General features: G+C 70.7%; 53 protein-coding genes and 2 pseudogenes (1 of these 55 cut by a window edge). 19 read left to right on the top strand and 36 right to left on the bottom strand.

Going from position 1 to position 56,643, the window contains the following annotated elements; translation table 11 throughout:
* The 3 genes from ACE1OC_RS13170 to ACE1OC_RS13180 all read right to left on the bottom strand — a co-directional run.
* A protein-coding gene (locus tag ACE1OC_RS13170; protein WP_407837179.1) for a galactose oxidase-like domain-containing protein crosses the window boundary here: on the bottom strand, positions 1-241 show its 5' portion. It extends 1,775 nt beyond the left edge of the window; only the first 241 of its 2,016 coding nucleotides appear in the window; the start codon lies at positions 239-241; the stop codon falls past the left edge of the window.
* A gap of 3 nt (positions 242-244) precedes the next feature.
* Positions 245-2,008 (bottom strand): glycosyltransferase family 2 protein, encoded by a 1,764-nt coding sequence (locus tag ACE1OC_RS13175; protein WP_407837180.1) that lies wholly within the window; start codon positions 2,006-2,008, stop codon positions 245-247.
* A gap of 170 nt (positions 2,009-2,178) precedes the next feature.
* Positions 2,179-2,805 carry a C39 family peptidase gene (locus tag ACE1OC_RS13180; RefSeq protein WP_407837181.1) on the bottom strand — a complete coding sequence of 209 codons (627 nt, stop codon included), beginning with the start codon at positions 2,803-2,805 and terminating at the stop codon, positions 2,179-2,181.
* Here ACE1OC_RS13180 and ACE1OC_RS13185 point away from each other — a divergent pair.
* Positions 2,804-3,043, top strand: a complete 240-nt coding sequence (locus tag ACE1OC_RS13185) for a hypothetical protein (RefSeq protein ID WP_407837182.1) — start codon at positions 2,804-2,806, stop codon at positions 3,041-3,043. The two genes, ACE1OC_RS13180 and ACE1OC_RS13185, sit on opposite strands and share 2 nt — an antisense overlap.
* 21 nt (positions 3,044-3,064) lie before the next feature.
* Here the strand turns inward: ACE1OC_RS13185 and ACE1OC_RS13190 are convergent, their stop codons facing one another.
* Together ACE1OC_RS13190 and ACE1OC_RS13195 are read right to left on the bottom strand one after the other, a co-directional pair.
* Positions 3,065-3,361: an MTH1187 family thiamine-binding protein gene (locus ACE1OC_RS13190; RefSeq protein WP_250744763.1), complete on the bottom strand. Its 297-nt coding sequence runs from the start codon at positions 3,359-3,361 to the stop codon at positions 3,065-3,067.
* Complete coding sequence (locus ACE1OC_RS13195; RefSeq protein WP_407837183.1) at positions 3,358-3,702, bottom strand: DUF3817 domain-containing protein; 345 nt, start codon at positions 3,700-3,702, stop codon at positions 3,358-3,360. The genes ACE1OC_RS13190 and ACE1OC_RS13195 overlap by 4 nt, the downstream gene beginning before the upstream one ends.
* 172 nt (positions 3,703-3,874) lie before the next feature.
* Here ACE1OC_RS13195 and ACE1OC_RS13200 point away from each other — a divergent pair, with 172 nt between their 5' ends.
* Both ACE1OC_RS13200 and ACE1OC_RS13205 read left to right on the top strand, forming a co-directional pair.
* Positions 3,875-4,513: an AIM24 family protein gene (locus ACE1OC_RS13200; RefSeq protein WP_250744761.1), complete on the top strand. Its 639-nt coding sequence runs from the start codon at positions 3,875-3,877 to the stop codon at positions 4,511-4,513.
* Positions 4,513-5,163 (top strand): AIM24 family protein, encoded by a 651-nt coding sequence (locus ACE1OC_RS13205; protein ID WP_274549605.1) that lies wholly within the window; start codon positions 4,513-4,515, stop codon positions 5,161-5,163. The genes ACE1OC_RS13200 and ACE1OC_RS13205 overlap by 1 nt, the downstream gene beginning before the upstream one ends.
* Before the next feature lie 12 nt (positions 5,164-5,175).
* Here the strand turns inward: ACE1OC_RS13205 and ACE1OC_RS13210 are convergent, their stop codons facing one another.
* A complete protein-coding gene (locus tag ACE1OC_RS13210; RefSeq protein ID WP_407837184.1) occupies positions 5,176-6,399 on the bottom strand; it encodes an RNA-guided endonuclease InsQ/TnpB family protein in 1,224 nt (407 codons plus the stop codon).
* Positions 6,400-6,557: 158 nt separating this feature from the next.
* Here ACE1OC_RS13210 and ACE1OC_RS13215 point away from each other — a divergent pair, with 158 nt between their 5' ends.
* From ACE1OC_RS13215 to ACE1OC_RS13225, 3 genes are all read left to right on the top strand, one after another.
* On the top strand, positions 6,558-7,361 hold the full coding sequence (locus ACE1OC_RS13215; protein WP_407837185.1) for an AIM24 family protein: 804 nt from the start codon (positions 6,558-6,560) through the stop codon (positions 7,359-7,361).
* A gap of 69 nt (positions 7,362-7,430) precedes the next feature.
* Positions 7,431-7,907, top strand: coding sequence for a MarR family winged helix-turn-helix transcriptional regulator (locus ACE1OC_RS13220; protein WP_407841550.1), 477 nt, complete (start codon positions 7,431-7,433; stop codon positions 7,905-7,907).
* A gap of 119 nt (positions 7,908-8,026) precedes the next feature.
* Positions 8,027-8,593 carry a PepSY domain-containing protein gene (locus tag ACE1OC_RS13225; protein WP_407837186.1) on the top strand — a complete coding sequence of 189 codons (567 nt, stop codon included), beginning with the start codon at positions 8,027-8,029 and terminating at the stop codon, positions 8,591-8,593.
* A gap of 80 nt (positions 8,594-8,673) precedes the next feature.
* Here ACE1OC_RS13225 and ACE1OC_RS13230 read toward each other — a convergent pair whose 3' ends face one another.
* The 3 genes from ACE1OC_RS13230 to ACE1OC_RS13240 form a co-directional block, all read right to left on the bottom strand.
* Entirely contained in the window at positions 8,674-8,748 is a 75-nt protein-coding gene (locus ACE1OC_RS13230) for a 50S ribosomal protein bL37 (protein WP_099895366.1), read from the bottom strand.
* 41 nt (positions 8,749-8,789) lie between these two features.
* A complete protein-coding gene (meaB, locus tag ACE1OC_RS13235) occupies positions 8,790-9,785 on the bottom strand; it encodes a methylmalonyl Co-A mutase-associated GTPase MeaB (protein WP_407837187.1) in 996 nt (331 codons plus the stop codon).
* A 102-nt stretch (positions 9,786-9,887) separates the two neighbouring features.
* Positions 9,888-11,084: an acetyl-CoA C-acetyltransferase gene (locus ACE1OC_RS13240; protein WP_351434643.1), complete on the bottom strand. Its 1,197-nt coding sequence runs from the start codon at positions 11,082-11,084 to the stop codon at positions 9,888-9,890.
* Between the two features lie 137 nt (positions 11,085-11,221).
* Here ACE1OC_RS13240 and mce point away from each other — a divergent pair, with 137 nt between their 5' ends.
* Positions 11,222-11,665: a methylmalonyl-CoA epimerase gene (gene mce / locus ACE1OC_RS13245; protein ID WP_385399276.1), complete on the top strand. Its 444-nt coding sequence runs from the start codon at positions 11,222-11,224 to the stop codon at positions 11,663-11,665.
* A gap of 10 nt (positions 11,666-11,675) precedes the next feature.
* Here mce and ACE1OC_RS13250 read toward each other — a convergent pair.
* Positions 11,676-12,572 (bottom strand): annotated as a pseudogene (locus ACE1OC_RS13250) (RNA-guided endonuclease InsQ/TnpB family protein).
* Between the two features lie 268 nt (positions 12,573-12,840).
* On the opposite strand from ACE1OC_RS13250, the gene scy reads away from it, so the two are divergent.
* From scy to ACE1OC_RS13280, 6 genes are all read left to right on the top strand, one after another.
* On the top strand, positions 12,841-17,463 hold the full coding sequence (gene scy, locus ACE1OC_RS13255) for a polarized growth protein Scy (protein ID WP_407837188.1): 4,623 nt from the start codon (positions 12,841-12,843) through the stop codon (positions 17,461-17,463).
* Between the two features lie 202 nt (positions 17,464-17,665).
* A complete protein-coding gene (locus ACE1OC_RS13260) occupies positions 17,666-18,604 on the top strand; it encodes a cellulose-binding protein (protein WP_243336252.1) in 939 nt (312 codons plus the stop codon).
* A 115-nt stretch (positions 18,605-18,719) separates the two neighbouring features.
* Positions 18,720-19,742 carry an ATP-binding cassette domain-containing protein gene (locus ACE1OC_RS13265; protein WP_407837189.1) on the top strand — a complete coding sequence of 341 codons (1,023 nt, stop codon included), beginning with the start codon at positions 18,720-18,722 and terminating at the stop codon, positions 19,740-19,742.
* Between the two features lie 2 nt (positions 19,743-19,744).
* Positions 19,745-20,524, top strand: a complete 780-nt coding sequence (locus tag ACE1OC_RS13270) for an ABC transporter permease (protein WP_407837190.1) — start codon at positions 19,745-19,747, stop codon at positions 20,522-20,524.
* A gap of 135 nt (positions 20,525-20,659) precedes the next feature.
* Positions 20,660-21,844, top strand: coding sequence for an ABC transporter ATP-binding protein (locus ACE1OC_RS13275; protein WP_407837191.1), 1,185 nt, complete (start codon positions 20,660-20,662; stop codon positions 21,842-21,844).
* Positions 21,841-22,704: an ABC transporter permease gene (locus ACE1OC_RS13280; RefSeq protein ID WP_407837192.1), complete on the top strand. Its 864-nt coding sequence runs from the start codon at positions 21,841-21,843 to the stop codon at positions 22,702-22,704. The genes ACE1OC_RS13275 and ACE1OC_RS13280 overlap by 4 nt, the downstream gene beginning before the upstream one ends.
* A gap of 16 nt (positions 22,705-22,720) precedes the next feature.
* On the opposite strand, the gene ACE1OC_RS13285 is transcribed toward ACE1OC_RS13280, so the two are convergent.
* Positions 22,721-23,062 (bottom strand): ATP/GTP-binding protein, encoded by a 342-nt coding sequence (locus ACE1OC_RS13285; protein ID WP_407837193.1) that lies wholly within the window; start codon positions 23,060-23,062, stop codon positions 22,721-22,723.
* 242 nt (positions 23,063-23,304) lie between these two features.
* Here ACE1OC_RS13285 and ACE1OC_RS13290 point away from each other — a divergent pair, with 242 nt between their 5' ends.
* Complete coding sequence (locus tag ACE1OC_RS13290) at positions 23,305-24,336, top strand: LLM class flavin-dependent oxidoreductase (protein ID WP_407837194.1); 1,032 nt, start codon at positions 23,305-23,307, stop codon at positions 24,334-24,336.
* 161 nt (positions 24,337-24,497) lie between these two features.
* On the opposite strand, the gene ACE1OC_RS13295 is transcribed toward ACE1OC_RS13290, so the two are convergent.
* Positions 24,498-24,890, bottom strand: a complete 393-nt coding sequence (locus ACE1OC_RS13295; protein ID WP_243336246.1) for an SCO5389 family protein — start codon at positions 24,888-24,890, stop codon at positions 24,498-24,500.
* A gap of 220 nt (positions 24,891-25,110) precedes the next feature.
* Between ACE1OC_RS13295 and nucS the strand changes: the two genes are divergently transcribed.
* Positions 25,111-25,782: an endonuclease NucS gene (nucS, locus tag ACE1OC_RS13300; RefSeq protein WP_250744748.1), complete on the top strand. Its 672-nt coding sequence runs from the start codon at positions 25,111-25,113 to the stop codon at positions 25,780-25,782.
* Positions 25,783-27,095: 1,313 nt separating this feature from the next.
* Here nucS and ACE1OC_RS13305 read toward each other — a convergent pair.
* The 3 genes and pseudogenes from ACE1OC_RS13305 to ACE1OC_RS13315 form a co-directional block, all read right to left on the bottom strand.
* Positions 27,096-28,922: pseudogene (locus tag ACE1OC_RS13305) on the bottom strand (ATP-binding protein); the annotation flags it as partial.
* 222 nt (positions 28,923-29,144) lie between these two features.
* Complete coding sequence (locus tag ACE1OC_RS13310; protein ID WP_243336243.1) at positions 29,145-29,468, bottom strand: STAS domain-containing protein; 324 nt, start codon at positions 29,466-29,468, stop codon at positions 29,145-29,147.
* A 159-nt stretch (positions 29,469-29,627) separates the two neighbouring features.
* The gene (locus tag ACE1OC_RS13315) at positions 29,628-30,476 is read right to left on the bottom strand and encodes a 3-hydroxyacyl-CoA dehydrogenase family protein (protein WP_407837195.1); all 849 of its coding nucleotides are present in this window, start codon (positions 30,474-30,476) and stop codon (positions 29,628-29,630) included.
* A 197-nt stretch (positions 30,477-30,673) separates the two neighbouring features.
* Here ACE1OC_RS13315 and ACE1OC_RS13320 point away from each other — a divergent pair, with 197 nt between their 5' ends.
* Complete coding sequence (locus ACE1OC_RS13320; RefSeq protein ID WP_407837196.1) at positions 30,674-31,246, top strand: cob(I)yrinic acid a,c-diamide adenosyltransferase; 573 nt, start codon at positions 30,674-30,676, stop codon at positions 31,244-31,246.
* Between the two features lie 61 nt (positions 31,247-31,307).
* Here ACE1OC_RS13320 and ACE1OC_RS13325 read toward each other — a convergent pair whose 3' ends face one another.
* Positions 31,308-31,877, bottom strand: coding sequence for a hypothetical protein (locus tag ACE1OC_RS13325; RefSeq protein ID WP_407837197.1), 570 nt, complete (start codon positions 31,875-31,877; stop codon positions 31,308-31,310).
* A gap of 167 nt (positions 31,878-32,044) precedes the next feature.
* Between ACE1OC_RS13325 and ACE1OC_RS13330 the strand changes: the two genes are divergently transcribed.
* The 3 genes from ACE1OC_RS13330 to ACE1OC_RS13340 all read left to right on the top strand — a co-directional run bounded on the left by ACE1OC_RS13330 (position 32,045) and on the right by ACE1OC_RS13340 (position 36,001).
* Entirely contained in the window at positions 32,045-33,304 is a 1,260-nt protein-coding gene (locus tag ACE1OC_RS13330) for a sensor histidine kinase (RefSeq protein ID WP_407841551.1), read from the top strand.
* Complete coding sequence (locus tag ACE1OC_RS13335; RefSeq protein ID WP_407837198.1) at positions 33,301-33,942, top strand: response regulator; 642 nt, start codon at positions 33,301-33,303, stop codon at positions 33,940-33,942. Before ACE1OC_RS13330 ends, ACE1OC_RS13335 begins: the two co-directional genes overlap by 4 nt.
* 202 nt (positions 33,943-34,144) lie before the next feature.
* On the top strand, positions 34,145-36,001 hold the full coding sequence (locus ACE1OC_RS13340; RefSeq protein ID WP_407837199.1) for a glycosyl hydrolase family 18 protein: 1,857 nt from the start codon (positions 34,145-34,147) through the stop codon (positions 35,999-36,001).
* A gap of 60 nt (positions 36,002-36,061) precedes the next feature.
* Here ACE1OC_RS13340 and ACE1OC_RS13345 read toward each other — a convergent pair whose 3' ends face one another.
* The 20 genes from ACE1OC_RS13345 to thrB form a co-directional block, all read right to left on the bottom strand.
* A complete protein-coding gene (locus ACE1OC_RS13345; RefSeq protein ID WP_250744740.1) occupies positions 36,062-36,511 on the bottom strand; it encodes a DUF2550 domain-containing protein in 450 nt (149 codons plus the stop codon).
* A gap of 131 nt (positions 36,512-36,642) precedes the next feature.
* Complete coding sequence (locus ACE1OC_RS13350) at positions 36,643-37,017, bottom strand: F0F1 ATP synthase subunit epsilon (protein WP_407837200.1); 375 nt, start codon at positions 37,015-37,017, stop codon at positions 36,643-36,645.
* A 129-nt stretch (positions 37,018-37,146) separates the two neighbouring features.
* Positions 37,147-38,589 carry a F0F1 ATP synthase subunit beta gene (gene atpD / locus ACE1OC_RS13355; RefSeq protein ID WP_030708152.1) on the bottom strand — a complete coding sequence of 481 codons (1,443 nt, stop codon included), beginning with the start codon at positions 38,587-38,589 and terminating at the stop codon, positions 37,147-37,149.
* Positions 38,589-39,506: a F0F1 ATP synthase subunit gamma gene (locus tag ACE1OC_RS13360; protein WP_407837201.1), complete on the bottom strand. Its 918-nt coding sequence runs from the start codon at positions 39,504-39,506 to the stop codon at positions 38,589-38,591. The genes atpD and ACE1OC_RS13360 overlap by 1 nt, the downstream gene beginning before the upstream one ends.
* 20 nt (positions 39,507-39,526) lie before the next feature.
* Complete coding sequence (gene atpA, locus ACE1OC_RS13365; RefSeq protein ID WP_407837202.1) at positions 39,527-41,122, bottom strand: F0F1 ATP synthase subunit alpha; 1,596 nt, start codon at positions 41,120-41,122, stop codon at positions 39,527-39,529.
* Between the two features lie 130 nt (positions 41,123-41,252).
* Complete coding sequence (locus tag ACE1OC_RS13370; protein WP_407837203.1) at positions 41,253-42,068, bottom strand: F0F1 ATP synthase subunit delta; 816 nt, start codon at positions 42,066-42,068, stop codon at positions 41,253-41,255.
* Entirely contained in the window at positions 42,065-42,607 is a 543-nt protein-coding gene (locus ACE1OC_RS13375) for a F0F1 ATP synthase subunit B (RefSeq protein ID WP_266955155.1), read from the bottom strand. The genes ACE1OC_RS13370 and ACE1OC_RS13375 overlap by 4 nt, the downstream gene beginning before the upstream one ends.
* A 42-nt stretch (positions 42,608-42,649) precedes the next feature.
* Complete coding sequence (locus ACE1OC_RS13380; protein WP_266955157.1) at positions 42,650-42,886, bottom strand: F0F1 ATP synthase subunit C; 237 nt, start codon at positions 42,884-42,886, stop codon at positions 42,650-42,652.
* A gap of 81 nt (positions 42,887-42,967) precedes the next feature.
* On the bottom strand, positions 42,968-43,777 hold the full coding sequence (atpB, locus tag ACE1OC_RS13385; RefSeq protein ID WP_266960080.1) for a F0F1 ATP synthase subunit A: 810 nt from the start codon (positions 43,775-43,777) through the stop codon (positions 42,968-42,970).
* 240 nt (positions 43,778-44,017) lie between these two features.
* On the bottom strand, positions 44,018-44,455 hold the full coding sequence (locus ACE1OC_RS13390; protein ID WP_266955159.1) for a hypothetical protein: 438 nt from the start codon (positions 44,453-44,455) through the stop codon (positions 44,018-44,020).
* Between the two features lie 274 nt (positions 44,456-44,729).
* Positions 44,730-46,064 carry an MraY family glycosyltransferase gene (locus ACE1OC_RS13395; protein ID WP_266960082.1) on the bottom strand — a complete coding sequence of 445 codons (1,335 nt, stop codon included), beginning with the start codon at positions 46,062-46,064 and terminating at the stop codon, positions 44,730-44,732.
* 104 nt (positions 46,065-46,168) lie between these two features.
* On the bottom strand, positions 46,169-47,401 hold the full coding sequence (gene glyA, locus ACE1OC_RS13400) for a serine hydroxymethyltransferase (RefSeq protein WP_407837204.1): 1,233 nt from the start codon (positions 47,399-47,401) through the stop codon (positions 46,169-46,171).
* Between the two features lie 97 nt (positions 47,402-47,498).
* Positions 47,499-48,131: a protein-tyrosine-phosphatase gene (locus ACE1OC_RS13405; RefSeq protein ID WP_266881145.1), complete on the bottom strand. Its 633-nt coding sequence runs from the start codon at positions 48,129-48,131 to the stop codon at positions 47,499-47,501.
* A complete protein-coding gene (locus tag ACE1OC_RS13410; RefSeq protein ID WP_407837205.1) occupies positions 48,128-48,775 on the bottom strand; it encodes an L-threonylcarbamoyladenylate synthase in 648 nt (215 codons plus the stop codon). Before ACE1OC_RS13410 ends, ACE1OC_RS13405 begins: the two co-directional genes overlap by 4 nt.
* A 73-nt stretch (positions 48,776-48,848) precedes the next feature.
* Positions 48,849-49,694 carry a peptide chain release factor N(5)-glutamine methyltransferase gene (gene prmC / locus ACE1OC_RS13415; RefSeq protein WP_274549586.1) on the bottom strand — a complete coding sequence of 282 codons (846 nt, stop codon included), beginning with the start codon at positions 49,692-49,694 and terminating at the stop codon, positions 48,849-48,851.
* Between the two features lie 77 nt (positions 49,695-49,771).
* On the bottom strand, positions 49,772-50,851 hold the full coding sequence (gene prfA / locus ACE1OC_RS13420; protein WP_266881142.1) for a peptide chain release factor 1: 1,080 nt from the start codon (positions 50,849-50,851) through the stop codon (positions 49,772-49,774).
* A 114-nt stretch (positions 50,852-50,965) separates the two neighbouring features.
* The gene (gene rpmE, locus ACE1OC_RS13425; protein WP_112448418.1) at positions 50,966-51,181 is read right to left on the bottom strand and encodes a 50S ribosomal protein L31; all 216 of its coding nucleotides are present in this window, start codon (positions 51,179-51,181) and stop codon (positions 50,966-50,968) included.
* A 188-nt stretch (positions 51,182-51,369) separates the two neighbouring features.
* Positions 51,370-52,473, bottom strand: coding sequence for an LCP family protein (locus tag ACE1OC_RS13430; RefSeq protein WP_407837206.1), 1,104 nt, complete (start codon positions 52,471-52,473; stop codon positions 51,370-51,372).
* 393 nt (positions 52,474-52,866) lie between these two features.
* Entirely contained in the window at positions 52,867-54,975 is a 2,109-nt protein-coding gene (gene rho, locus ACE1OC_RS13435) for a transcription termination factor Rho (protein WP_407837207.1), read from the bottom strand.
* A gap of 470 nt (positions 54,976-55,445) precedes the next feature.
* Entirely contained in the window at positions 55,446-56,372 is a 927-nt protein-coding gene (thrB, locus tag ACE1OC_RS13440) for a homoserine kinase (protein WP_243336217.1), read from the bottom strand.
* Positions 56,373-56,643: the final 271 nt, after the last annotated feature.

Consider the following 56,643-nt stretch of genomic DNA (forward strand, 5'->3'; position numbering starts at 1 on the left):
GCAGCACCTTGCCGGTGCGCAGCAGCGCCGCGTGCATGGCGTTGATCCGGTACTCCTCGGGGAGTCCGATCAGCCCCCACGAGCCGTACTGGACGCGGTAGCTGGAGTGCCCGATCTTGTACGCGTGGTAGCGGTCCCCGGCGAAGGAGAGCGCGGCGGGCGCGTTGAGCGCGAGCAGCACGGCGACGGCTCCGGCGCCCAGGGCCGTCTTCTTGAACTGCTTCGAAGGCCGGTACGCCATGGCTCAGCTCCCTCCCGCCGTCTGCGCGAGCGCCTGCTCCGGCTCCTCGCCCGGTTCGGGGCCCCCGCCGGACACGGACCGGGCCGTCCGGGCGCGCAGCTCCGTCACGGCCCAGACGGCCGGCGGGGCGAGGGTGACGGCCAGCGCGAGGACCGCCCAGATGCGCATGGCCGCGTGGGTGTGCTCGTAGCGCACGGAGGCGGCGAGGGAGACGAGGAGGACGGCGGCCCAGAAGAGGTGGATGCGGAAGGTCGCGAGCCGGTCGGGGCTGGCGGTGACGCCCTTGGGCGTGACGACGAAACGGCCCCGGGTGCGCAGCACCGCCGAGCCGAGCGACCTCAGGTAGACCGGCGCGCAGACGGCCGACATGGCCATGCCGGCGAGCCCGCCGGAGCCCTCCGGCTCGTGGGGCGAGACGTTGTGGCGGCGGTTCCACAGGTACAGCCCGACCTGGAGCGCCGCGGCGTCGGTGTAGAGCATCAGCCAGACCTCGGAGGAGACCTGGGTGCCGGAGGCGCCGAACCACAGGAACAGCACGCAGCTGAGGACGCCGAGGAGCCAGTTGGCGGCGGTCATCGGGTAGTAGACGAGCATCAGGGTGTAGTTGAGCCAGCGGCCCGGGGGCATCCGGAAGCAGCCGCGCCAGTACTGCCGCAGGAGGGTCTCGTACGTCCCTCTCGACCAGCGCAGCTGCTGCGTGAAGAAGTCGGTCCAGGTGTTCGGCCCCTCCCCCACGGCGAGCACGTCGGGGGTGTACACGGACCGCCAGAACCGTCCGGTGCCGGGATTCCTGCTCCGGTGCAGCTCGAAGCCGGTGGCCATGTCCTCGGTGAGGGAGTCGTAGAGCCCGCCGACCTGCCGCAGAGCGCTGATCCGGACGGCGTTGTTGGTGCCGACGAACATGGGGGCGCCGTAGCGGTTTCCGGCGCGCTGGATCAGCGCGTGGAAGAGGTACTGCTGCGACTCGGCGGCCTTGGTGACGGAGGCGGTGTAGTTGCCGTAGACCTGCGGGCCGACGACGAAGGCGATGTCGGGGTCGCGGAAGTAGCCGAGCATCCGCTCCAGGTACTGCGGGAGCGGCACGTGGTCGGTGTCCACGGAGGCGAAGTAGTCGTAGTCCGCGCCGTGCCGGGCGAGCCAGGAGTTGTAGTTGCCGTGCTTGGTCCTCGCCCGGTGGGCCCCCTCGGCCGTGTTCCATTCGGCGACGCCCTTGCGGGTGAAGTGGCGCACGCCGAGCGCGGCGCACAGTTCCCTGGCCCCGGGGTCGTCGCCCTCGTCGAGGAGCCAGACGTCGAGCGGCCCGTCGTGCCGGACGGCCACGGCCCCGCGCAGGGTGGCGGCCGCCATGGAGAGCGGTTCCTTGCCGGGGACGTAGGTGGTGAGGAAGGCGACGCGGGTGCCGGGCTCGGCGGGGACCGGGACGGGGTCCCGGGCGACCATCGTGGCGTGGGCGATCGAGACCACGTTGACCACCATGAAGAGCATGATCAGGGCGACGGATCCGAGCATCACGGCGTCGAGCCGGACGAGCCAGCCCTCGCCGCCCTCCCGGACCGTCCGGTGCGTGGGCCAGACGAGGTAGAGCAGCAGCCCGGCGGCGGCGACGGGGGCGAGCGTCATGAGCGCGACGGCCCGTATTCGGGTCCGGAGGTCCTCGCGCGCGAGCAGGGAGCGGTACCTCACGCGGTAGGCGACGGCGGGATCCGGCTCCTCACAGGGGCCGGCCAGCCGGCTGTGGGTCTCGTAGTCGAAGGTTTCCTGCCGCACGGTTCCTCCAGCGCTCGAAACCGAGGTACGTATCCCCACGAAAGGGGAGATGCCTCAGCCTGTCGAACTGGATGCCGCCACCCGGGCGGTTCCGTTCCGTGCCCTCACGGCCAGGGCTGAACGGGTCACCGCACCGGAAAGCCCGGCCGCCCGGGCCCCGCCCGAGCCCCTCAGCCGGCCCGGCCGCCGAGCAGGATGCCGCGTCCGGCGTAGAAGCGGTCCAGGTCGGCCCAGGCGACGGGCACGTACTGCTGGGAGCCGTCGGGGAAGCCGGAGGGATTGTGCACCAGGACGGCCTCGTCGGTGGCCCCGACGGCGAGCACCAGGTGACCACCCCTGGCCTCGACCGCGGGGGCCGGGGTACGGATCGACCAGTGCACCGACAGCATCGCCAGACCGCCCGCGGCGAGCGTGTCCCGGACGGCCTGGTGGTCCAGTACGGGCACCGAGCGGGCGTCCAGGCCCCAGCGGGCGTTCACGTACTCGGCGAACGGCCGGTAGATCAGCCCCTGCACGGCGTCCCCGTCCCGCACGTACGCCCCGGCCCCGCAGAGTTCCTTCACCAGCTCCACCGAGGGCGGCACCGGGAGCTCCAAGCTCCCCAGCACCATCCGCAGGCAGGCCACTCCGCACATGCGGGGAGCCCAGAAGGCGTACTCCTCGGGCGAGTCCGCACCGGACCCGGCCCACAGGGGATCCCGGGCCGCGTCGGCACCCGCGACGAACTCGGGCACCAGCGCGGTGGACTCCCACTGGGAGTAGTACGGGACGGCGTGCTTGATCGCGGAGACGGTCATGCGTCCGAAGTCTGCCAGGCCTGGCCACGGCGTAGAGGCGCAGTTCGCCGACGTGGACGCCTTGATCACGGCGGCCGAAGCCGAGGCCGCGCGTGCGCCGCAGGAGGAGACGACCGTCGGGGCGCTGACGGAGCAGGAGCGGCAGGAGGCCGAGGCCGCCCTCGACCTCGTCATCCGCCCGACGTCCACGTCCAGGTCGTGTGAGCCGGCACGTCGTGTGAGCCGGCACGTCACGTGAGCCCGAACGTCGCGCGTGGGCTCAGCCCCCGGCGAGGTGGCGTTCCACCGTTTCCATCTTGGACGTCATGCCGTCCGTGACGCCGGGGCGGATGTCGGCCTTGAGGACGAAGGAGACCCGGGGTGCGCGTGCCTCCACGGCGGCCACCGCGCGCTTGACCACGTCCATCACCTCGTCCCACTCGCCCTCGATGGTGGTGAACATGGCGTCCGTGTGGTTCGGCAGCCCCGATGCGCGGACGACGCGGACCGCGTCGGCCACGTACTCGCCGACCTCTTCGCCGACGCCCAGCGGGGTCACCGAGAACGCGATCATCATGCGCGGGCCGCCTCACGGGCGCGGGCAGCGAGCACGCCGGCCGACTCGTCCCGCTTGAGCACCCGGTCGCCGTAGAGCCCGCCGAAGGGGACCAGCGCCAGCAGGAAGAAGAGCGCGACCTTCTTCAGGGGCCACTTCGCCTTGAACCAGACGTCCAGCAGGAAGACGCCGTAGATGACGAACAGGATCCCGTGGATGACGCCGAGCGGCATCATCAGGTAGTCGATGTCCGAGACCCGGCTCAGCACCGAGCCGAAGATCAGCAGCGCCGGGAACGAGAGCGCCTCCGGTACGGAGATGAGGCGCAGCCGGTGCAGGGCGGAAGCGGTCTTGATGTCCACGTGGAACCTTCGGGGTGGATGCCGGGGGTCCGTCCCAGTGTCTCAGCCGCCCCCGGCGATCTTGCCGCGGGGCTCGGGGGTCCCCGCGGAGCGGGACGGACCGGGACGGGCCGGGTGTGATATCGGCCAACGGGCCCTGTTCGGTGCCGCCCGCTGCCGATAACGTCTTCCCGTGGCTCAGTTCCGACTCCAAGGCAGCAAGGTGCTCGCCGTCGACCTGACCGGGGACGCCGTGAAAGCGAAAAACGGCTCCATGGTCGCGTACGACGGCCAGATGGCCTTCAAGAAGATGACCGGCGGCGGCGAAGGCCTCCGCGGAATGGTGACCCGGCGGCTCACCGGCGAGCAGATGACCGTGATGGAAGTGCAGGGTCACGGCACCTGCTTCTTCGCCGACCGGGCGAGTGAGATCAATCTGGTCAATCTGCGCGGCGAGAAGCTGTACGTCGAGTCCAGCAACCTGCTGTGCACCGACGCCGGCCTGCGCACCGGCACCACCTTCACGGGCCTGCGCGGTGCTACGACGGGCAACGGCCTGTTCACCACGACCGTCGAGGGCAGCGGGCAGGCGGCGATCATGTCCGACGGACCGGCGGTGGTGCTGCGCGTCAGCTCCCAGTACCCGCTCTCCGTCGACCCGGGGGCGTACATCGCGCACACCGGGAACCTCCAGCAGTCCTTCCAGTCCGGTGTGAACTTCCGCACGCTGATCGGCGAGGGCTCCGGCGAGGCGTTCCAGATCCGCTTCGAGGGCGAGGGCCTGGTGTACGTGCAGCCCAGCGAGCGCAACACCATCGGGGGCGACGTCTGATGCCGTTCCGCGAGATCAACTCGAAGATGGTCGAGGCCCAGGTCGTACCGGGGCAGAAGATGTACAGCCAGCGCGGCGCGATGCTCGCGTACCGCGGCGAGGTCTCCTTCACCCCGAGCATCACCGGCGGCCAGGGCGGCGTGATGGGCATGATCGGACGCCGCGTGGCGAACGAGCAGACCCCGCTGATGGAGGTCGAGGGCAGCGGCACCGTGATGTTCGGCCACGGGGGCCACCACATCCAGGTCATCAGCCTCACCGGCGAGACGCTCTACGTGGAGGCCGACCGGCTGCTCGCCTTCGACGGCACCCTGCAGCAGGGCACGATGTTCATGGGCGCGCAGGGCGGGGTCATGGGCATGGTGCGCGGCCAGGTGACCGGCCAGGGCCTGTTCACCACCACCCTCAAGGGCCACGGCTCGGTGGCCGTGATGGCCCACGGCGGGGTCATCGAGCTGCCGATCCACCCGAACCGCCCGATCCACGTGGACCCGCAGGCCTACGTCGCCCACCACGGCGAGGTCCGCAACAAGCTGTCCACGGCGCTGGGCTGGCGGGACATGGTCGGACGCGGCTCGGGCGAGGCGTTCCAGCTGGAGCTGTCCGGTCAGGGAGCGGTGTACGTACAGGCGTCGGAGGAGAAGCTTTGAATCCTCCCCGCCTTAAGGGGCGGGGATTCCTGGCTCACGTTGGCTGTGGACCGGCGGTCCGGCAGCTCTTCCACGATCGGCACCAGCCGGGTTGAGACCAGCCCGGACCAGCATGACGCGGGCGGAGTTCTTGTCCCTGGGGGACGTCGCTCTGCACACGGTGCAGGTGTAGGTACGTTCTGAGAGAGGTAGTGCGTGCTTGGTTCTCGCTCCGCACTGCGCGCAATCCATCGTGGTGTGCGCGGGGTGGACAAGGTGCACGATGCGCCCGTGCTTACGGGCCATCGTGATCAGGGCTGTCTTGGTCGCGGAGATCGCCGCGTCGGCCGCCTTGCGGGCCATGGTCGACTTGGCGAGGAACTTCGGCCGGAAGTCCTCCACCGCGAGGGCATCGTGGTCGCGGACGACGGTCTTGGCCCACTTTCGACCAGTGTCCTGACGTTGCCGGGCCACCTTCTTGTGGAGCTTCGCCGCCAGCTTGCGCGCCGTCCGGTAGCCCCTCGACCCGGGCTTGCCTTTCACCGGTCTACGGCGGGCCATCATCCGCTGATAGCGAGCGAGCCTGGCGGCGGACGTCCTGCCGTGCTCGGCGTGCGGGAGGTCGTGGGCGTCGCTGGTGGTGGTTGCGGTCTCCTTCACGCCCCAGTCGATACCGATCACCGCACCCGTCTCCGGGAGCAACTGAGCTTCGGCGGGAACGACGAAGGACGCGTACCAGTCCCCGAGGCTGTCACGGTAGACCCGCACCGACGACGGGTCCGCAGGCAGGGCGCGGGACCAGACCACGGTCAGGCTGATGCCGCCCGCGAGATGCAGGCGGCCGTCCTTGATCCGGAAACCACGCCGCGTGTAGTTCAGGCTCGGATCGGCCGCGTGCTTCTTCTTGAACCTGGGCATCCCGGCCCGCTGCCGCATCGGCAGCCGGCCCTTGATGTCCTTCAGGGCTTTGGCGCGGGACTTCCCGAAGTCCCGTACGAGTTGCTGCTGCGGAACGCTGCTCCCGTCACCCAACCAGGTGTTGCGGTTGCGAGCCTGCGTCAGCATCTTGTCCAGCCGGGCCGGACCGCACATCTCATCCTCGGCCTGGGCCTTCTTCGACCGAGCGCAGCATTCGTTCCAGACCCACCGGCACCGCGCCCACTCGCCCAACAGCTTGGCAAGCGCGGTCGACGACACACGAAGCCGGTAGGTGAACCGGGCATACCCGGTCTCCTCCGCCCTCTGAGATGCTGTCACACGATCAACCTAGACCAGCCCACTGACAACGCCGGAAAGCGCAGGTCACGGCAGATGCAAGCAAAAATCCGACGATCCGCACCTACGATGGCGGGGCCCATTCCTCCCCGGGCTGAAGCCCGGAGCACCCTGGGAGAGATCCGGTGAACTTTGGTCCCGTGACCGGTGGACCGGGAGGTCCGACCGTCTTCGACCCGTACACCCTGCCGTCCGACGACAACGTCAACGCCTACACCTTCTGCGTGGAGCTCAAGGGGAGCCAGTGGTTCCTGCAGAAGGGCAAGATGATCGCCTACTACGGGCGCATCGAGTTCAACGGCATCGGCCACGGCCGGTTCGACCGGCTGCTGCGCACCAGCTTCCACTCGCCGCTGCACGCGAGCGACTGGGTGGTGGCCGAGGGGCAGGGCAAGATGCTGCTGGCCGACCGGGCCTTCGACGTGAACTCGTACGACCTGGACAACGGCAACCTGACCATCCGGTCGGGCAACCTGCTCGCCTATCAGCCCTCGCTCGCGCTGAAGCAGTCGATCGTCCCGGGCTTCCTCACCCTGATCGGCACCGGGAAGTTCGTGGCGGCCTCCAGCGGTCCGGTGGTGTTCATGGAGCCGCCGCTGCGGGTGGACCCGCAGGCGCTGGTGGGATGGGCGGACTGCCCCTCCCCCTGCCACCATTACGACCACGGGTACATGTCGGGCGTGATCGGCGGCCTGCGCTCGCTGACGGGCATCGGGGGCTCGTCGGGCGAGGAGCACCAGTTCGAGTTCGTCGGTGCGGGTACGGTGCTTCTCCAGTCCTCGGAGATGCTGATGCCGGAGCAGGCGATCGGGGCCGTGGGTGCCGGGGCGGCCACGGGTCAGGCTCAGGGCGTTCCCGGCCAGGGGCAGGGTCCGCTGGGGCAGCTCGGCGTACCGCGGATGCCGGGGCAGCTGGGTGATATCCAGCGGCGCTTCGGGCTGTAGGAAACCTCTCACCGCGCAGTATTTTTGTACGCAATTCAACTTCTTAGGTAGAGTTCTTTCATGGAGACCATCGAGACCGAGGCGGCCACCCCCTGGCTGAACGACGCCGAGCAGTGCGCCTGGCGCACCCACCTGGACGTCAGCAGACTGCTGTCCCACCAGCTGGAAAAGGACCTCCAGCCGTTCGGGCTCACCAACAACGACTACGAAATCCTCGTGAACCTCTCCGAATCCGAGGAACACCGGATGCGGATGAGCGATCTCGCGACGTCGACCCTGCAGTCCAAGAGCCGGCTCTCCCACCAGATCACCCGCATGGAATCGGCGGGCCTCGTCCGCCGCGTGAACTGCGAGTCCGACCGCCGCGGGCTCTACGCCGTCCTCACGCCCGAGGGCATGGACACGATGCGCAAGGTCGCCCCGCACCACGTGGCATCCGTCCGCCGGCACTTCATCGACCTGCTCCCGCCGGAGGCCCTCGCCGCGCTGCGCGCCGCGCTCGCACCCGTCGCCGAGCACCTGCGCGCGGGCCGCGGCAAGGCCTGACCCCCGGTCGCTCGGCATGCCCGCCGCGGCGGATCACCGGACAATGGTGGCAACGCACCCGCAGCCGGCCCACGCCGAGCGACCGTAGGCGCACATGGCCGGCCCGAGGAGGTCCAGCAATGCAGCGCACTACGTACGTTTCCGCGGCCGCAGCCGTGGTCCTGGCCCTGGGAGGCCCGGTGGCAGCCGCGGCGACGGCATCCGCCGCCGCTCCGACGGCCCTGACCGCGGCCACCGCCGCGCGCGCCGACGTGACCGCCGAGGCGGCGGCAGCGGCGGCCCTGAAGGCCTCTCCCGGCGTCATCGAGTCCCTGGACCGCGACGGTGCGGTCTGGCACGTGGACGTCGTCAGCAAGGACGGCACCCACGCGGAGCTCGAGGTGGACGCCGTGAGCGGCGGCGTCACCAGGGAGAACCAGGACGACGAGCAGCAGGCCGACGAGTACGCCTCGCTGCTCGCCGCGAAGGTGACCGCCGAGCAGGCGATGAAGACGGCCCTGGCCGCCCACCCCGGCAAGGTCTGGTCGGTGGAGTGGGATGACGACGACAACGGCCGCGCCGCCAATTGGAACGTCGAGGTCAAGACGACCGACGGCAAGACCCAGAACGTCCACGTGGACACCGCCACGGCCAAGGTGGTCTCGTCCGGCTCGGACAACGACGGAAACGACGACGGGAACGACTAGCCCCGCACGGCCCCCGCGCACGGAAGCCGCACCCCGTGGACGGGGTGCGGCTTCCGTATGTGGTCAGTCAGTGCTCACGGTCAGGCGTTGGGACGCTTTCCGTGGTTGGCCTTCTTCTTCTTGCGGGCTCGCTTCTTGTTGCCGCGCTTCGCCATGAAACCTCCCTGCGTTTGGGGCATTCCGGGCGTTCGCCAGTCTATGACCGGCCCACGGGCTCCGCATCCGGTTCCGCCGATTCCGTGAGGGTCGCGAGGAGCGCGTCCGAGGCCGCGTACGGATCCAGCTCGCCCGCCGCCACCCGTCCGGCCAGGGCATCCAGGTGGGCGTCGCCGTGCACGTCGGCCAGCCGGGCGCGCAGGGCGGTGATCGCGATCGTTTCCACCTCGCGCGCGGCCCGGGCCGTACGCCGCTGCGCCAGCACCCCGTGCTCGTCCATCCACGCCCGGTGCTTCTCCAGCGCCTCGACCAGCTCGTCGATGCCCGTACCGCGCGCCGCGACCGTCTTCACGATCGGCGGCCGCCAGTCGCCCTTGCCCCGGGACTCCCCCAGGCTCAGCATGTGGTTCAGCTCCCGGGCGGTGGCGTCGGCGCCGTCCCGGTCGGCCTTGTTCACCACGTAGACGTCGCCGATCTCCAGGATGCCCGCCTTCGCGGCCTGGATCCCGTCGCCCATCCCGGGGGCCAGCAGCACCACCGAGGTGTCGGCCTGCGCCGCGATCTCCACCTCCGACTGCCCGACCCCGACCGTCTCGACCAGGATCACCTCGCAGCCGGCCGCGTCCAGCACCCGGATGGCCTGCGGGGCGGCCCAGGCGAGTCCGCCCAGGTGGCCGCGGGTGGCCATGGAGCGGATGTAGACCCCCGGGTCGGAGGCGTGGTCCGACATCCGCACCCGGTCGCCGAGCAGCGCGCCCCCGCTGAACGGCGAGGACGGGTCGACGGCCAGGACGCCGACCCGCTTGCCGGCCTGCCGGTACGCGGAGACCAGCGCCGAGGTGGTCGTGGACTTGCCGACGCCCGGGGAGCCGGTGAGGCCCACCACGTACGCGTTGCCCGTGAGCGGCGCCAGCGCCGCCATCACCTCGCGCAGCTGCGGGGACGCCCCCTCGACCAGCGAGATCAGCCGGGCGACCGCTCGCGGCCTGCCCTCACGGGCCTGGGCCACCAGCTGGGGGACGTCCACCGCCGTCATTCTTGCTGCGCTCCTTCGTTCTCACGGGTCCCGCGGGTCTCGTCCCGCGGGTCTCGTACGGGTACGGCTACGGGTGCGGGCGGCCGGACGGCCGCCCCTCCCCTACGGGACGCGGACGATCAGGGCGTCGCCCTGGCCGCCGCCACCGCACAGGGCGGCCGCGCCGACTCCGCCGCCGCGGCGCTTGAGCTCCAGCGCCAGGTGCAGCACCACGCGGGCGCCGGACATGCCGATCGGGTGACCCAGGGCGATGGCGCCGCCGTTGACGTTCACCTTTTCCGGGGTCACGCCGAGGTCCTTCATTGACTGCACGGCGACCGCGGCGAAGGCCTCGTTGATCTCGATGAGGTCGAGGTCCTCGACGCCGAGGCCCTCCTTCTTCAGGGCGTGCAGGATCGCGTTGGACGGCTGCGACTGGAGCGAGTTGTCCGGGCCCGCCACGTTGCCGTGCGCGCCGATCTCGGCGAGCCACTCCAGGCCCAGCTCCTCGGCCTTGGCCTTGCTCATCACGACCACGGCGGCCGCACCGTCGCTGATCTGCGAGGAGGTGCCCGCGGTGATGGTGCCGTCCTTGGCGAAGGCCGGACGCAGCTTGCCGAGGGACTCGACGGTGGTCTCGGCGCGGATGCCCTCGTCCTGCGAGAACACCACCGGCTCGCCCTTGCGCTGCGGGATCTCGACCGGGGTGATCTCGGCCTCGAAGACGCCGTTCTTCTGCGCGGCGGCGGCGCGCTGGTGGGAGGTGGCCGCGAACGCGTCCTGCGGGGCCCGCTCGATGCCGAGGCGGGTGTTGTGCTTCTCGGTGGACTCGCCCATCGCGATGTTCTCGAAGGCGTCGGTGAGGCCGTCGTAGGCCATCGCGTCGAGCATCTCGATGGCGCCGTACTTGTAGCCCTCGCGGGACTTCGGCAGCAGGTGCGGGGCGTTGGTCATGGACTCCTGACCGCCCGCGACCACGATGTCGAACTCCCCGGCGCGGATGAGCTGGTCCGCCAGGGCGATGGCGTCGAGGCCCGACAGGCACACCTTGTTGATGGTGAGCGCGGGCACGTTCATGGGGATCCCGCCCTTGACGGCGGCCTGGCGGGCGGGGATCTGGCCCGCTCCGGCCTGGAGCACCTGGCCCATGATCACGTACTGGACCTGGTCGCCGGAGATCCCGGCCCGCTCCAGCGCGGACTTGATGGCGAAGCCGCCGAGATCGGCACCCGAGAAGGACTTCAGCGAGCCGAGCAGTCGCCCCATGGGCGTGCGGGCCCCGGCGACGATCACTGACGTGGTGTTGTTCGTTCCGGACATGGAGCACAGCCCCTTGAAGATGAGGAGTGAACGAGGGTTTACCCGAATGTACTGAGCGGTACCCGTGCCGTCACCGGCCCGTCAGTGTGATCGCGCGCACGTTGCGTAACCGGCCCCGGTAGCGCTGCACTGTGTCCATGCTGACAAGAATCGACCACATCGGGATCGCCTGCTTCGACCTGGACAAGACGGTTGAGTTCTACCGTGCCACGTACGGCTTCGAGGTGTTCCACTCCGAGGTCAACGAGGAGCAGGGCGTCCGCGAAGCCATGCTGAAGATCAACGAGACCTCCGACGGCGGAGCCTCGTACCTCCAGCTCCTCGAGCCCACCCGCGAGGACTCCGCGGTCGGCAAGTGGCTGGCCAAGAACGGCGAGGGCGTCCACCACATCGCCTTCGGCACCGAGGACGTCCAGGGCGACTCGGAGGCCATCCGCGGCAAGGGCGTCCGCGTCCTCTACGACCAGCCCCGCACCGGCTCGATGGGCTCCTCGATCACCTTCCTGCACCCCAAGGACTGCCACGGCGTCCTCACCGAACTGGTCACGAGCAACCCCGACCAGTCAACTGCCCCACATTGACGGGCTTGCGTTACGGCGCACTACTGGCTGTGGTGCGCCGTACGCGTCCAGCCACCCGCGAGTGCGGGATGGCAGGGGCCGGTGACTGGGCCCCGCTTCGCCACAACGTCAGCGCGCGTGCGCGGATGTTGCGGGAGCCGTTGCGGTCTGCGTGATCAACGAATCCGCAGGACCGGCATTGCGAAGCGGGCCTGTGAGACCCGGTTCGCCTTGTCGACGCGGCCGCACCGGGAGCAGGTGCGGGAGGTATACGCCGGGTCGACGTACACCACCGGCACGCCCGCCCGGCGGGCCTTTTGGCTCGAAGATCCAGGTCGCGTGCGCGCAGTCGGTTGAGCCCTCGTCCGTCCATGATCTCGCCGTCCGAGGTGGTCGCGATGTTGACGATCCCCAAATCCACACCGAGAAAGTCCACCGGATCGGCGTTCGGCTCCGCCTCGGGAACCTCGCACGTCGCAAGCAGGAACCACGACCCGTCGCGGTGGACCAGATCTTCCGCCTGCCAGGACAGCATTCTGTCGTCGTACGGCTGAGCTGCGGCCGACCGGAACCCGATCGGCCTCTCCGAAACCCGGCGGTAGCGCTCCGATCCGGACGGGCCGAGATGGCCGGCCCGCAGATTCGTCCTCAACGTCGCATAGGCGTCGCACGTCTTCTTGATCACATGCTGGGCGGCCTGCGCGCCGAGGCCCCACCGGTCCTTGATCTCGGCGTAGGTGTACCTGCGCAGGTCGAAATTCCGGTACGCGGCCCGGTCGAGGGCAACCTCGCTCACCCACGAGGCCGCCTCATCGCAAGCGCGCAAGGTCGCCGCGAGCGCCGACTCCTGCGGCGCCGTCGGCAGCAGCTTGACCTGCAACACGAGCTTCACGTCGACGACGGTACGTTCCAGCCCGGACACATGCATTCGAACACCGCAAATCAGCACTCCACGGACCCGCAGAGAGAATCTCCGCAGGGTCAGCTCGCCGGGGTTCCCGCACGAGGGCACTGATGTCCCGTTTCCCCGGCCGGTAGAGTGGCTTTGGCTCGGCCGGGGTTCGGTGCGGAGACGGGGTCGGGGCCTGTATCGACCGACCCGGAATCTGACACCATTCCCCGGGGGCGTCGTTCAGCGGGCGGACGGTGCTCATTCGGTAGTGAGCTTGCGACCAGGGGACGGATGGGACCGCGCTGTGCGGGGCTACGAAAGCCAGGAGAGCCATCAGGCCGAGGCCGACCATCTCTCGCGCTTCGAAGCCGAGATGGAGCGGCTGAAGAAGGAACGCGGGAAGGCCGTCCAGCACGCCGATGACCTGGGGTACCAGGTCGAGGTGCTGCGCGCCAAGCTCCACGAGGTACGCCGCAACCTGGCGTCCCGCCCCGCCTACGACGGCGCGGACATGGGGTACCAGGCGGAGCAGCTGCTCCGCAATGCCCAGATCCAGGCCGACCAGATGCGTTCGGACGCCGAGCGCGAACTGCGCGACGTCCGGGCACAGACCCAGCGCATCCTCCAGGAGCACGCCGAGCACCAGGCGCGGCTCCAGGCCGAACTGCACGCCGAGGCCGTCAACCGCCGCCAGCGCCTGGACCAGGAGCTGAGCGAGCGCCGTGCGACGGTGGAAGCCCACGTCAACGAGAACGTGGCCTGGGCCGAGCAGTTGCGCGCCCGCACCGAAGCCCAGGCCCGCCGGCTCATGGACGAGTCCCGCGTCGAGGCCGAGCAGACCCTGAACACCGCGCGCGCCGAGGCCGCCCGGGTCGCCTCCGAGGCCACCCGCCGGCTCGCCTCCGAGAACGAATCCGCCCGCGCCGAGGCCGAGTCGACGCTGCTGCGCGCCCGCAAGGAGGCCGAGCGGCTGCTGACCGCCGCCTCCGCGCAGGCCCAGGAGGCCACCGAGCACGCGGAGCGGCTGCGCTCCACCACCTCCGCCGAGGCCGAGCAGACCCGCCGCCAGACGATGGACCTGGGCCGGGTCGCCGAGCAGCGCACGCAGGAGGCCGAAGGGGCCCTGCGCGAGGCCCGCGCGGCCGCGGAGAAGCTGCTCGCGGAGGCCAAGGAGAGCGCCGCACGGCAGCTCGCCTCGGCGGAATCCGTCAACGAGCAGCGCACCCGTACGGCCAAGGAGCAGGTGGCCCGCCTGGTGGGCGAGGCCAGCAAGGAGGCCGAGACCCTCAAGGCCGAGGCCGAGCAGGCGCTCGCCGATGCCCGCGCGGAGACGGACCGGCTGCGCGCCGAGGCCGGCGAGCAGGCCCGTACCGCGGCGGCCGAGGACACGGCGGCCCAGCTGGCGAAGGCGGCCCGCACCGCCGAGGAGGTCCTGAACAAGGCCTCGGAGGACGCCCGCGCCACCACCCGGGCGGCGTCCGAGGAGGCCGAGCGGATCCGCGGCGAGGCCGAGGCGGAGGCCGAGCGGCTGCGCGCCCAGGCCGCGGCCACGGCCGACGAGCTCAAGGGCGCCGCGAAGGACGACACGGAGGAGTACCGGGCCCGTACGGTCGAGCTCCAGGAGGAGGCCCGCCGGCTGCGCGGCGAGGCCGAACAGCTGCGTGCGGAGGCCGTCGCCGAGGGCGAGCGGATCCGCGGCGAGGCCCGCCGCGAGGCGGTCCAGCAGATCGAGGAGGCGGCCCGCACCGCCGAAGAGCTGCTGGGCAAGTCGCGGGCCGACGCCGACGAGGTGCGCGCCGGAGCGAACACCGAGAGCGAGCGGGTCCGCGGCGAAGCCGTCGAGCGGGCCACCACCCTGCGCAAGCAGGCCGAGGAGACCCTGGAGCGGACCCGCGCCGAGGCCGAGCGGCTGCGCGCGGAGGCCGAGGAGCAGGCGGAGGCGGTACGGGCGGAGGCGGACGCCGCGGCGGCCGTGCGGCGCGAGGAGACCGAGCGGGCCCTGGCGGCGAAGCGGGCGGAGGCCGACGAGGAGCTCGTCCGGCTGCACACCGACGCCGAGGGACGCCTGGCGACCGCCGAGCAGACGCTGCGCGATGCCCGGGCGGCCGCGGAGAACATCCGCAAGGAGACCACCGAGGAAAGCGACCGGCTGCGCGCGGAGTCCGCGGAGCGGATCCGCACGCTGCAGGCGCAGTCGGAGGCCGAGGCCGACCAGCTGCGCACCGACGCCGCCGAGGACGCCGGCCGGGTCCGCGCGGAGGCCGAGCAGTCCGCGGTACGGCTGACCGGCGAGGCCGAGGCCGAGGCCGAGCGGCTGCGCACCGAGGCGAAGGAGACCGCGGACCGGCTGCGCGCGGAGGCCAAGGCCGCCGCCGAGCGGGTCGCGCAGGAGGCCGCAGAGGCGCTGGCCGCCGCCCAGGAGGAGGCCGCCAGGCGCCGCCGGGAGGCCGAGGAGACCCTGACGTCGGCGCGTACGGACGCGGAGAGCGAGCGGGCGCAGGCCCGGGAGGAGAGCGAGGAGCTCCTCGCCCAGGCCCGCAAGCGGTCCGAGGACGCCACGGCCGAGGCCGTCTGGCTCACCGAGGAGGCCGAGCGGCGCGCGTCCGAGGTGGTCGCGGCGGCCGAGGCCACCGCCCAGCAGGTGCGCGACGCCGTGGCCGGGCTGCACGAGCAGGCCGAGGAAGAGGTCGCGGGGCTGCGCAGCGCGGCGGAGCACTCCGCGGAGCGCACGAAGACGGAGGCCGAGGAAGAGGCCGGCCGGGTCCGCGCCGACGCGTACGCGGAGCGGGAGCGGGCCACCGAGGACGCCAACCGGATCCGCACCGAGGCGCGCACCGAGACGGACGCGGCGAAGGAGCTGGCCGCTCGCACGGTCGGCGACGCGATCGCCGAGGCGGAGCGGCTGCGCACGGAAAGCACGGCCGAGGCCGAGCAGCTGCGCACGGACACGGCGGAGTACGCGCAGCGGGTGCGCACGGAGGCCACCGACGCGCTGGCCGCCTCCGAGCGCGACGCGGCCCGTACGAAGGCCGACGCCCGGGACGACGCCAACCGGATCCGGAACGAGGCGGCGGAGTCCCTGGAGGCCGCTCGCGCCGAGGGCGGCAGGATCGTCGCGGAGGCCACGGCCGAGGCCGAGCGCCGCACCGAGGAGACCCGCGCGGCCAACGAGGCCGCGGTCGGCGAGGCCCAGGCGGAGGCGGCGCGGCTCACGGCCGAGGCCGAGGCCGCCGCGGAGGCGACCCGTACCGAGGCCGCGGGCACGCTGGACGAGGCCCGTTCCGAGGCGAACCGGCTGCGCACGGAGGCGGCCGAGCAGGCGGACCGCCTGATCGCCGAGGCCACCACGGAGGCGGAGCGGCTCACCGAGGAGACCCGCGCGGCCAATGCGCTGACGGTCGGTGAGGCCGAGGCCGCGGCCGCGGCGCTGCGGTCCGAGGCGGCCGCCGCCCTGGACGCGGCGAAGGCCAAGGCCGAGCAGCTCACGGCGCAGGCCGCGCAGACGCTGGCCGGGGCCGAGCGGGACGCGACGGGGATCCTCGTCGACGCGCGCAACGAGGGCGACCGGCTCGTCGAGGAGACGCGGACGGCCAACGAGGCCACCGTCGGCGAGGCCGCGGCGGAGGCCGACCGGCTGCGCGCCGAGGCGGCGCGCACCCTGGACGAGGCCCGCGCGGAGGGCGGCCGGATCATCGGCGAGGCCACCGCGGAGGCGGACCGGGTCACGGTCGCGGCCAACGAGACCCTGGCGGGCGCCGAGCGGGAGTCCGAGCGGACCCTGGACGAGGCGCGCGCCGAGGCGGGCCGGATCCGTACCGAGGCCGCCGAGCAGGCGGACCACCTGGTCGGCGAGGCGGTCGCGGAGGCGGACCGGCTCACCGAGCAGACCCGCAAGGACACCGAGCGCACGGTCGGCGAGGCGGCGAACGAGGCCGAGCGGCTGCGTGCCGAGGCCTCCGAGGCGCTGTCCTCGGCGCAGGAGCACGCGACCCGTACCCGGTCCGAGGCCGAGCGGGTCAAGGCCGAGGCCGCCACCGAGGCGGAGCGGATCCGCGGCGAGGCGCGCACCGAAGCGGAGCGGGTGCTGGACGAGGCCCGCGAAGAGGCCAACAAGCGCCGCAGCGAGGCCGCGACGCAGGTCGACCGGCTCATCACGGAGGCCTCCGCGGAGGCCGAGAAGCTCACCGGGGACGCGCAGAAGCAGGCCCTGGCCGCCACGACGGCGGCCGAGGAGCAGGCGGACGCGATGGTCGACGCGGCGCGCAAGGAAGCCGCGCGGATCTCCTCGGAGGCGACCGTGGAGGGCAACTCCCTGGTGGAGAAGGCCCGTACGGACGCCGACGAGCTGCTGGTCGGGGCGCGCAGCGACGCGTCGGCCATAAGGGAGCGGGCGGAGGAGCTGCGCGGCCGCGTCGAGGCGGAGGTCGAGGAGCTGCACGAGCGGGCCCGCCGGGAGTCGGCCGAGCAGATGAAGTCGGCCGGCGAGCGCGTGGACAAGCTGGTGCGGGCGGCGACCGAGCAGAGCATCGAGGCCGATGCGAAGGCCAAGGAGCTGGTGTCGGACGCGAGCAGCGAGGCGAGCAAGGTCCGCATCGCCGCGGTGCGCAAGGCGGAGGCGCTGCTCAAGGAGGCCGAGCAGAAGAAGGCCGAGCTGGTCCGGGCCGCCGAGGGTGCTCTCGCGGAGGCGAAGGCCGAGGCGGAGCGGCTCGTCGAGGAGGGCCGGCGCGAGCTGGAGGTCCTCGTGCGCAGGCGCGAGGACATTCAGGCGGAGATCTCCCGTGTCCAGGACGTTCTTGAGGCGTTGGAATCATTCGAGGCGCCTTCGGGCGGCGGAAAGCCCGGGGTCGGCGGCCAGGGCGCGGGGGGCGTGAAGGCCGGTGCGACAGCGGGTTCCACTCGATCGGGTGGCAAGACGTCAGAGGGCTAGTCAGCGCACTCGACTCTGTGCTCCTGATGGAGGTTCAGGCGAACGAGTGACAAGCATTCTGTCGCCTTGCCACTCAAAAGGGGTGTCATTGTCCAGATCAAACGCGGATTGACTCGATGACACGCCGTCCTGGCGCCTAGGATTCCCCTTAACACCTAACACCCCGCGTAGCACCTCATCGGTCTCATTCGACAGGAACCCCATGAGCGACACATCCTCCCCCTTCGGCTTCGAGCTCGTGCGGCGTGGTTACGACCGCGGTCAGGTGGACGACCGCATCACCAAGCTGGTCTCCGACCGTGACAGCGCCCTCGGACGTATCAACTCTCTGGAAAAGCGGATCGAGGAGTTGCACCTCGAGACGCAGAACGCCCAGGCTCAGGTGAACGACGCCGAGCCGTCGTACGCCGGTCTCGGCGCCCGGGTCGAGAAGATCCTGCGCCTGGCCGAGGAGGAGGCGAAGGACCTCCGTGAGGAGGCCCGTCGCGCGGCCGAGCAGCACCGCGAGCTCGCCGAGTCGGCCGCCCAGCAGGTGCGCAACGACGCCGAGTCGTTCGCCGCCGACCGGAAGTCGACCGCCGAGGACGAGGGTGTCCGGATCGTCGAGAAGGCCAAGGGCGACGCCGCTTCGCTGCGCACCGAGGCCCAGAAGGACGCGGCCTCCAAGCGCGAGGAGGCCGACGCGCTCTTCGAGGAGACCCGCGCCAAGGCCGCCCAGGCCGCCGCGGACTTCGAGACCAACCTGGCCAAGCGCCGCGAGCAGTCCGAGCGCGACCTGGCCGGCCGTCAGGCCAAGGCCGAGAAGCGTCTCGCGGAGATCGAGCACCGCGCGGAGCAGCTGCGCCTGGAGGCCGAGAAGCTCCGTACGGACGCCGAGCGTCGCGCCCGCCAGACCGTGGAGACCGCGCAGCGCCAGGCCGAGGACATCGTGGCCGACGCCAACGCCAAGGCCGACCGGATCCGCAGCGAGTCCGAGCGCGAGCTGGCGGCGCTCACCAACCGCCGCGACTCGATCAACGCGCAGCTCACCAACGTCCGCGAGATGCTGGCGACGCTGACGGGTGCCGCGGTCGCCGCCGCGTCCGCGCCGATCGACGACGAGCCGGTCACGCGCGGCGTTCCGGCGCAGCAGAGCCGCTAGTCGTCGGAGGTTTCCGGCACCACTCCGCGGAAGCCAACAATCCGCTTCGACACCGAGGGCCCTTCGTCACCCGTGAGAGGTGGCGTGGGGCCCTCTGGCGTTCTAGCGTGGCGGAATGATCGAGCTTGAGGGCCTTACGAAACGATTCGGCGCGAAGACCGCCGTGGACAACCTCAGCTTCCAGGTCAGACCGGGGGTGGTCACCGGCTTCCTCGGCCCCAACGGGGCGGGCAAGTCAACGACCATGCGCATGATGCTCGACCTCGACAATCCGACCAGCGGTACGGTCCGGATCGACGGGAAGCACTACCGGGACCTGCCGGAGCCGCTGAAGTACATCGGGGCACTGCTGGACGCGAAGTCGATGAACGGCGGCCGCAGCGCGTACAACAACCTGCTCTGCCTCGCCCAGGCCAACCGGATCCCGCCCAGCCGGGTCTCCTACGTGCTGGACCTGGTCGGCCTCACGGCCGTGGCGAAGAAGAAGTCGAAAGGATTCTCGCTGGGCATGGGCCAGCGGCTCGGAATCGCCGCCGCACTGCTCGGCGACCCGGAGATCCTGATGTTCGACGAACCCGTCAATGGTCTGGACCCGGAGGGAATTCTCTGGATCCGCAATCTGATGAAGGGGCTCGCGGCGGAGGGAAGGACGATCTTCGTTTCTTCCCATCTGATGAGCGAAATGGCGCTGACCGCAGAGCATTTGGTCGTCATCGGACAGGGAAAGCTGCTGGCCGACCTGTCCATGGCCGATTTCATCCAGCAGAACTCCCGCAGTTACGTGCGCGTCCGCACGCCGCAGCAAGAACGGCTGAAGGACGTCCTCCACGAAGCCGGCATCGACGCGATCAGCGTCCCGGCCACCGGCGCACTGGAGATCGACGGCGTGGAGTCGGACCGGCTCGGCGAGCTCGCCGCCCAGCACCAGATCGTGCTGCACGAACTCAGCCCGCAGCGGGCTTCACTGGAGGAAGCGTTCATGCGCATGACGGCGGACTCCGTCGAGTACCACGCCCACGCACCGGGGGCGGCCGGCCTCCCGGCCGGACCCGGCACGGCCGCGGACAACCCGGCCCGGCCCGCCGACGTACCCGCGTGGGGCGCCGGCTTCGAAGCTCAGCGCAAGGGCGGTAAGTGACCATGTCCGCCTTCCCCGCCGTTCTTCAGTCCGAGTGGACCAAGATCCGCTCGGTCGCCTCGACCGTCTGGACCCTGGCCTCCGCCGCCATCGTCACGGTCGGCATCAGCTCCCTGCTCTGCGTGTTCATCAACTCCTCCTTCAAGGACATGCCCCCGCAGGAGCAGGCCACCTTCGACCCGACGCTCGCCAGCTTCGCCGGCATGTCCCTCGGCCAGCTCGCGATGATCGTGTTCGGAGTGCTGGTCGTGGGCACCGAGTACAGCTCGGGCATGATCCGCACCTCGCTCGCGGCCGTCCCCGGGCGCGGCAGGTTCCTCGCCGGCAAGCTCCTCGTCGCCACCGGGCTCGCGCTGATCGTGGGCCTGATCACCAGCTTCGCGTCCTTCTTCATCGGACAGGCGATCCTGGGCGACCGCTCCATCGGCATCGACGAGCCGAACGTGCTGCGCGCCGTGTTCGGAGCCGGGCTGTACATGGCGATGCTCGCGCTGTTCTCCATGGGCGTGGCCACCATGCTGCGCAGCTCGATGCTCTCGCTCGGCATCCTGATGCCGTTCTTCCTCCTGATCTCGACCATCCTCGGGGCGGTCCCGGCGACCCGGAAGGTCGCCCAGTACTTCCCCGACCAGGCCGGTTCCAAGATCATGCAGGTGATCCCGGGAGCGATGGGCAGCGAGAAGGTGCCCTACGGCCCCTGGGGCGGTTTCGGGATCATGGCCCTGTGGGTGCTGGCGGCCGTGCTCGGCGGCTACCTCGTCCTCAAGAAGAGGGACGCCTGACGTACTACGGGAGATCCCCGGGTCGGTTCTCAGGGGTAGCTCAGGGTCGGGAACGACATGGAACCGCAAGGGACTGGATATCCTCTTAACCCTTACGCGGGCGAGAGTCGTCCCGGCCTGGCAAGGGGCAGCAAGATGATCGAGGCAGTCGGCCTGACCAAGCGCTTCGGCGCGAAGACCGCTGTCGACGACCTTTCCTTCCAGGTCAAGCCCGGTCACGTGACGGGATTCCTGGGGCCCAACGGCTCCGGGAAGTCCACCACGATGCGCATGATCGTCGGCCTGGACCGGCCCACCGCCGGCCGGGTCACGATCAACGGCCTGCCCTTCCGCGAGCTACCGAACGCCCAGCGGCACGTCGGAGCCCTGCTCGACGCCAAGGCCGTCCACGGCGGCCGCCGGGCCCGCACCCACCTGCTGTCGATCGCCCAGCTCTCCGGGATCCCCGAGAAGCGGGTGGACGAGGTCCTGGGCGTCGTGGGCCTGCAGGACGTGGCACGGCAGCGCGCCAAGGGCTTCTCGCTCGGCATGGGCCAGCGGCTCGGCATCGCGACCGCCCTGCTCGGCGACCCCCAGGTCCTGCTCTTCGACGAGCCGATCAACGGACTCGACCCCGAGGGCATCCTCTGGGTCCGCAATCTGATGCGCCGGCTCGCCTCCGAGGGCCGCACCGTCTTCGTCTCCTCCCACCTCATGAGCGAGATGGCGCTGACCGCCGACCACCTGATCGTGATCGGCCGGGGGCGGCTGCTCGCCGACATGGGCACCCAGGAGTTCATCACCCACAACTCGGCCGGATTCGCCCGGGTGCGCACGGCCGACACCGACCCGGGCGGCTGGGACACCCTCGGCTCCGTCCTCACCAAGGCGGGCGGCCGGGTCCTGCGGGAACCCGACGGGGCCCTGCGGGTGACCGGGCTGGAGCTGCCGCAGATCTCCGACCTCGCGCACGCGGCCGGCGTACGGCTGTGGGAGCTGTCGCCGCACCGGGCCTCGCTGGAGGAGGCCTACATGCGGATGACCCAGTCCTCCGTCGAGTACACCTCCACCGAGGACCCGCGCGCCGAGCTCTGGGAGCCCGAACCGCTGAGCGTCCCGAAGTGGGAGGAAGAGGCGCTGGAGGCCGCCGAGGCCCTCCAGGTCCCCGCGGCGGGCTTCTTCGCGCCCCCGCCGCCGGGCGCCGCCGGGCAGCCCTTCCTGATGCCCGCCAGTCCCGGCGAACTCACCGGCTCCACGAGCGGGACCGGGTCCGGGCACTCCCCCGACGCGGTGCACACCCCCGCGCACACCCCCGCGCAGAAGCCCGAGGACCAGAGATGACCGCCCCGACGATCGCGACCGGCGGGGAGCAGAGCCCGCCGGGATACACCTCGCCCCTGCCGGCCCGCCGACCGCACCTGGGGCACGCGTTGGCCTCGGAGTGGACCAAGCTGACCTCGGTGCGCTCCACGATGTGGACGCTCGGGGCCCTGGTGCTGCTCGTCGTCGGCATCGGCGGCGCGGTGATCCTGCAGACCTCCTCCACCGACTACGAGCAGATGCCGTTCATCGCCCCGGCCCTGTTCGGCCTGCTCGTCGGGCAGCTGGCGGTGATGGTGCTCGGGGTGCTGACCATCAGCTCCGAGCACGGCACCGGCCTGATCCGCACCACGTTCACGGCCGCCCCCGACCGGTACCGGGTGCTCACCGCGAAGTACCTCGTCTTCGCCGCCACGGCCTTTTTCGTCACGGCCGGGTCCGTCTGCCTGGTCGGGCTGACCGCGACGATCCTGCACGACGGCCGGGGCTCCGGGGCGCACTCCAGCGCCGAGTGGGCCACCGGACTCCTGGGCAGCTTCTACGTCACCCTGCTCGGCGTGCTGGCCATGGCGGTCGGGGCGCTGGTGCGGCACTCCGCCGGGGCGATCGCCGTGATGCTCGGTGTCGTCACGCTGCCGCCGGTGATAGGGGCGGTGCTCAGCATCTGGGAGGCCCTGGCCCCGGTGGGCCGGGCCCTGCTCCAGTACAACGCGCCGGTGGCGCTGATCACGTTGTTCGGCATGCCGCTGGACAGTACGGAGGCCCCGGCCGACGGGAGCCCGCTGTACCCGACGAGCCTGAGCCACCTGGTGCTGATCCTGCTGGTGACGGGCGCCGCGGTCACCGCTTCGTACGTGGTGTCCGGCCGCCGGGACGTCTGACTCAGGCGCGTCCGACTCAATACTTGGGAGCGTTGCGGGACCGCTGCACCTTGGAGGTGCGGCGGTCCTTCGCGTTCCAGCAGGCCTTGTGCCAGTGCCGGCGGTCGTCCACCCCGCCGTACTCGGGCCAGGCCACGAGGTGCGGGGTGCCCGAGGGGATCTCCTGGTCGCAGCCGGGGCAGCGGTAGCGCTTGCCCGCGGCGCTCGCGCCCGCGACGTGCCGGACCTTCCAGTCCTCGCCCTGGTACTCCTCCGTGCGCTCCAAGCCGTACCGGTCCAGACCGCCCGGGCCCGAGCCCTGGTCCGAACGATCGGCTGGATTCTCGCCGCCCCTGGGGCGGTTGTGGCGCGGTGACACGTATACCTCACGGATGGGCGGACGGCAGTGACTTTCTCCCAGACTACGCGCAGCGAGCCCGGGTACCCGCAGGGTGGCCGAAGGACGACCGTAGTACCGATCAACCGGTTGGCGTGACTGACCCGACAATCCCAATAACTTTCCGTTCAGGCCGTGCCTTTGGCACGTGTCAGACGTTGTTGCCGGTGAAGAAACCGGTCCGCCTGGGGGAGGCCGCGTCAGCCGCGAGGAGGCTAAAGGCGATGCGCGTAGGAGCATTTGTACTGGCGGCCCAGTTCCCGGGACAGGGACAGGGCGAGGCACTGCACCGGGCGGTGCGGACCGCCGAGGTGGCCGAGGAGGCCGGACTCGACTCGGTCTGGCTCGCCGAACACCACTTCGTCCCGTACGGGGTCTGCCCGTCCGCGGTGACCCTGGCGGCCCTCATGCTGGGCCGCACCCGGCGGCTGCGCGTAGGCACCGCGGTGAGCGTGCTGCCGAACACCCACCCGGTGGCCCTGGGCGAACAGGCGGCCCTGCTGCACCTGACCTCGGAGGGGCGGTTCACCCTCGGGGTGGGCCGGGGCGGTCCCTGGGTGGACCTGGAGGTCTTCGGCGGCGGGCTCGACGCGTACGAGAACCGCTTCCCGGAGGACCTGGACCTGCTGCGCCGCTGGCTGGCCGAGCCGCGCGTGGGGGCGCCCGCGGCAACGGCCGGCGGCCGGGAGGGCTTCCGCGAAGTGGCCGTCGTACCGCGTGCGTCGGAGTCGCTGGACGGGGACGGGACAGGGCCGGAACTGATCGTCGCCTGCACCTCCCCCGGCTCGGTACGGCTTGCCGCGGAGCGCGGACTGCCGATGCTGCTGGGCATGCACTGCGGGGACGAGGACAAGGCCGCCATGGTCGAGCTGTGGCGGCGCACGGCGCGCGCCGCGGGACGCTCGCCCGAGGCGGCCCACGTGTCGGCCGGGGTCTGCCAGCTGGCGGACCGGACGGCGGACGCCCGCGAAACGCTGCTGAAGGCGATGCCGGGCTGGCTCAAGCAGGGCCTGGACGCGCACGTCACGGTGGACGGACGGCAGCGGGCGATGCGGGACCCGGTCGCGTACACCGAGCTGCTGTGCGATCTGCATCCCGTGGGCACGCCGGAGCTGGCGGCCGACCGGCTCGCGGCCACGTCGGAACGTACGGGCATCACGCGGTTCGCCCTGCTGACGGAAGGATCGGGCGATCTCGCCTCGACCGAGGAGAACCTCCGGCGCCTCGGCGCCGAGGTGCTGCCCCGGCTCGGCTGAGACCAGGGCTGCCGCTCCGTTGGCACCGGAGCGGCAGCGAGGTACCGGTCGTGCGGCGATACGGTCGTACGGCGGTGCGGACTGCTGTCGTGCGGAGGTGCTGTCGTGCTGGTCGTGCCGAGGTGCTGGTCGTGCGACGTGCTGTCGTGCGGAACTTCCTGCTAACAGTCGCGCATTTCGGGCGACTGGTTGAGCAGCTGACCACGGATCGAAGTGAACTTGGCCAGCCGGTCGTCCACCGAGGAGTCCAGCGGGAACACCGCAACCCGGTGGCAGTTCTGGAATGCCAGGCGCACTCCGAAGTGGCGTTGCAGCGCACCCCGTATCGCGTCACTCGCAAGGGCACGCAGCAGCTGGCCACGCGCCTGCTCGTCCGGCGGCGGCGTCTGGTTGTCGGCGAACTGTCCGCCGTCCACCTTGAGCTGGGCCACCAACGAGCTGATCATCTCCCATGCGTAGGGCAGGGAGGTCCGGACGCAGTCGACGAAAGCGGCTTCGTCGACCTCGCCTCGCTCGGCCTGTTCGAGTAGGGCCGGTGAGACGTCGAGCGACATGGGTTCTCCTCTCGCGACTCCGGCCGATTGGGTTGCCGGAGCCTTACGGGCAGGGAGGGAGATCGCCACGCAGTGTGCACGCGTCGCAACCTCCCGCTCACCACGGTAGGCGCCCGGTGGGTACCGCACCAGGAGAATGCGCATACAACGCGCCATCCTCGAACGGGGCTTTCGGGGGCGAATCGCGTGCAGGCCCGTCGGTCGAGTAGCGTTGCCGACCATGCGTCTCGTCATTGCCCGCTGCTCCGTCGATTACGCGGGCCGGCTCACCGCCCATCTGCCCTCGGCACCCCGTCTGATCCTCGTGAAGGCCGACGGCAGTGTCTCGATCCACGCGGACGACCGAGCGTACAAACCGCTCAACTGGATGTCCCCGCCCTGCACCCTCAAGGAGGGGAGCGGCGACGACGCCGGCGTCTGGACCGTCGTCAACAAGGCGGGCGAGAAGCTCATCATCACCATGGAGGAAGTCCTCCACGACTCCTCCCACGAGCTGGGCACCGACCCGGGTCTGATCAAGGACGGCGTCGAGGCCCACCTGCAGGAGCTGCTGGCCGACCGGATCGAGACCCTCGGCGAGGGCTACACGCTGATCCGCCGCGAGTACATGACCGCGATCGGACCGGTCGACATCCTGTGCCGGGACGCCTCCGGCGCGACAGTGGCGGTGGAGATCAAGCGCCGCGGCGAGATCGACGGCGTCGAACAGCTCACGCGCTACCTGGAGCTCCTGAACCGGGACCCGCACCTGTCGCCCGTCAAGGGCATCTTCGCGGCCCAGGAGATCAAGCCCCAGGCCCGCGTCCTGGCGAACGACCGCGGCATGGACTGCGTCGTCCTCGACTACAACGCGATGCGCGGCATCGAGGACGACAAGCTCCGCCTGTTCTAGGCACTGTCTGCGCGGGGCGGGGCGGGGCGGGGCGGGGCGGCGGCGATCGCTGCCCCGCCCCGCCCCGTTCTGCGCGAACGGGCCCGTCAGGGCGCCTGGTTCCCCGTCTCGCCCGTCTCCGCCACGGGAGGCTTCGGCTCATCGGTCGGCGCCGTGTGCGTAGGGCTCGGCGACACGGTCGCGGACGGGCTCGGGGAAGCCGGCGGGCTGCTCACCGGCGGGGGCGAGCTCGACGCCGGCGGCGAGGCCGGGCTGCTCACCGGCGGAGTCGGCGTCGGCGTCGTCGACGGCTTGCCCGAGGGCGTCTTCTTCGGCGACGGGGTCGTACCCGGTGCCTGTGCGGTGGGGGACGAGACCCCCGGCTCCGGCGAGGGATCGCCACTGCTCGGACCCGGGGTGCTCGGCTGCGGCTGCGTCTCCTCCGAGGTCGGTGTCGTGGAGACCGCGGGCGCCTGCGCCGGCGGCTCCTCGTCGGTGTCCATCGCCAGGGCGACCACCGTGCCCAGCACCACGGCGGTCACCGCCCCGGCCGCGGCCAGCAGCAGCGGCTTGCGGCTGGGCTTCGACTTCGGCGCGGGCGTCGCCTTGGGCGCCGGGGCCGGCTCGGGGCTGAGGGGGAAGGCGTCCTCGAACGCCTCGGCCAGGGTGGCGGGCGCGACGGAGCCCGGCGGCGCCACCGCGGGCACGACCGTCGTGAAGGCCTCCGGAGCGCGCGTCGCCGCACGCTCGGGTACCGGGGCGGCCCCGGGTCCCGCCCCGGGCAGGGCGGCGAGGGCCTTCGACAGCGTCGCCGGAGTCACAGGAGCAGCGGGCGCCACCGGAGCCCCGGGCACGGCAGGCGCCCCGGGAGCCGACGACGTCCCGGCAGCGCCAGCAGCGCCAGCAGCGCCAGCAGCGCCAGCAGCGCCAGCAGCGCCAGCAGCCAACGGAGTCCCTGTCGCACCGGGAACGCCCGGAACCCGGGGAACTTCAGGAAGCGGCGAAGCCCCCGCAGGCCCGACGACCCCGGCCGCCCCTCCAGGAACTCCAGGAACGAACGGAGCCCCCGCAGGCCCGGTCACCGCGGGGAACGGCGTAGTACCGGCAGCCCCGGGAAGCCCCGGAGCAGCAGGAGCCCCAGCAGGCCCGGTCACCGCAGGGAACGGCGTAGTACCGGCAGCCCCGGGGAGCCCCGGAGGGGCGGGAACCCCGGGCAGTCCGGGAACCTCGGCAAGCCCGGCGAGACCCGGAGGCAGCGGAGCCCCCGCAGTCCCGGGGACCGGCGGAAGACCCGGAACACCGGGAACCGGCGGGACGCCGGAGGCACCCGCACCCCCCAGTGCCCCCGAAACCGGCGGAACAGCCGCGGCACCCGGGATGCCCGCGACACCCGCGCCCCCCGGTGCCCCCGCACCATCCGGCGTCCCAGGAACCGCCGGCACGCCCGCCGCGCCCGGCCGGCCGGGCCCGGCCGCCCTCGGCGCTCCCCCGGCGGCAGCCGCGGACGCGGCCGGCGGGGCCAATCGCAGGGGCGGCGATATCTGGGTCTCCGCCGCCTCCCGGTCGGTGACGAGGGCCAGGGCCCGCCGTCCCGCCACGGTCCCCCGCTTGTCGGCCAGCGCGCCGCGCAGCCCGATCGAGGCCTCCAGCTCGGCCCGCGCCCGGTCGAGCCGGCCTTCGCACAGGGCCAGTACGCCCAGCTCGTGGTGGAAGTACGCCTGCTCCGCGACCTCGCCGGCCTTCCGCGCAGCCTCCGCGCCCGCGCGCAGCACCCGCTCCCAGGCCTCCCAGTGCAGCGAGGCCGCGAACGCCGGGGCAGCCGTGCGCGCCAGCAGTACCGCGGCCACCACATCGGCCCCGGCCAGCGCCGCGAGCACCGCGTCCGCCTCGGAGGCGACCCGTTCCGGGCTGACCGAGGTGTGCCCGGTCCACCAGGCGTAGTGCCGGGCGGCCGTACGGGCTTCCTCGGCCGCGGTGTCCCCGTAGCCGGTCTCCTCCAGCTGTCGCACGACCCCCGCGGCCAGCTGGTAGCGCGTCCCGACGGGGCTCAGCAGCCCGCAGTCGAGGAGCTCCGCGACGGCCGTGTCGGCGTGCGTGTCGCCGACCAGCGCGGGCAGGTGTGCGTGGTGCGGCAGCTCCCCGCCGAGCGCGCAGGCGATCCGCAGCGCGGCCCGCGCCGACTCGCTGACCCGCGAGGCGAGCAGTTCCGCCGGGGCGGCGGCCTCGGCCAGCGTCGGCAGCGGCACGAACACGGTGTCGCGCGGCTTCTCGTCGAAGACGCCGGGCTCCTCGTCCTCGTCGGCAGGCTCCGTGCGGTTGAGTTCGTCGCGCTGTCGCAGCAAGGCGGCCGCCTGGACGAAGCGCAGCGGCAGCCCCTCGGAGGCGAAGCTCAGGTCCCCCGCCCAGGCCGTTTCCTCGTCGGTCAGCGCCCGTCCGGTGCCCGCTTCGAGCAGGGCCACGCAGTCGGCGCGGGACAGCCCGCCGAGGAAGACCTCTTCGAGGTGCGAGTCGTCGGAGGGGGCCCGGGTGTCGGGGGTGGCGGCCAGCAGGTACGCGCACTCCGGCGTGGCCCGCAGCAGTTCGTCGAGGGCGGTGCCGCCCATCTCGAGGTCGTCGACGAGGACGACGGCGCCTATCTCCGCAACCCGGGCGAGGAGGACGGCCCGGTCGGGGCGTTCGGCCGAAGCCTCGTACACGGTGGCGTACAGCGCCTGGAGCAGCTCGCCGGGCTGCTGGTGTCCCTGCGCGCAGAGCCGTACGACCCCGTCGGGGGCGAGGTCCGCGCAGGCCTCGGCGACCGCGTCGAGCAGCGCCGTGCGCCCGGATCCGGAGGGCCCGGTCAGCCGTACGGAGCGGCCGCGCGCGAGGAGGCGTACGAGGCGGTCGCGCTCCTCCTCGCGGCCCAGCAGGGACCGCGCACCGGCCGGGGCGCCCGGTGGTACGGGGGGCCGTGCGGCGGCCGCCGCGGAGGCGCGGGCGGCGGGGGTGCGCTTGACCGGGGTGGGGGCGGGCTCGCCGCCGGGGCGGTGCGTCCGGACGATCTCGCTGCCGTCGACGGGGTTCACGGTGAGGGTGTAGTCCCCGGACGTGAGCGTCACCACGCGCGCCGGCGGCTCCGCCGGATCGGCCTGCCCCTGCTGCCCCTGTGTGCTGCGGTCCATGACCAAGTCCCCCGATCGCGCCGTGCGCCGTCGTCTCGCCCGGCCTTCGCACACGCCGCTGTCGCTACTGGTCCGGTTTCCGCCCGAACCCTAGACCGTGCCCGGCCGGGCGTGAACCGCAGGGGTGCCTTCACCACCGGACCGTTACGTTTGCGCAGACCCTGTAAAGCAGGCCCGGCGTCCCCGGGGAACGGGCCCTCCGCGCGTGAACCGCGTATGGGTTCACGCGCGCGGCAGGGACTCCGCTTCCAGGCCGCCCTCGATCGCGAGGATCCGGTGCAGCCGGGTGGCCACGAGCAGCCGCTGCATCTGCGGCGGGACCCCGCGCAGCACGAGCCGCCGGCCGGTCCGGCCGGCCCGGCGGTGGGCGCCCATGATCACGCCGAGACCCGTCGCGTCCCAGGAGTCGAGCCCGGTGAGGTCCAGCACGAGGTCGCCGTGACCGTCGTCCAGGGCGGTGTGCAGGACCGTACGGGCGTCCGCCGCGCTGCGCACGTCGAGGCGACCCCCGACAGCGAGTTCGGCGTGGTCGCCCCTGATGTGCATGTGTACTCCCGGCAGCGCGGTACTGATTGCTTATGGTCCGACTGGTCCGTGGTCGGCAACTCTCACTGCAACTGACTGCCTCAGGGGCAGGGAAGTTGCCGACCGTGAGCGAACCGATACCTAATTCACCCTGTGGGGTGCAGGCCTTCGAACTGGTGCTCAGTGCTTGTAGAAGCCCTGACCGCTCTTGCGGCCGATGTCGCCCGCGTCGACCATGCGGCGCATCAGCTCCGGCGGTGCGAACTTCTCGTCCTGCGATTCCGTGTAGATGTTGCTGGTGGCGTGCAGCAGGATGTCGACGCCGGTGAGGTCTGCCGTGGCCAGCGGGCCCATCGCGTGCCCGAAGCCGAGCTTGCAGGCGATGTCGATGTCCTCGGCCGATGCGACGCCCGATTCGTACAGCTTCGCGGCTTCCACGACCAGCGCGGAGATGAGACGGGTCGTCACGAAGCCGGCGACGTCGCGGTTGACGACGATGCAGGTCTTGCCGACCGACTCGGCGAACGCCCGGGTGGCGGCAAGGGTTTCGTCACTCGTCTTGTAGCCGCGCACGAGCTCGCACAGCTGCATCATCGGGACCGGCGAGAAGAAGTGCGCGCCGACGACCCGCTCCGGACGCTCCGTCACGGCCGCGATCTTGGTGATCGGGATGGCGGAGGTGTTGGAGGCGAGGATCGCGTCCTCGCGCACGAGCTTGTCGAGCGCGCGGAAGATCTCGTGCTTGACCTCGAGCTTCTCGAAGACGGCCTCGACGACGATGTCCGCGTCGGCGACGGCTTCCAGCTCGGTGGTCGTGGTGATGCGGGCGAGCGCCGCCTCGGCGTCCTCGGCCGTCAGCTTGCCCTTGGAGACGAAGCGGTCGTACGAGGCCTTGATCCCGTCGGTACCACGCGTCAGAGCGGCATCGGTGACATCGCGCAGCACGACGTCCCAACCCGCCTGAGCGGAGACCTGCGCGATTCCGGAACCCATCAGTCCGGCACCGATGACGGCAAGCTTCCCAGCCACTGCACACCCCACGTTCTTCGATAGGACACGGCCTCGAATACGGCACAGCCTCGTTCGTTCTCCGGCGGAGACTAGCGTCCGGGAGGGGCGGAGTGACCGCGAAGTAACACGCGTCACGTCTCAGATGACGGACATCACACCGGGACGGCCCAGCAGTGCGACAGGGGGCCGCAGTTGGCCCGCACTAGGGTGGCGGCATGGTGAACCTCACGCGCATCTACACCCGCACCGGCGACAAGGGCACGACCGCGCTCGGCGACATGAGCCGCACGGCCAAGACCGATCTGCGGATCTCGGCGTACGCCGACGCCAACGAGGCCAACGCGGCCATCGGAACGGCCATCGCACTCGGCTCGCTGCCCGCCGATGTCGTGAAGGTCCTGGTCCGTGTGCAGAACGACCTGTTCGACGTGGGCGCCGACCTCTGCACCCCGGTCGCCCCGGACCCGGAGTACCCGCCGCTGCGCGTCGAGCAGTTCTACGTGGACAAGCTGGAGGCCGACTGCGACCTCTTCAACGGCGAGCTGGAGAAGCTCCGCAGCTTCATCCTCCCCGGCGGCACCCCCGGCGCGGCCCTCCTGCACCAGGCGTGCACGGTGGTCCGGCGCGCCGAGCGCTCCACGTGGGCGGCCCTGGAGGTGCACGGCGAGGTCATGAACCCGCTGACGGCCACCTACCTCAACCGCCTCTCCGACCTCCTCTTCATCCTGGCCCGCACGGCCAACAAGGAGGTCGGCGACGTCCTGTGGGTCCCCGGCGGCGACCGGTAGGACCCGGACAGGTCCCGAACGGGCCCCCGACGGCCGGCCCGGGGCCCGTAGCGTCCAGGACCTAGGACCGGTCCGCGGAGGAGGCGGCGGAGAGCGCCTTCGCCGGTGCCCGCTTCGGCCACACCGTGTAGGCGACGGCGATCAGGGCGTGGATGCCGACCACCCGCAGGGCCGCGAGCTGCCATCCGCGCAGCACCGTGGTGTCGCCCGAACCGCCGACGTACCAGATCGCGGCCTGCAGCAGGCCGGCGGCGACGGCCGCCGCGAGGACGGTCCGCGCGACCAGCTTCCACTCGTGGACGGCCCGCGCCGCGCCGTAACCGGCGCCGGCCGGCTTCGGACCCCCGGCCAGCCGGTACGCGGCGTGGCCGTCGAGCCAGCGCACGGTGTAGTGCCCGTAGGCGACGGTGTAACCCAGGTACAGCGCGGCCAGCCCGTGCTTCCAGTCCGGCTCGCCGCCGCCGCGCAGGTCCACCGCGGTGGCCACCAGCAGGGCCAGCTCCAGGAGCGGCTCGCACAGCAGGACGGCCGCGCCGGTCTTCGGCATCTTCGCGAGGTAGCGCAGGGCCAGGCCGCCGGCCAGCAGGACCCAGAAGCCGACTTCACAAGCGATGATCAGGGTGACGAGCACGGGAGTCTCCGTTCCTGCGGTGGGGGATGCCTCCAGCTTCCCGCCCGATGCGCACCGTTTCCTCGTCGCCGATGACGAATACGAAGGTGGCCGCCCTGCATCCTTCGATGTACGGGACCCGCCCGAAAGGCAGCCCCGATGGCGACGCCCGGCCCCGCCGCAGCCTGTTGGATGGGTCCGTGACCCTCAAGATCCCGCCACCGCACCGCGACGACGTGCTGCTCGCCGGGTGCAGCGTGGCCGCCGGCCTGCTCCTGTGGTCGCTCGGGGTGCACAGCTCCCCCGGCCGGGACCTGCTCCCGGCCTGGGCCGCCCTGGTGCCGCTCCTCGTCCTCGGGGCGATGGAGCTGCTGCGCCGCAGCATGCCCCGGCTGACCCTGGCGGTCGGCACCGCGGGGCTGATCGCCGACCAGTTCACCGTGGGGAACCTGGCCACCGTCCTGATCTTCACCGACCTGATGTACGCGGCCGTCGTCTACGGCAAACCGGCCATGGCCCGCCGCCTCCCGGTCCAGACCGGCCTGATCACCGTCGCCGTCACCATCGCCGCCGTGGCCTGGCTGCGCACCCCGCAGGCGCTGCTGATCGGCGTGGTCACCGGCATCGTGAGCTTCGGACCGGCACTGACCGGCGCCACCCTGCGCAACCACCGGGAGGCCGCCGTGGCCGCCCGGCTGCGCGCCGAGCAGACCGCGCTGCTGGCCGAGATGGACCGCTCCCAGGCGGTCGTCGCCGAGCGGGCCCGGATGGCCCGCGAACTGCACGACATGGTGGCCAACCACCTCTCCGCCATCGCCATCCACTCCACCGCCGCGCTCTCCATCGACTCCCCCGCCACCAGCCGCGAGGCGCTCGGGGTGATCCGGGAGAACAGCGTCCAGGGACTGGCCGAGATGCGCCGCCTGATCGGACTGCTGCGGGACGCGGGCGCCGGGCAGGAGGCCGTCGCCACGCCTTCGCTGGACGGGCTGGACGCCCTGCTGGAGCAGGCCCGTACCAACGGGGCCGCGAGCGGGCTGGACTTCGTACTCCGCGATGACCGGCCCGGGGAAGCGGCGGAAGCCGGGGGCACCCGGGGGCCGACGCGCGATCCGCTGCCCGCCCCGGTGGAACTGGCGGCGTACCGGATCGTCCAGGAGTCGCTGACCAATGCCCTCAAGCACGCCGCTCCGGGCGCGGTCACCGTCCGCCTGGCCCGCGACCGCCCCGCGGGCGGCGGCCGGGCCGGCGGCGGCGCGCTGCACGTCGTGGTCGAATCCCCCTACGGGGAACGCCCCGGCCCCCGCGCACCCGGCTCCGGCGCCGGCCTCATCGGCATGCGCGAGCGGACGGAACTGCTGGGCGGGGCATTCGAAGCGGGCCGCGCGGACGCGGTCTGGCGGGTCCGGGCGACGCTGCCCGTGGAAGAAGAGGCGGTACGGGCGTGACGATCAGGGTCGTGGTGGCGGAGGACCAGAGCGCGGTACGGGCCGGGCTGGTCCTGATCCTGCGCAGCGCCGGCGACATCGAGGTGGCGGGCGAGGCCGCGGACGGGGAGGAGGCCGTGCGCCTGGCCCGTGAGCTGCGGCCCGATCTGGTGCTCATGGACGTGCAGATGCCGCGCCTGGACGGGGTCTCGGCGACCCGTCAGGTGGTCGCGGAGGGCCTGGCCGACGTCCTCGTGCTCACCACCTTCGACCTGGACGAGTACGTCTTCGGCGCACTGCGCGCGGGCGCGTCGGGCTTCCTGCTGAAGGACGCGGACGCGGCGGAACTGATCACGGCGGTACGGACCGTCGCGCGCGGGGAGGGCCTGATCGCCCCGGCGGTGACCCGCCGGCTGATCGCGGAGTTCGCGGCCCCGCGGCCCGTACCGGTCCCCGTACCGGCGACGGTGGAGTCGCTGACCCCGCGCGAGCGGGAGGTGCTGGGGTGCCTGGGCGAGGGTCTGGCGAACGCGGAGATCGCGGTGCGCCTGGAGATGGCGGAGGCGACGGCGAAGACGCACGTCAGCCGGGTGCTGGCCAAACTGGAACTGCGCAGCCGGGTCCAAGCCGCAGTGCTGGCACAGGAGTTGGGGCTCTAGCCGAATCCGGCCGGAAATGCATCCGAGGTTGCTGCGGGAGGTCTGGACCTCTTGACGGTTGGTCCAGACCTTTCTACTCTCACGCACAACTGTGGTGAGCGTGCCATGACAAAACGTCATACGGCGCGCTCACGGGCGGCGCAGGTCCCACCCCCATGCAGCGGCCGTCCCCACGGCCGCTGCGGACCTCGGAGGAGCACCCTTGAGCACAGCACCCCCACGACGCGCACCGCTGTTTCGAAGAGTCGCGGCCGCACTGGCCGTCCTCACCCTGCCCCTCGCCGGACTGGTGGCCATCGCCGGTCCCGCCGAGGCGGCCGCCTCGGCCACCGCGACGTACACCAAGGTCTCCGACTGGGGCTCCGGCTTCGAGGGCAAGTGGACGGTGAAGAACACCGGCACGACCACCCTCAGCAGCTGGACCGTGGAGTGGGACTACCCGGCCGGCACCGCCGTCACCTCCGCCTGGGACGCCACCGTCACCAGCTCGGGCACCCACTGGACCGGCAAGAACGTCGGCTGGAACGGCACCCTCGCCCCCGGCGCCACCATCAGCTTCGGCTTCAACGGCACGGGCTCCGGCGCCCCCAGCGGCTGCAAGGTCAACGGCGGCAGCTGCGACGGCGGCACCAGCCCCACCGACAACCCGCCCGGCGCCCCCGGCACCCCCACGGCCAGCGGCGTCACGGACACGAGCCTGACCCTCGGCTGGGCCGCGGCCACCGACGACAAGGGCATCAAGAACTACGACGTCTTCCGCGGCGGCACCAAGATCGCCACCGTCGCGACCACGTCGTACACCGACTCGGGCCTGACCAAGGGCACGGCCTACAGCTACACGGTCACCGCCCGCGACACCATCGACCAGACCGGCCCCTCCTCCGGCGCCCTCTCGGTGACCACCACCGGCGGCGGATCCGACCCGGGCGACCCCGGCACCCCGGGAGCCGCGGTCAAGCTCGGCTACTTCACGAACTGGGGCGTCTACCAGCGCAACTACCACGTGAAGAACCTGGTCACCTCCGGCACCGCCGCGAAGATCACGCACATCAACTACGCCTTCGGCAACGTCCAGGGCGGCAAGTGCACGATCGGTGACGCCTACGCCGACTACCAGAAGACCTACGACGCCGGCTCCAGCGTGTCCGGCACCGCCGACACCTGGGACCAGCCGGTCGCGGGCAACTTCAACCAGCTGCGCCAGCTGAAGAAGAAGTACCCGAACATCAAGGTCCTCTACTCCTTCGGCGGCTGGACCTGGTCCGGCGGCTTCGGACAGGCCGCCGCGAACCCGGCCGCCTTCGCCCAGTCCTGCTACGACCTGGTCGAGGACCCGCGCTGGGCCGACGTCTTCGACGGCATCGACATCGACTGGGAGTACCCGAACGCCTGCGGCCTGTCCTGCGACACCAGCGGGGCCGCCTCCCTGAAGAACGTCCTCTCCGCGCTGCGCACGAAGTTCGGCAGCAGCAACCTGGTCACCGCCGCCATCTCCGCCGACGGCTCCAACGGCGGCAAGCTCGACGTCGCCGACTACGCGGGCGCCGCCCAGTACGTCGACTTCTACAACGTCATGACGTACGACTTCTTCGGCGCGTGGGCGGCCCAGGGCCCGACGGCCCCGCACTCCCCGCTCACCTCGTACAGCGGCATCCCGATCGCCGGCTTCAACTCCGAGGCCGCCATCACCAAGCTCAAGGGCAAGGGCATCGCCGGCTCGAAGCTCAACCTCGGCATCGGCTTCTACGGCCGCGGCTGGACCGGCGTCACCCAGGCCACCCCCGGCGGCACCGCCACCGGCCCGGCCCCGGGCACCTACGAGCAGGGCATCGAGGACTACAAGGTCCTCAAGAGCTCCTGCCCGTCGACCGGCACCATCGCGGGCACGGCGTACGCCAAGTGCGGCAGCAACTGGTGGAGCTACGACACCCCCGCCACCATCGCCTCGAAGATGACCTGGACGAAGCAGCAGGGCCTCAAGGGAGCCTTCTACTGGGAGTTCAGCGGCGACACCGCGAACGGTGAGCTCGCGACCGCGGTCCACAGCGGACTGCAGTAAACGACCGAAGCCGGAGGGACGGGTCCGCCCCCGTCCCTCCGGCTTCTCGTGTGTCACGCCTCAGGCGACGTTCACCCGTTGCCCGGGCGGCGCGGCCTCCAGCCAGGCCAGGAATCCGGTCAGCGCGTCATCGCTCATCGCCAGCTCCAGCCGGGTGCCGCGGTGCGAGCAGCACAGGACGACGGCGTCGGAGAGCAGGGCCAGCTCCTCCTCGCCCTCGGGCGCACGGCGGGCGATGACCTCGATGGAGGCCCGCTCCAGGAGCCGGCGCGGCCGCGGGGAGTAGCTGAAGACGCGGAACCAGTCGATGCGGTCACCGCTGTAGCGCGCGACCCCGTACACCCAGCCCTTGCCGGAGACGTCCGGTTCCTCGGACACGCCCCAGCGCATGCTGCAGTCGAAGGTGCCGCCGGAGCGCTGGATCAGCCTGCGGCGCAGCCCGAACACAAACAGCCCGATCACCACCAGGGCTACTACGACCAGGCCGCTCACAAGCAGAGCGAGGAGCATCTTTCACCGACCTCCTCGCTCATCGAATACCCAAAACGAAAAACGACCTGCATCGCCTCAGCCGCGACCCGGTCCGGAAAATTCCGGAACAGGCCGCGGCTGAGGTTTGAAACTCTTACCAGTACCGGGGCTCAGCGCCCCGAAACCGCGCGCAGCCGGACATCGGCGCGACGCTCGGAGACCGAATCGGTCTCCGCCTTCGCGCGCTCCAGTGCCCGCTCCGCCCGCTCGACGTCGATCTCGTCGGCAAGCTCGGCGATCTCGGCCAGCAGCGACAACTTGTTGTCCGCGAACGAGATGAATCCGCCGTGCACCGCGGCGACAACAGTGTTGCCCCCGACGGTACGGATGGTCACCGGGCCCGATTCCAGCACACCGAGAAGCGGCTGGTGACCGGGCATGACGCCGATGTCGCCGGACGTGGTGCGGGCGACAACCAGGGTGGCCTCGCCGGACCAGACACTCCGGTCCGCCGCGACCAGCTCGACGTGCAGCTCAGCAGCCATGGTGGCTCCTCGGGTCACCACCCGGCGGTATGGCCGGGTGTTGGGTCAAATTCTAATGGGCGTGAGGAGAGGGACGGGACACACCCGCCCCTCTCCGTCATTCAGCTGTGCTCACGGATGAGCGCGGCTTCAGGAGACGCCCAGCTCCTTGGCGTTCGCCTTCAGGTCCTCGATGCCACCGCAGAGGAAGAACGCCTGCTCGGGGAAGTGGTCGTAGTCTCCGTCGCAGATCGCGTTGAAGGCCGTGATCGACTCCTCGAGCGGAACGTCCGAACCGTCGACGCCGGTGAACTGCTTGGCGACGTGCGTGTTCTGCGACAGGAAGCGCTCGACACGACGGGCACGGTGGACAACGAGCTTGTCCTCCTCGCCCAGCTCGTCGATACCGAGGATCGCGATGATGTCCTGGAGGTCCTTGTACTTCTGCAGGATCCCCTTGACGCGCATCGCCGTGGCGTAGTGGTCCGCCGCGATGTACCGCGGGTCGAGGATGCGGGACGTCGAGTCCAGCGGGTCCACGGCCGGGTAGATGCCCTTCTCGGAGATCGGACGGGAAAGAACCGTCGTCGCGTCGAGGTGGGCGAAGGTGGTGGCCGGCGCCGGGTCGGTCAGGTCGTCCGCGGGGACGTAGATCGCCTGCATCGAGGTGATCGAGTGACCGCGGGTCGAGGTGATGCGCTCCTGCAGCAGACCCATCTCGTCAGCCAGGTTCGGCTGGTAACCCACGGCGGACGGCATGCGGCCCAGAAGGGTCGACACCTCCGAACCGGCCTGGGTGTAACGGAAGATGTTGTCGATGAAGAAGAGCACGTCCTGCTTCTGCACATCGCGGAAGTACTCCGCCATGGTCAGACCGGCAAGCGCGACGCGAAGACGGGTGCCCGGGGGCTCGTCCATCTGGCCGAAGACAAGCGCCGTCTTGTCGATGACGCCCGAGTCGGCCATTTCCTCGATGAGGTCGTTGCCCTCACGGGTACGCTCACCGACGCCCGCGAAGACCGACACACCGTCGTGGTTGTTGGCGACGCGGTAGATCATTTCCTGGATCAGAACGGTCTTGCCGACACCGGCACCACCGAACAGACCGATCTTTCCACCCTTGACGTACGGGGTGAGAAGGTCGATGACCTTGACGCCGGTCTCGAACATCTCGGTCTTCGACTCGAGCTCGTCGAAGCGGGGCGCCTTGCGGTGGATCGGCCAGCGCTCGGTGACGTTGGCGTTCTCCTCCGGGTAGTTCAGCACCTCACCGAGGGTGTTGAACACCTTGCCCTTGGTGAAGTCACCGACGGGGACGGTGATGCCCTCGCCCGTGTCGGTCACCGGGGCCTGGCGGACCAGACCGTCGGTCGGCTGCATCGAGATGGTACGGACGAGGCCGTCACCCAGGTGCTGCGCGACCTCGAGGGTCAGGGTCTTGAGCTTGCCGTCCTCGGCCGGGTCGGCGACCTGGACCTTGAGGGCGTTGTAGATCTCGGGCATGGCGTCGACGGGGAACTCCACGTCGACGACCGGGCCGATGACCCGGGCGACGCGGCCCGTGGCGGCGGCCGTCTCAACAGTGGTCGTCATTACTTGTCACTCCCCGCGGTCGCGTCAGCCATGGCGCTCGCGCCACCGACGATCTCGCTGATTTCCTGGGTGATTTCGGCCTGGCGGGCCGCGTTGGCAAGCCGGGAGAGGCTCTTGATGAGATCCCCGGCGTTGTCGGTAGCCGACTTCATCGCGCGGCGGCGGGCGGCGTGCTCGGAAGCGGCCGACTGCAGCAGTGCGTTGTAGATGCGGCTCTCGACGTAGCGCGGCAGAAGGGCGTCGAGGACGTCCTCCGCCGACGGCTCGAAGTCGAACAGCGGAAGGATCTCGCCCTTCGCACCGTCCTCTTCTTCGACCTTGTCGAGGCTGAGCGGCAGCATCCGGCCGTCCACCGCGTTCTGCGTCATCATCGACACGAATTCCGTGAAGACGATGTGCAGCTCGTCGACGCCGCCCTCGGCCGTAGCCGTCTGGATGGCCTCGATCAGCGGCGCCGCGACGCGCTTGGCGTCGGCGTAAGCCGGGCTGTCGGTGAAGCCCGTCCACGACTCCGTGACCTTGCGCTCACGGAACCCGTAGTAGGCGACACCCTTGCGGCCGACGATGTAGGTGTCGACCTCCTTGCCCTCGCCGCGCAGCCGCTCGGTGAGCCGCTCCGCCTGCTTGATGGCGTTCGAGGAGTAGCCGCCGGCCAGACCGCGGTCGCTCGTGATGAGCACGATCGCGGCGCGCACCGGCGCCTCGACCTCCGTGGTCAGGGCGTGCTTGGTGTTCGAACCGGTCGCCACCGCGGTCACCGCACGGGTGAGCTCGGTCGCGTACGGCATCGACGCCGCCACCTTGCGCTGCGCCTTGACGATGCGCGAGGCGGCGATCATCTCCATCGCCTTGGTGATCTTCTTGGTCGCCGTGATGGCACGGATGCGACGCTTGTAGACCCGGAGCTGCGCTCCCATGAGTCAGGTCCCTTCCGTCGTCACTTGGAGACGTTGACGGCCGGTACGTCCTCGCCCAGGAGCTTGCCGTCCGAGGTCTCGAACTGCCGCTTGAAGTTGGCGATGGCGTCGGCGATGGTCGTCAGAGTGTCGTCCGACATCTTGCCGCCGTCCGCGATGGAGGTGAGGAGCTCCTTGCGCTCGAGGCGCAGGTGGTCCAGCAGCTCCGACTCGAAGCGACGGATGTCGTTGACCGGGACGTCGTCCATCTTGCCGGTGGTGCCGGCCCAGACGGAGACGACCTGCTCCTCGACGGGCATCGGCTGGTACTGGCCCTGCTTCAGCAGCTCCACCAGACGCTTGCCGCGCTCCAGCGAGGCCTTCGACGCGGCGTCCAGGTCGGAACCGAAGGCGGCGAACGCCTCGAGCTCACGGTACTGGGCGAGGTCCAGGCGCAGACGGCCGGAAACCTGCTTCATGGCCTTGTGCTGGGCCGAGCCACCGACGCGGGAGACCGAGATACCGACGTTCAGCGCCGGGCGCTGGCCCGCGTTGAACAGGTCGGACTCCAGGAAGCACTGGCCGTCGGTGATGGAGATGACGTTGGTCGGGATGAACGCCGACACGTCGTTCGCCTTGGTCTCGACGATCGGCAGACCGGTCATCGAACCGGCACCCATGTCGTCGGAGAGCTTGGCGCAACGCTCCAGCAGACGGGAGTGCAAGTAGAAGACGTCGCCCGGGTAGGCCTCGCGGCCCGGCGGACGGCGCAGCAGCAGCGACACGGCGCGGTAGGCGTCGGCCTGCTTCGACAGGTCATCGAAGATGATCAGGACGTGCTTGCCGGCGTACATCCAGTGCTGACCGATGGCCGAACCGGTGTACGGCGCCAGGTACTTGAAGCCGGCCGGGTCGGACGCCGGGGCGGCGACGATCGTCGTGTACTCGAGCGCACCGGCGTCTTCCAGGGCGCCGCGAACGGACGCGATGGTCGAGCCCTTCTGGCCGATGGCGACGTAGATGCAGCGAACCTGCTTGTTCACGTCGCCCGAGCGCCAGTTGTCGCGCTGGTTGATGATCGTGTCGACGGCCAGAGCGGTCTTGCCGGTCTGACGGTCACCGATGATCAGCTGACGCTGACCACGGCCGACCGGCACCATCGCGTCGATGGCCTTGTAGCCGGTCTGCATCGGCTCGTGGACCGACTTGCGGACCATGACGCCGGGGGCCTGCAGCTCGAGGGCGCGGCGGCCCTCGGTCGCGATCTCGCCGAGGCCGTCGATCGGGTTGCCGAGCGGGTCGACAACGCGGCCGAGGTAACCCTCGCCGACGCCGACGGAGAGCACCTCACCGGTGCGCTGCACCGGCTGGCCCTCCTCGATACCGCTGAACTCGCCGAGGACGACCGCACCGATCTCGCGCTCGTCGAGGTTCAGGGCGAGACCAAGGGTTCCGTCCTCGAACTTCAGCAGCTCGTTCGCCATGGCGGAGGGCAGGCCCTCCACCTTCGCGATGCCGTCGCCGGCAACGCTGACCGTCCCGACCTCCTCGCGCGAGGCCGCGTCCGGCTGGTACGACTGGACAAAGTTCTCCAGTGCGTCCCGGATCTCCTCCGGCCGGATCGTGAGCTCCGCCATCTGGGTTCCCTGCTCTCCTTGTTGGGCCTGAAGCTTCTTAGGGGTCTGGGGGCGACCCCCAGGAATCTTCTGCAAGTTCTGCACGGCCCAACCGGGCCGCTAGGAATGCTTCGTACTAATTTGTGGCTGGTCAGCCGGCCATGCGGCGCGACGCCTCGGCGATGCGGTCCGCGATGGTGCCGTCGATGACCTCGTCGCCGACCCGCACCGAGATCCCGCCGAGGACCGCGGGGTCCACGTCGAGGTTCAGGTGCATCGGGCGGCCGTACAGCTTGGCCAGCACCGCGCCGAGACGCTGCTTCTGGACGTCGCTGAGCGGAACCGCGGTGGTCACGGTGGCGACCATGCGGCCACGACGCTCGGCGGCGACCTTCGAAAGGGACTCGAGGCCCGCTTCCAGGCTACGTCCACGCGGGTGCGTGACGAGACGCGTGACCAGCCGCTCGGTGACGGCGTTCGCCTTGCCGCCGAGCAGGCTGCGGAGCAGCTGGCTCTTGGCGGCGGCGGTGGCCGACCGGTCGGTCAGTGCTGCGCGCAGCTCGGTGTTCGAGGTGACGATCCGGCCGAAGCGGAACAGCTCGTCCTCGACGTCGTCGAGGCCTCCGGCGGTCTGGGCCGCCGTGAGGTCGGCGGTGGCCGCCAGGACCTCGAGCGAATCCACCAGGTCACGGGACTGCGACCAGCGGGACCGGACCATGCCGGACACCAGGTCGAGGGTTTCCCCGCCCACCTGGCCGCCGAGCAGACGGCCGGCCAGCTCGGCCTTGGCCTCGCCGGACTGCGCCGGGTCCGTAATGACCCGACGCAGCGAGACCTCACGGTCGAGCAGCGCGGTGACGGCCGCCAGCTCGCCGGCGAGCTTCGCCGCGTCGACGGACGTGTTGTCCGTCAGCGCGTCGAGACGCTCGCGGGCGGTGGCCAGCGCGTCGCGGCTCGCTCCGTTCATCGGGCGGCCTCGGCCTTCTCCTCAAGCTCGCTGAGGAAGCGGTCGATCGTGCGGCTCTGCCGGGCGTGGTCCTCGAGGGACTCGCCGACAAGCTTTCCGGCCAGGTCGGTCGCCAGCTTGCCGACGTCCTGACGGAGAGCGGAAGAGGCGGCCTTGCGGTCAGCCGCGATCTGGGCGTGACCGGCAGCGATGATCTCCTCACGCTGCCGCTGGCCCTCTGCGCGCAGTTCTTCCTTGAGCGCAGTGCCCTGCTCCAGAGCGTCCTGGCGCAGGCGAGCGGCCTCGTGCCGGGCTTCGGCGAGCTGGGCCTTGTACTGCTCCAGCACGCTCTGAGCCTCGGTCTGAGCGGCCTCAGCCTTTTCGATACCGCCTTCGATGGCCTCGCGGCGCTCGTCCAGAACCTTGTTGATGTTCGGGAGGAGCTTCTTCGCGAGGAAACCGAAGACGATGACGAAGGCGATCAGACCGATGACAAGCTCGGGGATCGGCGGGACGAGGGGGTTACCCGGCTCCTCGGCCGCGAGAACCAGGAGGTTCACATCAGTGCCTTTCGTCGATTCGGACTAGTCGTTGAGTTCGTCTTAGTAGACGAACGGCATGACCAGACCGATGAGGGCGAGCGCCTCACAGAAGGCGAAGCCGAGGATCTGGTTGGCGCGGATCAGACCGGCAGCCTCGGGCTGACGGGCAAGAGCCTGCGTGCCGTTACCGAAGATGATGCCGACGCCGACGCCCGGGCCGATGGCCGCGAGACCGTAGCCGACAGAGCTGAGGGAGCCGGTGACGCCTTCGGTGGCAGCAGCGAGGATCTGGGACATGCCAGTTCTTCCTTCTCTTTCATGGACCGGTGGGGGTTGGCCACCGGACGATTCGGGGGGATTGCAGGAGCGGGCTGTGGCTCAGTGGTGTTCGGCGAGCGCGCCCTGCAGGAAGCTGCAGGCCAGGAGGACGAAGACGTACGCCTGGACAGCCTGGATGAAGAGTTCGAACGCGGTCATCACGATGACCATGACGAACGAGACGCCCGCGTAAGCGATGCCGATCCCGTTCAGCAGGTACCAGCTCGCGATCGTGAACAGCAGCAGCAGCGTGTGGCCGGCGAACATGTTCGCGAACAGTCGGACCGCGTGAGTGAAGGGTCGGACGATGACGTTCGAGAAGAACTCGATCACCATGACCATCGGCAGGATCGGGCCGAGGGACTTGTCGTAGCCGGTGATGTTCTTGAAGCCGCCCACGAAGCCGTGGCGCTTGAAGGTCACCGACATCCACATCACGTAGATGACGAGGGCGAGGCCGGCCGGGTACGCGATGACGGCAGTCACCGGGAACTGGGCGAGCGGCACGATCGACCACAGGTTCATGATCCAGACGAAGAAGAACGTCGCGACCATGAAGGGGACGTACTTCTCGCCTTCCTTCTTGCCGAGCGTCTCGTAGACGATGCCGCGGCGTACGAAGTCGTAGCCCGCCTCGGCGACCATCTGAAGCTTGCCCGGTACGACCTTCGGCTTCCGGAACGCGGCCCAGAAGAAGGCCACGATGACGAGCGAGCCCAGGAGGGCCAGCAGCATCGTCTTGTTGAAGTACAGGTTGCTGTCGGCGTCACCGAAGATCGGCTTGAACAGGAACGAGTACAGGGTCGGGCCCGGGAAGCCGCAGCCAGTGCCGTCTTCGAAATGACAATTGATATCGAAGGCGAGCGTCATGTCAGCAGCACTCACCGCAGGCTCCTTCAGCGTGGCGCATAGGTACGGCAACCTCGTTGTGTCGGCGCGGCGTGCAGCCGCGGTTCGGCACTGGACTGGTGTTACGGATGGTGGGGCGACAGTCAGGCATCGAGCCTCGCGATGGAACAGGCGTCAGCTCAGATGCCCGCGCCCGCAATGCCGCAGTTGAAACCGGACGATAGCAGCATCTCGAACGCGCACTTATTCCGCCCCTACCCCTCACGACTTCTGACCCGAATTTCCGGGCTTGTCGCCCTTCATCGAATCCGGTTCGACGTAGAGGATCTTGGCCTTCATATGAGCACGCGCCTGTGCGCCGATCCACACCAGGGTGGTGGCGACGAGCGTGATCGCGAAGGCCTTGGGGTTGAACAGTGTCGTGTTCTTGAACACGGCGAGAAAGACGAAGAGCAGCAGGATCTGGGCCGTGTAGAGCATGAGCCCCATGGCCTGGAACAGGTGCGGCAGTGATTTCGCCGTGCGCTGCAGTACGAGGAATCCGATGCCCATGAACAGCATCACCACCACCGTCGCGACGACGGCGCCCACGGCCCCCTTGCCACCGGCGACGATCCCACTGATGACGGCGGCGAGAGCGCCGGCGACAGCCGTGGGAACGGCGGATTGCAGGAGGGATCGGACGTCATCTGACCGCATGGCGGTTTGCTCCGCGTGGTGGTGGGGGCACGGGACTCGTACAGGACGAGCGTAAGCCCGGTCCGAGAGGGAACCTCGGGCCAATGGACCGTCGCACTACGGTCCTTCGGCTCTGTCGCCGGGTTTAGTGAACGGTATCACAAAGTATTTGATGAGAGCTTTACTCGGAGGGTGTGCGGACTGTCACACATGAGAGTGACCCTGCCCGTGTGTGCGCGACACGCAAGCGGCTTGTCTGGTAAAGGGAGTTCATGTCCGACATGCGCGTCGGACGTCAGCGGGAGGACCCGGCCTTACGCCGGTCGGGGAAGCGCGAACGGGGGCCGATGGCGGTCGCCCCGTTGACGCCGGAGACACCCGCCACGATCGGCCGGGCCGGCTCCGGCTCCGCCGCCGCGTCGTCCTGCAGGGCGGCCTCCGCGGCCCGTTCCGCGTGCCGGTAGCGCGGCGGGACCAGCCGCTCCGCCCAGCGGGGGGCACGCGGGGTGAAGCGCGGCAGCAGGAGCAGCAGCAGGCCCACGGCGCTCAGCCCGGAGATCGCCAGCACGATCCACATCGAGGCGGAATGCACGGAATACGCCACGGTGCCGAAGGCGATCAATCCTGACCAGAAATACATGATGAGCACCGCCCGGCTGTGCGAATGCCCGAGCTCCAGGAGCCGGTGGTGGAGGTGTCCGCGGTCCGCAGCGAAGGGCGACTGGCCCTTCCAGGTGCGCCGCACGATGGCGAGGACCAGGTCCGTCATCGGGATCGCGATGATCGTCAGCGGCAGGATCAGCGGGATGAACACGGGCAGCATCGCGTGGGTCGCGTTGCGCTCACCACCCACGAACAGCGCCATCGCGTCCGGGTCCACCTGTCCGGTGACGGAGATGGCGGCAGCGGCCAGCACCAGGCCGATGAGCATCGAGCCGGAGTCGCCCATGAAGATGCGGGCGGGGTGCATGTTGTGCGGCAGGAAGCCGAGGCACATGCCCATCAGGATGGCGGCGAAGAGGGTCGCGGGCGCGGCCGCCTCGATCCCGTAGCCGAACCAGATCCGGTAGGCGTAGAGGAAGAACGCACAGGTCGCGATGCAGACCATGCCAGCGGCGAGGCCGTCGAGGCCGTCCACGAAGTTCACCGCGTTGATGGTGATCACGACGAGGGCCACGGTGAGCAGGTTGCCCTGCCAGGGGGTGAGCGAGACCGAGCCGACTCCGGGGACCGGGATCCACAGGATGGTCAGGCCCTGCATGCACATCACGCCGGCGGAGATCATCTGGGCGCCGAGCTTGATCAGGGCGTCGAGCTCGAACTTGTCGTCGAGCACGCCGACCAGCCAGATCAGGGCCGCCCCGGAGAGCAGGGCCCGCGGCTCGTTCGACAGCTCGAAGACCCCGTTGAGGTTCTTCAGGTGGTCCGCGACGAGCAGGCCGGCGCACAGTCCGCCGAACATCGCGATGCCGCCGAGCCGCGGAGTGGGCTCCCGGTGCACGTCGCGCGCACGGATCTCGGGCATCGCCCCCACCGCGATCGCGAACTTCCGCACGGGCCCGGTGAGTAGATAAGTCACCGCGACCGTGACGCAAAGCGTCAGCAGATATTCACGCACGGGCTGCCCCAGATGTATCGCCGGCCATCTCAGCCCCACACACTAGCTGCGATGTACTCACTGTCGGGGACGCGCAGGGGCGGTATCCCGGTTGCGGTACGTCGCTCTTGCCCTGCTTAAACCCCATACGGCGGAAAACTGACCACCAGCTCGTTGACGTCGCTACGGATCTTCGTGGGCTCCCCGCCGGTCAGCGCGGCCGTGAACAGCTCGGCGATCCGGCCCATCTCCGCCTCCCCCATGCCCTGCGTGGTCACCGCCGCGGTGCCGAGGCGGATCCCGCGCTGGTCTCCGTACGGAAGGGCGCAGGTGTCCAGCACGATGCCGGCTGCGGCCAGCCGGCCCCGGGCGCCCGCGCCGTCGACGCCCAGCGGTGCGGGGTCGGCGGTGATCAGGTGGGTGTCGGTCCCCCCGGTCGTGATCGCGAACCCGCCGGCGGCGAGCGCGTCGGCCAGGGCCCGGCCGTTGGCCACCACCCGGTGCGCGTACGAGGTGAAGGCGGGCCCGGCGGCCTCGCCGAAGGCCACGGCCTTGGCGGCGATGCTGTGCATCTGCGGGCCGCCCTGGGTGAAGGGGAACACCGCCCGGTCGATCCGCTCCGCGAACTCGGACCCGCAGAGGATCATCCCGCCGCGCGGACCCCGGAGCACCTTGTGGGTGGTGGCCACGACGATGTCGGCGTAGGGCACGGGGCTGGGCGCGGCCCCGCCGGCCACGAGTCCGATGGGGTGGGAGGCGTCGGCGATCAGAAAGGCCCCGACCTCGTCGGCGATCTCCCGGAACACGGAGTACTCGGGGTGCCGCGGATAGGAGATGGACCCGCACACGATGGCCTTGGGCCGGTGCTCGTGCGCGAGCCGCTGCACCCGGGCGTAGTCGATGAGCCCCGTCGCGGCGTCCACTCCGTACCCGACGAAGTCGAACCAGCGCCCGGAGAAGTTGGCGGGCGACCCGTGGGTGAGGTGGCCCCCGGAGGTGAGCGCCATGGCCAGCACGGTGTCCCCGGGCCGCAGCAGCGCGGCGTACGCGGCGAGCACGGCGGCGGATCCGGAGTGCGGCTGCACGTTCGCGTGCTCGGCGCCGAAGAGGGCGCGGGCCCGCTCGACGGCGATCTGCTCGGCGAGGTCGGCGTACTCGCAGCCGCCGTGGTGGCGGGCGCCGGGATACCCCTCGGCGTACTTGTTGGCGAGCTCTGATCCCAGTGCGGTGAGCACGGCGGCCGAGGTGAAGTTCTCGGCGGCGATCAGCTGCAGCCCGGTCGCCTGTCGCTGCCGTTCCCCGTCGAGGACGTCGGCCATCTGCGGATCCTGCTGCCGCAGCAGGTCCAGGGGCTGGGTGATGACGCTCATGGCGCGACTCCAGGGGGGTACCGCATACCGGGTACCAGCCACTGTAGGCCGCCGCCGCGGATCCCGCCCTGCGGCGCGAATCCGGCCCGCCCGCGCGTCAGCGGGAAGCCGTGACGCCCGTCAGGGCCGTGACCACGGGGTCCAGCGCCTGGTTGATCTCGTCGCCGATCGACCGGAAGAAGGTGATCGGCGCCCCGTACGGGTCGTACACCTCGTCCGCGTCCGGGGACGGCGCGAGGAGCCACCCGCGTAGAGCGGCGGCGGCACGGACCAGCGCCCGGGCCCGCTCCACCATCCCGTCCTCCAGCGGCGGCAGGGTCGCGGGGTCTATCGCCCGCACCAGCCGGGTGAACTCCTTCAGGGTGAAGGTGCGCAGGCCCGCCGAATGCCCCATGGAGATCACCTGGGCACGGTGGTCGCGGGTGGCGGTCAGGACCAGGTCCGCGCGTATGACGTGCTCGTCCAGGAGTTCCCGGCCGGTGAATCCGGAGGCGTCCGCCCCGAAGTCGGCCAGCACGGCGGCCGCGTTGGCCTCCATGGGCGCGCCCTCGTGGCCCCAGGTGCCCGCGCTCTCCACGATCAGGTCGCCGGTGACGGGGCCGCCGAGCCGGTGGGACAGCGCGTGCCGCGTCAGCCGCTCGGTGATGGGCGAGCGGCACACGTTGCCGGTGCTGACGTGGAGTATGCGGAAGGTGCTGTCCCCGGCTATGCCACGCCCCTCAGGGCTCACGGAGCCACCTCGAGGTCGGGCACGACCTCCCGCAGCTGCTCGGCGGTCAGTGCGCCCTCGCGCAGCAGGACGGGAACCTTCCCGGTGACGTCGACGATCGACGAGGGCAGGGTGCTCGGGGTCGGCCCGCCGTCCAGGTACACGGACACGGAGTCGCCGAGCATCTCGCGCGCCGCGTCGCAGTCCTCGGGCGCCGGGTGTCCGGTCAGGTTCGCCGAGGACACCGCCATCGGGCCGACCTCGGTCAGCAGCTCGATCGCGACGGGGTGCAGGGGCATGCGTACGGCCACGGTGCCGCCGGTCTCGCCCAGGTCCCACGCCAGCGAGGGCTGGTGCTTGGCGACGAGCGTCAGACCGCCCGGCCAGAAGGCGTCGACGAGCTCCCAGGCCTGCTCGGAGAAGTCGGTGACCAGGCCGTGCAGGGTGTTCGGGGAGCCGATGAGGACGGGGGTGGGCATGGTGCGGCCGCGCCCCTTGGCGGCGAGCAGGTCGCCGACGGCCTCCGCGCTGAAGGCGTCCGCGCCGATCCCGTACAGGGTGTCGGTGGGCAGCACGACGAGCTCGCCGCGGCGTACGGCGGAGGCGGCTTCGCGCAGGCCCGTCTTGCGGTCCGTCGCGTCGTTGCAGTCGTATCGCCGGGCCATCAGCGGGCCTCCTCGTGCAGCAGGGGGGTGGCGGGAATGTGCGCGGTGACTGCGCCGCTCACGGCAGGGCCGGTCACGGCAGGGCCTTGCGGGCGGTCGCGAAGCGCGGGCGGTTGTTGAGGTCGGGGTGGTCGGCGGCGTCGGCCCAGCCCCGCTCCTCGGCGAAGATCCACGGGACCTGTCCGCCCTGGGTGTCGGCGTGCTCGATGACGACGATGCCGCCGGGGCGCAGCAGCCGGTGGGCGGTGCGCTCGATGCCGCGGATGGTGTCCAGGCCGTCCTCGCCGGAGAACAGCGCCATCTCGGGGTCGTGGTCGCGGGCCTCGGGTGCCACGTACTCCCACTCGGTGAGCGGGATGTACGGCGGGTTGGAGATGACCAGGTCGACCTGTCCGTCCAGCTCGGGCAGGGCGCTGAGCGCGTTGCCCTGGTGGACGGTGACCCGGGAGCCCTCGGCGTTCTTGCGGGTCCACCGCAGGGCGTCCTCGGACAGCTCCACGGCGTGCACGCGCGAGCGCGGCACCTCCTGCGCCATGGCGAGCGCGATGGCGCCGGAACCGGTGCAGAGGTCCACGATCAGCGGTTCGACGACGTCCATCGCGCGGACGGCCTGTATGGCCCAGTCCACGACCGACTCGGTCTCGGGCCGGGGCACGAAGACCCCGGGCCCGACCTGGAGCTCCAGGTACCGGAAGAAGGCGCGGCCGGTGATGTGCTGGAGCGGCTCGCGCGCCTCGCGGCGGGCGACGGCCTCCCAGTAGCGGGCGTCGAAGTCCGCGTCCTTGACGTGGTGGAGTTCCCCCCGCTTGACGCCGTGCACGAAGGCCGCGAGCTCCTCCGCGTCGAAACGCGGTGAGGGCACGCCGGCGGCGGCCAGCCGCTGGGTGGCCTGGGCCACCTCGGCAAGCAGCAAGTTCACGCTGGTCCTCCGGGCTGCTGTCGTACGGGGGGTGGTGCGGGGTCCCGCGGGGTGTTGCGGGGGTCCTGCGAGGGGACTCAGTGCGCGGACGCGAGCTTGGCGGCGGAGTCCGTGTCGACGCAGGCCTGGATGACCGGGTCGAGGTCTCCGTCGAGCACCTGGTCCAAGTTGTACGCCTTGAAGCCCGTCCGGTGGTCCGAGATCCGGTTTTCCGGGTAGTTGTACGTACGGATCTTCTCGGAGCGGTCCACGGAGCGCACCTGGCTGCGGCGCACGTCGGAGGCCTCCTGCTCGGCGGCTTCCTGGGCGGCGGCCAGCAGGCGCGAGCGCAGGATGCGCATCGCCTGCTCCTTGTTCTGGAGCTGGCTCTTCTCGTTCTGGCAGGAGGCGACCACACCGGTCGGGATGTGCGTGATGCGCACGGCCGAGTCGGTGGTGTTGACGGACTGGCCGCCGGGGCCCGAGGAGCGGTACACGTCGATGCGGAGGTCGTTCATGTTGACCTCGACCTCCACCTCCTCGGCTTCCGGGGTGACGAGCACGCCGGCGGCGGAGGTGTGGATGCGGCCCTGGGACTCGGTGGCCGGCACGCGCTGGACGCGGTGCACGCCGCCCTCGTACTTCAGACGGGCCCAGACGCCCTGGCCGGGCTCGGTGGCGCCGTTGCCGCCCTTGGTGCGGACGGAGACCTGGACGTCCTTGTAGCCGCCGAGCTCGGACTCGGTGGCGTCGATGATCTCGGTCTTCCAGCCCACGCGCTCGGCGTAGCGCAGGTACATGCGGAGCAGGTCGCCGGCGAACAGGGCCGACTCGTCACCGCCCGCACCCGCCTTGACCTCCAGGAGCACGTCCTTGTCGTCGCTGGGGTCGCGCGGAACGAGCAGCAGGCGGAGCTTCTCGGTGAGCTCTTCGCGCTGTGCGGTCAGTTCCTTGACCTCCGCCACGAAGTCCGGGTCGTCGGCCGCGAACTCCTTCGCCGTCTCGATGTCCTCGGCGGACTGCTTCCAGGCACGGAAGGTCGCGACGATCGGGGTCAGCTCCGCGTAGCGCTTGTTCAGCTTGCGCGCGTTGGCCTGATCCGAGTGGACCGAAGGGTCGGCGAGCTTCTTCTCAAGATCGGCGTGCTCGCCGATCAGTTCCTCGACCGCCTCGAACATCGGGGGCTCCTGAAGATGGTGAATGTGAAGAAAAGGGCTGCGGGACGAGAAAGGCGCCGGTCCGGCTGCCCCCGTACGAACAGGGTGCAGCCGGGATCCGGCGCCTGAGGCTCGCTACTTCTGTGCAGCCTTGCCGAAGCGGGCCTCGAAGCGGGCCACGCGGCCACCGGTGTCGAGGATCTTCTGCTTGCCCGTGTAGAACGGGTGGCACTCGGAGCAGACCTCGGCTCGGATGGAGCCCTCGGTCAGGGTGCTACGGGTGGTGAACGACGCGCCACAGGTGCAGCTGACCTGGGTCTCGACGTACTGGGGGTGAACATCGCGCTTCAAGGTGTCTCCTAGATTCGGGAGGGCACCGGGTCGCAGGAGCCGAATTGCGCGCTGCGTGAACCGGGGCCGACAGACCAGTCTGCCAGGACCGGGCTGCCTGTCAAAATTCTGAGGACGCCTCCCTCAACGGAGGGGGGCCCGCATCTATTCCGCCGCCCTCCGGAACCCGTCCGACCAGGCGGTTCGTGCTAGCGGACGACCGTACCGGCGGTGCCCTTGTCGCCGGCCGAGTTCGCGGTGGCCTCGGCGGGCACCTGCCGGTCGGCCAGCAGGGCGTCCCAGACCATCTGGGACTCCTTGGTGAGCGGGACGACCCGGTTGGGGTCACGGGTGTCCCCGGTCACCGGCAGGGTGATCATCTGCATGTTCTCGGGGCTGATGCCCTCCAGGCCCTGGGCGAATCCCATGAGGGACTTCACGTCGCCGAGCGCCTTGTCCGTGGTGATGGCCTTGGTGGCGGTGTCGGCCACGTCGAGCAGCTTCTTCGGGTTCTCGAAGACGCCGATGCTCTTGACCTGCTTGATCAGCGCCTTGATGAAGGCCTGCTGCAGCTGTATTCGGCCCAGGTCGCCGCCGTCGCCGACGCCGTGGCGGGTACGGACGAGGCCGAGGGCCTGCTCGCCGTTGAGCCTGTTCGTCCCGGCGGGCAGGTCGAGGTGGCTGTAGTCGTCCTTGATCGGCTTGGTGGTCGTCACCTCGACGCCGCCGAGCTTGTCGATGATCTCCTTGAAGCCCGTGAAGTCGACCTCGAGATAGTGATCCATGCGGATCCCCGACGTCTTCTCGACGGTCGCGACGGCGCAGGCGGCCCCGCCGACGGTGAACGACTCGTTGAACATCTTGCGCGGACCGCCCGGGTCCGTCTTGCCGTTGGAGAGCTTGCAGGAGGGCCTGGTCACGAGGGTGTCGCGGGGTATCGATACGACGGTGGCCTTGGTGTGGCCCTCGTTGAGGTGGACGACCATCGCCGTGTCGGAGCGCGCGGAGCCGCCGTCGTCCTGGCCGTACTCCCCGTTGGCGCCGCTGCGGGAGTCGGAGCCGAGGACGAGGATGTCCATCGAGCCGTTGTCCACGTTCTGCGGGCGGTCCGTGCCGAGGGCCGCGTCGATGTCGACCGTCTTGAGGTTGCCGTTGAACTTGACGTAGAAGTAGCCGAGCCCCGCACCGCCCAGGACGACCACGCCGGCGGCGGTCCACGCGGCGATGACGACGGCCCTGCGGCGCGCGGCCGGCTTCCGTCGGCGTCGGCCGGCGCCGGCCCTGCGGCCGCGGCCGCTGTTGTCCTGGCTCATGCTCTGCTCTGCCCGTCTGTGTTCGGCCCGCTTCCCCGTTACCTCTGACAGAGACGGTCGGGCGCCCCCCAGGGTTCCACGGCCGCCTGTGCGTCCCGTGTGCGTCCGGTGTGCGTCCCGGCCCGACGAACCCTGCGACCGGCTGCGGCGGACGCCCCCGACCCGGCGCCTACCTGCGGTTTCCCCCGTGAGCGCGGAGTGAGCGCCCGGGGCCGCGCGGAGTACGGAGTGTGGCAAAGGTCGCACCCGGGGACGAAGCGCCGTAGACCGCACGCTCCCGAACCGGGGCCCCGGGGCCCCGCAGGCTGCGTAGGCCCCGGTACGACGCGACCGCCCCCGTCGCGGGTGCGGCGGGGGCGGTCGTGGTCACGCAGGTGGTGCTACGGGGAGACGTCAGTCGTCGTTCTTGCCCGACGGGGTCGTCTTCGCGATCTGCATGAGGAACTCGGCGTTCGACTTCGTCTGCTTCATCTTGTCGAGGAGCAGTTCGATGGCCTGCTGCGAGTCGAGCGCGTGGAGCACCCGGCGCAGCTTCCAGACGATGGCGAGCTCCTCGCTGTTGAGGAGGATCTCCTCCTTGCGGGTGCCCGAGGGGTCCACGTCCACGGCCGGGAAGATGCGCTTGTCGGCGAGCTTCCGGTCGAGCTTGAGCTCCATGTTGCCGGTGCCCTTGAACTCCTCGAAGATCACCTCGTCCATGCGCGAGCCGGTGTCGACCAGCGCGGTGGCCAGGATGGTCAGCGAGCCGCCGTCCTCGATGTTGCGCGCGGCACCGAAGAAGCGCTTCGGCGGGTACAGCGCGGTCGAGTCGACACCACCGGACAGGATGCGGCCGGAGGCGGGGGCGGCGAGGTTGTACGCGCGTCCCAGGCGGGTGATGGAGTCCAGCAGGACGACCACGTCGTGGCCGAGCTCGACGAGACGCTTGGCGCGCTCGATGGCCAGCTCGGCGACGGTGGTGTGGTCCTCGGCCGGGCGGTCGAAGGTCGAGGAGATGACCTCGCCCTTCACCGACCGCTGCATGTCGGTGACCTCTTCCGGACGCTCGTCGACCAGGACGACCATCAGGTGGCACTCGGGGTTGTTGACCGTGATCGCGTTGGCGATCGCCTGCATGATCATGGTCTTGCCGGTCTTCGGCGGGGCCACGATCAGACCGCGCTGGCCCTTGCCGATCGGCGACACGAGGTCGATGATCCGGGTGGTCAGCACGCCCGGGTCGGTCTCCAGGCGGAGCCGGTCCTGCGGGTACAGCGGGGTCAGCTTCTGGAACTCCGGGCGGCCGCGGCCGGATTCGGGCGCCATGCCGTTGACGGAGTCCAGGCGCACGAGCGCGTTGAACTTCTCGCGGCGCTCGCCGTCCTTGGGCTGACGGACCGCACCGGTGGTGTGGTCGCCCTTGCGCAGACCGGCCTTGCGGACCTGGGCGAGGGAGACGTACACGTCGTTCGGGCCGGGCAGGTAGCCCGAGGTCCGGATGAACGCGTAGTTGTCGAGGATGTCGAGGATGCCCGCGACGGGGATCAGGACGTCGTCGTCGGCGACGGGCGTCTCCGCCGGCGCGAACTCGTCGCGTCCGCGACGGCCACGGCGGTCGCGGTAGCGGCCGCGGCGGCCGCGACGCCCGTCCTCGTCGAAGTCGTCCTGCGGGCCGTTGTCCTGACGGTCCCGGTCCTGACGGCCACCCTGCTGGCCCTGGCCCTGACCCTGGCCGCGGCCGCCCTGCTGGCGGTCCTGACGGTCGGTCCGGTCCTGGCGACCGCCCTGCTGGCCCTGACCCTGGCTCTGGCCCTGGCCACCCTGACCGGCCTGGCCCTGGCCCTGGCCCTGGGCGCCCTGGCCCTGGTCGTCGGCCTTGGCACCGCGGTCACGGCGCTCGCGGCGGCCGTCGGCGCGGTCGTTGCCCCGCTCGCGGCGGTCGCGACGGCCGCGGCCCTCGCCTTCCTGACCCTGTGCGGGCTGGCCGGCGGGGGCGGTGGCGGCCGGGGCGACGGTCTCGGGCTTCTGCTCCACCTGTACGGCGGCGGCCGGGGCCGAACCCTCGGGGCTGCCGGAGGGGGCGGTGGCACGCCGACGGCGGCGCTCGCCGACCGGGGCGTCCTCGCTGGCCGGCTGGCCCGGGATGTCGATCTGGGCCTGCGTGGCGGTCTTCTCGGCGGGCGCCTCGGCGGCGACCTCGCCCGTACGGGCCTTGCTGGTGGCGCGGCGCTTCGGCTTGGTCTCGCCGCTGTCGGCGGGCGCGGCGGCCGGCGCGGAGGCCGCGGCCTTGGGGGCGCTGCTTCCCGCCTGCGCCTCCTTGATGACCTCGATCAGCTGGCCCTTGCGCATCCGCGCGGTGCCCCTGATGCCGAGGCCCGACGCGACCTGCTGGAGCTCGGCCAGGACCATGCCGTCAAGGCCGGTGCCGGAGCGGCGGCGCTTGGTCGGCGCGGCGCCCTCGGCGGGGGCACTGGTGTCGACGTTGGTGTCGGCAGCGCCCATCAGATCGGTGGTGTCGCTCACGAAGGGTCCTTCCCTGGAGCGGACGTCGGCCTGTCTGGCTCGGCGACCGGTTGTGCTGTCCGACAGGAAGCCACGACTCGATGAGCCGCGCACTACTGCCGGGGCGGTGGTCCGCCGATAGAGATACGGCGGAGAGAAACGTGCATGTGCGTGGGTGGTTCCGGCGAGAAGCCCCCGAGCTGAAAGCGTGGGAATGTCACGCCGATTCCGGAGCGTGCTCGAAACTGCTGGCAGCGATCAAAGCAGTCGGGGAGGCTCCCGGAAGAAAGGTGGTCCCTGATAGGGACACTGAGCACCAAGCCATGGCGGCTTCGGATGCGCACTTGAGACTAACACTACCGGATCCAACAGACATTCCCCCTCTCCATCACCGGCTATCGAGCCCATCCGCGCGGGTTTCGCGCGGGCTCCGCGCGGGCGGCCTGCCCTGGCCGCCCGCCCCTGGCCGGCTGTGTCCTCTACTGCACGGATCAGCCGCCCTGGGTTCCCAGCGGAAGTACGCTCGCGCCCGCGGCGTCGAGTGCGAGCCGGTTGGCCGCCCACCCCTCGCCCGCGAGCCGTGCGACCTTGTCGGCCGCACCGTTGTCGACCAGCGCGAGGACCGTGGGGCCCGCGCCGGAGATCACCGCGGGGATGCCGTCCGCCCGCAGTCGGGCCACGAGCGCCACGCTCTCGGGCATCGCCGGGGACCGGTACTCCTGGTGGAGACGGTCCTCGGTGGCCGGCAGCAGGAACTCGGGACGCCTGGTCAGGGCCTCTACGAGCAGGCCCGCGCGGCCTGCGTTGACGGCCGCGTCCACGTGCGGGACGGTGCGCGGCAGCAGGCCGCGCGCGGTCTCCGTCAGGACCGGCTTGGAGGGGACGAAGACCACCGGAACGATGGAATCGGCGGGCTCCATGCGGATCGCCTTGGCGCTGCCGCCGTCCATCCACGCAAGGGTGAAACCGCCGAGCAGACAGGCGGCGACGTTGTCGGGGTGACCCTCGATCTCGGTGGCGAGCTCCAGCAGCGCCGTGTCGTCGAGCTTGGCCTCTCCGCCTATGGTCACGGCGCGGGCGGCCACGATGCCCGCGCAGATGGCGGCGGAGGAGGAGCCGAGACCGCGGCCGTGGGGGATGCGGTTGGCGCAGACGACTTCGAGGCCGCGCGGCTGGCCGCCCAGCAGGTCGAAGGCGGTGCGCATGGAACGTACGAGGAGGTGGCTCTCGTCCCGGGGCAGGGTGTCGGCACCTTCGCCCGCGATGTCGATGTTCAGGCCGGAATCGGCCACGCGTACGACGACGTCGTCGTAGAGCCCCAAGGCCAGCCCGAAGGCGTCGAAGCCCGGGCCGAGGTTGGCACTGCTGGCGGGAACGCGCACCCGTACGGCGGCGGCGCGGAAGGCGGGACCGGCCATCTTCCGATGACACTCCTTGTGACTGTGCGAGACGGGATCTTTGCTGGCTCGCTGTGAATGTACTGGAGAACGTACGACACCCGAAGGCCCTGTGGGCAGCACCGCGGTCATATGCGCGGCGGCGGATGTAAGTACAGCCTATCGAAGGAAGGTTCTTCTCCGACATAGGGCGCACGACAGGCGCACGATGCGTGTCGCCCGCTCCCCCCGGCCCGGTCGGGTTTCCGCCGTGATATCTGGCGGGTTTCCGTCGGTTTTTGTGCCGTACGGC

It is taken from the genome of Streptomyces stoeckheimensis (genome assembly GCF_045822005.1).
Classification (GTDB): Bacteria; Actinomycetota; Actinomycetes; order Streptomycetales; family Streptomycetaceae; genus Streptomyces; species Streptomyces stoeckheimensis.

Coding starts and splice junctions, on each gene's coding strand:
- ACE1OC_RS13185 (WP_407837182.1), top strand. CDS start 2,804: ATGCGTCCGAAGTCTGCCAGGCCTGGCCACGGCGTAGAGGCGCAGTTC.
- ACE1OC_RS13180 (WP_407837181.1), bottom strand. CDS start 2,805: ATGACCGTCTCCGCGATCAAGCACGCCGTCCCGTACTACTCCCAGTGG.
- ACE1OC_RS13190 (WP_250744763.1), bottom strand. CDS start 3,361: ATGATGATCGCGTTCTCGGTGACCCCGCTGGGCGTCGGCGAAGAGGTC.
- ACE1OC_RS13205 (WP_274549605.1), top strand. CDS start 4,513: ATGCCGTTCCGCGAGATCAACTCGAAGATGGTCGAGGCCCAGGTCGTA.
- ACE1OC_RS13225 (WP_407837186.1), top strand. CDS start 8,027: ATGCAGCGCACTACGTACGTTTCCGCGGCCGCAGCCGTGGTCCTGGCC.
- meaB (WP_407837187.1), bottom strand. CDS start 9,785: ATGACGGCGGTGGACGTCCCCCAGCTGGTGGCCCAGGCCCGTGAGGGC.
- ACE1OC_RS13240 (WP_351434643.1), bottom strand. CDS start 11,084: ATGTCCGGAACGAACAACACCACGTCAGTGATCGTCGCCGGGGCCCGC.
- mce (WP_385399276.1), top strand. CDS start 11,222: ATGCTGACAAGAATCGACCACATCGGGATCGCCTGCTTCGACCTGGAC.
- ACE1OC_RS13260 (WP_243336252.1), top strand. CDS start 17,666: ATGAGCGACACATCCTCCCCCTTCGGCTTCGAGCTCGTGCGGCGTGGT.
- ACE1OC_RS13265 (WP_407837189.1), top strand. CDS start 18,720: ATGATCGAGCTTGAGGGCCTTACGAAACGATTCGGCGCGAAGACCGCC.
- ACE1OC_RS13270 (WP_407837190.1), top strand. CDS start 19,745: ATGTCCGCCTTCCCCGCCGTTCTTCAGTCCGAGTGGACCAAGATCCGC.
- ACE1OC_RS13275 (WP_407837191.1), top strand. CDS start 20,660: ATGATCGAGGCAGTCGGCCTGACCAAGCGCTTCGGCGCGAAGACCGCT.
- ACE1OC_RS13280 (WP_407837192.1), top strand. CDS start 21,841: ATGACCGCCCCGACGATCGCGACCGGCGGGGAGCAGAGCCCGCCGGGA.
- ACE1OC_RS13290 (WP_407837194.1), top strand. CDS start 23,305: ATGCGCGTAGGAGCATTTGTACTGGCGGCCCAGTTCCCGGGACAGGGA.
- ACE1OC_RS13295 (WP_243336246.1), bottom strand. CDS start 24,890: ATGTCGCTCGACGTCTCACCGGCCCTACTCGAACAGGCCGAGCGAGGC.
- nucS (WP_250744748.1), top strand. CDS start 25,111: ATGCGTCTCGTCATTGCCCGCTGCTCCGTCGATTACGCGGGCCGGCTC.
- ACE1OC_RS13310 (WP_243336243.1), bottom strand. CDS start 29,468: ATGCACATCAGGGGCGACCACGCCGAACTCGCTGTCGGGGGTCGCCTC.
- ACE1OC_RS13320 (WP_407837196.1), top strand. CDS start 30,674: ATGGTGAACCTCACGCGCATCTACACCCGCACCGGCGACAAGGGCACG.
- ACE1OC_RS13345 (WP_250744740.1), bottom strand. CDS start 36,511: ATGCTCCTCGCTCTGCTTGTGAGCGGCCTGGTCGTAGTAGCCCTGGTG.
- ACE1OC_RS13350 (WP_407837200.1), bottom strand. CDS start 37,017: ATGGCTGCTGAGCTGCACGTCGAGCTGGTCGCGGCGGACCGGAGTGTC.
- atpD (WP_030708152.1), bottom strand. CDS start 38,589: ATGACGACCACTGTTGAGACGGCCGCCGCCACGGGCCGCGTCGCCCGG.
- ACE1OC_RS13360 (WP_407837201.1), bottom strand. CDS start 39,506: ATGGGAGCGCAGCTCCGGGTCTACAAGCGTCGCATCCGTGCCATCACG.
- atpA (WP_407837202.1), bottom strand. CDS start 41,122: ATGGCGGAGCTCACGATCCGGCCGGAGGAGATCCGGGACGCACTGGAG.
- ACE1OC_RS13370 (WP_407837203.1), bottom strand. CDS start 42,068: ATGAACGGAGCGAGCCGCGACGCGCTGGCCACCGCCCGCGAGCGTCTC.
- ACE1OC_RS13380 (WP_266955157.1), bottom strand. CDS start 42,886: ATGTCCCAGATCCTCGCTGCTGCCACCGAAGGCGTCACCGGCTCCCTC.
- atpB (WP_266960080.1), bottom strand. CDS start 43,777: ATGACGCTCGCCTTCGATATCAATTGTCATTTCGAAGACGGCACTGGC.
- ACE1OC_RS13390 (WP_266955159.1), bottom strand. CDS start 44,455: ATGCGGTCAGATGACGTCCGATCCCTCCTGCAATCCGCCGTTCCCACG.
- glyA (WP_407837204.1), bottom strand. CDS start 47,401: ATGAGCGTCATCACCCAGCCCCTGGACCTGCTGCGGCAGCAGGATCCG.
- ACE1OC_RS13410 (WP_407837205.1), bottom strand. CDS start 48,775: ATGGCCCGGCGATACGACTGCAACGACGCGACGGACCGCAAGACGGGC.
- prfA (WP_266881142.1), bottom strand. CDS start 50,851: ATGTTCGAGGCGGTCGAGGAACTGATCGGCGAGCACGCCGATCTTGAG.
- ACE1OC_RS13430 (WP_407837206.1), bottom strand. CDS start 52,473: ATGAGCCAGGACAACAGCGGCCGCGGCCGCAGGGCCGGCGCCGGCCGA.
- thrB (WP_243336217.1), bottom strand. CDS start 56,372: ATGGCCGGTCCCGCCTTCCGCGCCGCCGCCGTACGGGTGCGCGTTCCC.